The 57,671-nt window shown below is 40.8% G+C and carries 41 protein-coding genes, 1 tRNA gene, 1 pseudogene and 1 CRISPR repeat array (1 of these 44 only partly in view); of the genes and pseudogenes, 17 read left to right on the top strand and 26 right to left on the bottom strand.

Going from position 1 to position 57,671, the window contains the following annotated elements; translation table 11 throughout:
• Positions 1-451 precede the first annotated feature (451 nt).
• The gene (locus tag V7K38_RS03590) at positions 452-1,546 is read right to left on the bottom strand and encodes a response regulator (protein WP_334855505.1); all 1,095 of its coding nucleotides are present in this window, start codon (positions 1,544-1,546) and stop codon (positions 452-454) included.
• A 1,719-nt stretch (positions 1,547-3,265) separates the two neighbouring features.
• Between V7K38_RS03590 and V7K38_RS03585 the strand changes: the two genes are divergently transcribed.
• The gene (locus tag V7K38_RS03585) at positions 3,266-3,463 is read left to right on the top strand and encodes a hypothetical protein (RefSeq protein WP_334855503.1); all 198 of its coding nucleotides are present in this window, start codon (positions 3,266-3,268) and stop codon (positions 3,461-3,463) included.
• 139 nt (positions 3,464-3,602) lie between these two features.
• Here V7K38_RS03585 and V7K38_RS03580 read toward each other — a convergent pair whose 3' ends face one another.
• Positions 3,603-4,031 (bottom strand): DUF2358 domain-containing protein, encoded by a 429-nt coding sequence (locus tag V7K38_RS03580; protein WP_334855502.1) that lies wholly within the window; start codon positions 4,029-4,031, stop codon positions 3,603-3,605.
• 12 nt (positions 4,032-4,043) lie between these two features.
• Positions 4,044-5,198, bottom strand: a complete 1,155-nt coding sequence (locus V7K38_RS03575; protein WP_334855501.1) for a glycoside hydrolase family 10 protein — start codon at positions 5,196-5,198, stop codon at positions 4,044-4,046.
• A gap of 240 nt (positions 5,199-5,438) precedes the next feature.
• Here V7K38_RS03575 and V7K38_RS03570 point away from each other — a divergent pair, with 240 nt between their 5' ends.
• Both V7K38_RS03570 and V7K38_RS03565 read left to right on the top strand, forming a co-directional pair.
• Positions 5,439-6,302 (top strand): alpha/beta fold hydrolase, encoded by an 864-nt coding sequence (locus V7K38_RS03570; protein ID WP_334855499.1) that lies wholly within the window; start codon positions 5,439-5,441, stop codon positions 6,300-6,302.
• A gap of 303 nt (positions 6,303-6,605) precedes the next feature.
• Positions 6,606-7,061, top strand: coding sequence for a pentapeptide repeat-containing protein (locus V7K38_RS03565; protein ID WP_334855498.1), 456 nt, complete (start codon positions 6,606-6,608; stop codon positions 7,059-7,061).
• A 395-nt stretch (positions 7,062-7,456) separates the two neighbouring features.
• Here the strand turns inward: V7K38_RS03565 and V7K38_RS03560 are convergent, their stop codons facing one another.
• Positions 7,457-9,568, bottom strand: a complete 2,112-nt coding sequence (locus tag V7K38_RS03560; protein ID WP_334855497.1) for a M3 family metallopeptidase — start codon at positions 9,566-9,568, stop codon at positions 7,457-7,459.
• Positions 9,569-9,776: 208 nt separating this feature from the next.
• Here V7K38_RS03560 and V7K38_RS03555 point away from each other — a divergent pair, with 208 nt between their 5' ends.
• Both V7K38_RS03555 and V7K38_RS03550 read left to right on the top strand, forming a co-directional pair.
• A complete protein-coding gene (locus tag V7K38_RS03555; protein ID WP_334855495.1) occupies positions 9,777-10,451 on the top strand; it encodes a Uma2 family endonuclease in 675 nt (224 codons plus the stop codon).
• A 282-nt stretch (positions 10,452-10,733) separates the two neighbouring features.
• Positions 10,734-11,687 (top strand): hypothetical protein, encoded by a 954-nt coding sequence (locus V7K38_RS03550; protein ID WP_334855493.1) that lies wholly within the window; start codon positions 10,734-10,736, stop codon positions 11,685-11,687.
• Between the two features lie 42 nt (positions 11,688-11,729).
• Here V7K38_RS03550 and V7K38_RS03545 read toward each other — a convergent pair whose 3' ends face one another.
• The 7 genes from V7K38_RS03545 to ffh all read right to left on the bottom strand — a co-directional run bounded on the left by V7K38_RS03545 (position 11,730) and on the right by ffh (position 18,671).
• The gene (locus tag V7K38_RS03545; RefSeq protein WP_334855526.1) at positions 11,730-13,550 is read right to left on the bottom strand and encodes an ABC transporter ATP-binding protein; all 1,821 of its coding nucleotides are present in this window, start codon (positions 13,548-13,550) and stop codon (positions 11,730-11,732) included.
• Positions 13,551-13,639: 89 nt separating this feature from the next.
• Complete coding sequence (locus V7K38_RS03540; protein WP_334855491.1) at positions 13,640-14,440, bottom strand: DUF6816 family protein; 801 nt, start codon at positions 14,438-14,440, stop codon at positions 13,640-13,642.
• 110 nt (positions 14,441-14,550) lie between these two features.
• Positions 14,551-14,955 (bottom strand): ChuX/HutX family heme-like substrate-binding protein, encoded by a 405-nt coding sequence (locus tag V7K38_RS03535; RefSeq protein ID WP_094328162.1) that lies wholly within the window; start codon positions 14,953-14,955, stop codon positions 14,551-14,553.
• 58 nt (positions 14,956-15,013) lie between these two features.
• Positions 15,014-15,967, bottom strand: coding sequence for a PhoH family protein (locus V7K38_RS03530; RefSeq protein WP_334855524.1), 954 nt, complete (start codon positions 15,965-15,967; stop codon positions 15,014-15,016).
• A 363-nt stretch (positions 15,968-16,330) separates the two neighbouring features.
• Complete coding sequence (locus tag V7K38_RS03525; RefSeq protein WP_334855489.1) at positions 16,331-16,768, bottom strand: KH domain-containing protein; 438 nt, start codon at positions 16,766-16,768, stop codon at positions 16,331-16,333.
• Entirely contained in the window at positions 16,728-16,991 is a 264-nt protein-coding gene (rpsP, locus tag V7K38_RS03520) for a 30S ribosomal protein S16 (protein WP_094328165.1), read from the bottom strand. Before rpsP ends, V7K38_RS03525 begins: the two co-directional genes overlap by 41 nt.
• 213 nt (positions 16,992-17,204) lie before the next feature.
• Entirely contained in the window at positions 17,205-18,671 is a 1,467-nt protein-coding gene (gene ffh, locus V7K38_RS03515) for a signal recognition particle protein (protein ID WP_334855487.1), read from the bottom strand.
• 215 nt (positions 18,672-18,886) lie between these two features.
• Between ffh and V7K38_RS03510 the strand changes: the two genes are divergently transcribed.
• The 3 genes from V7K38_RS03510 to secA all read left to right on the top strand — a co-directional run bounded on the left by V7K38_RS03510 (position 18,887) and on the right by secA (position 24,097).
• Entirely contained in the window at positions 18,887-19,516 is a 630-nt protein-coding gene (locus V7K38_RS03510) for a Uma2 family endonuclease (protein ID WP_334855485.1), read from the top strand.
• 891 nt (positions 19,517-20,407) lie between these two features.
• Positions 20,408-20,980: a cytochrome C gene (locus V7K38_RS03505; RefSeq protein WP_334855483.1), complete on the top strand. Its 573-nt coding sequence runs from the start codon at positions 20,408-20,410 to the stop codon at positions 20,978-20,980.
• A gap of 324 nt (positions 20,981-21,304) precedes the next feature.
• Positions 21,305-24,097 (top strand): preprotein translocase subunit SecA, encoded by a 2,793-nt coding sequence (secA, locus tag V7K38_RS03500; RefSeq protein WP_334855481.1) that lies wholly within the window; start codon positions 21,305-21,307, stop codon positions 24,095-24,097.
• 470 nt (positions 24,098-24,567) lie between these two features.
• Here secA and V7K38_RS03495 read toward each other — a convergent pair whose 3' ends face one another.
• From V7K38_RS03495 to V7K38_RS03480, 4 genes and pseudogenes are all read right to left on the bottom strand, one after another.
• Positions 24,568-26,148, bottom strand: coding sequence for a DHA2 family efflux MFS transporter permease subunit (locus V7K38_RS03495; RefSeq protein ID WP_334855478.1), 1,581 nt, complete (start codon positions 26,146-26,148; stop codon positions 24,568-24,570).
• A gap of 47 nt (positions 26,149-26,195) precedes the next feature.
• Positions 26,196-27,583, bottom strand: a pseudogene (locus tag V7K38_RS03490) (MFS transporter).
• A 427-nt stretch (positions 27,584-28,010) separates the two neighbouring features.
• Positions 28,011-29,459 (bottom strand): HlyD family secretion protein, encoded by a 1,449-nt coding sequence (locus V7K38_RS03485; RefSeq protein ID WP_334855476.1) that lies wholly within the window; start codon positions 29,457-29,459, stop codon positions 28,011-28,013.
• Between the two features lie 158 nt (positions 29,460-29,617).
• Positions 29,618-30,085 carry a MarR family winged helix-turn-helix transcriptional regulator gene (locus V7K38_RS03480; protein ID WP_334855474.1) on the bottom strand — a complete coding sequence of 156 codons (468 nt, stop codon included), beginning with the start codon at positions 30,083-30,085 and terminating at the stop codon, positions 29,618-29,620.
• Between the two features lie 620 nt (positions 30,086-30,705).
• Here V7K38_RS03480 and V7K38_RS03475 point away from each other — a divergent pair.
• Positions 30,706-32,241: a hypothetical protein gene (locus tag V7K38_RS03475; RefSeq protein WP_334855472.1), complete on the top strand. Its 1,536-nt coding sequence runs from the start codon at positions 30,706-30,708 to the stop codon at positions 32,239-32,241.
• Positions 32,242-32,461: 220 nt separating this feature from the next.
• Here the strand turns inward: V7K38_RS03475 and V7K38_RS03470 are convergent, their stop codons facing one another.
• Positions 32,462-34,120, bottom strand: coding sequence for a glycosyltransferase family 39 protein (locus V7K38_RS03470; RefSeq protein ID WP_334855471.1), 1,659 nt, complete (start codon positions 34,118-34,120; stop codon positions 32,462-32,464).
• Between the two features lie 276 nt (positions 34,121-34,396).
• Between V7K38_RS03470 and V7K38_RS03465 the strand changes: the two genes are divergently transcribed.
• Both V7K38_RS03465 and V7K38_RS03460 read left to right on the top strand, forming a co-directional pair.
• Positions 34,397-35,041, top strand: coding sequence for a class I SAM-dependent methyltransferase (locus V7K38_RS03465; RefSeq protein WP_334855468.1), 645 nt, complete (start codon positions 34,397-34,399; stop codon positions 35,039-35,041).
• 112 nt (positions 35,042-35,153) lie between these two features.
• Complete coding sequence (locus tag V7K38_RS03460; RefSeq protein WP_334855466.1) at positions 35,154-35,609, top strand: EVE domain-containing protein; 456 nt, start codon at positions 35,154-35,156, stop codon at positions 35,607-35,609.
• 414 nt (positions 35,610-36,023) lie between these two features.
• Here V7K38_RS03460 and V7K38_RS03455 read toward each other — a convergent pair whose 3' ends face one another.
• Positions 36,024-36,848 (bottom strand): M90 family metallopeptidase, encoded by an 825-nt coding sequence (locus V7K38_RS03455; protein ID WP_334855464.1) that lies wholly within the window; start codon positions 36,846-36,848, stop codon positions 36,024-36,026.
• 594 nt (positions 36,849-37,442) lie between these two features.
• On the opposite strand from V7K38_RS03455, the gene V7K38_RS03450 reads away from it, so the two are divergent.
• Positions 37,443-37,883, top strand: coding sequence for a Crp/Fnr family transcriptional regulator (locus tag V7K38_RS03450; protein ID WP_334855522.1), 441 nt, complete (start codon positions 37,443-37,445; stop codon positions 37,881-37,883).
• 134 nt (positions 37,884-38,017) lie between these two features.
• On the opposite strand, the gene V7K38_RS03445 is transcribed toward V7K38_RS03450, so the two are convergent.
• The 7 genes from V7K38_RS03445 to fbp all read right to left on the bottom strand — a co-directional run bounded on the left by V7K38_RS03445 (position 38,018) and on the right by fbp (position 46,070).
• The gene (locus V7K38_RS03445) at positions 38,018-39,403 is read right to left on the bottom strand and encodes a cobyrinate a,c-diamide synthase (RefSeq protein WP_334855463.1); all 1,386 of its coding nucleotides are present in this window, start codon (positions 39,401-39,403) and stop codon (positions 38,018-38,020) included.
• A gap of 114 nt (positions 39,404-39,517) precedes the next feature.
• Positions 39,518-39,751 carry a type II toxin-antitoxin system BrnA family antitoxin gene (gene brnA, locus V7K38_RS03440; protein ID WP_334855461.1) on the bottom strand — a complete coding sequence of 78 codons (234 nt, stop codon included), beginning with the start codon at positions 39,749-39,751 and terminating at the stop codon, positions 39,518-39,520.
• On the bottom strand, positions 39,741-39,860 hold the full coding sequence (locus V7K38_RS03435) for a BrnT family toxin (protein WP_334855459.1): 120 nt from the start codon (positions 39,858-39,860) through the stop codon (positions 39,741-39,743). The genes brnA and V7K38_RS03435 overlap by 11 nt, the downstream gene beginning before the upstream one ends.
• Positions 39,861-40,387: 527 nt before the next feature.
• Positions 40,388-41,740: a glucose-6-phosphate dehydrogenase assembly protein OpcA gene (gene opcA, locus V7K38_RS03430; RefSeq protein WP_334855457.1), complete on the bottom strand. Its 1,353-nt coding sequence runs from the start codon at positions 41,738-41,740 to the stop codon at positions 40,388-40,390.
• A 128-nt stretch (positions 41,741-41,868) separates the two neighbouring features.
• On the bottom strand, positions 41,869-43,398 hold the full coding sequence (gene zwf, locus V7K38_RS03425; RefSeq protein ID WP_334855456.1) for a glucose-6-phosphate dehydrogenase: 1,530 nt from the start codon (positions 43,396-43,398) through the stop codon (positions 41,869-41,871).
• Positions 43,399-43,579: 181 nt separating this feature from the next.
• A complete protein-coding gene (gene tal, locus V7K38_RS03420; protein WP_334855455.1) occupies positions 43,580-44,725 on the bottom strand; it encodes a transaldolase in 1,146 nt (381 codons plus the stop codon).
• A 295-nt stretch (positions 44,726-45,020) separates the two neighbouring features.
• A complete protein-coding gene (gene fbp / locus V7K38_RS03415; protein WP_334855453.1) occupies positions 45,021-46,070 on the bottom strand; it encodes a class 1 fructose-bisphosphatase in 1,050 nt (349 codons plus the stop codon).
• A 630-nt stretch (positions 46,071-46,700) separates the two neighbouring features.
• Here fbp and V7K38_RS03410 point away from each other — a divergent pair.
• Positions 46,701-47,405, top strand: coding sequence for a Uma2 family endonuclease (locus V7K38_RS03410; protein ID WP_334855451.1), 705 nt, complete (start codon positions 46,701-46,703; stop codon positions 47,403-47,405).
• 73 nt (positions 47,406-47,478) lie between these two features.
• Positions 47,479-47,550, top strand: a tRNA-Val gene (locus V7K38_RS03405).
• Between the two features lie 531 nt (positions 47,551-48,081).
• Here the strand turns inward: V7K38_RS03405 and V7K38_RS03400 are convergent.
• Both V7K38_RS03400 and V7K38_RS29535 read right to left on the bottom strand, forming a co-directional pair.
• The gene (locus V7K38_RS03400) at positions 48,082-50,184 is read right to left on the bottom strand and encodes an AAA family ATPase (RefSeq protein WP_334855450.1); all 2,103 of its coding nucleotides are present in this window, start codon (positions 50,182-50,184) and stop codon (positions 48,082-48,084) included.
• Between the two features lie 131 nt (positions 50,185-50,315).
• Positions 50,316-51,451: direct repeats of the CRISPR family, unit length 36 nt; unit sequence GTTTCCATTAATTCCGATTTAAAGCAATCGGTAAAG.
• A 1,528-nt stretch (positions 51,452-52,979) separates the two neighbouring features.
• Positions 52,980-53,168, bottom strand: a complete 189-nt coding sequence (locus V7K38_RS29535; protein ID WP_442940743.1) for a hypothetical protein — start codon at positions 53,166-53,168, stop codon at positions 52,980-52,982.
• A 1,429-nt stretch (positions 53,169-54,597) separates the two neighbouring features.
• Here V7K38_RS29535 and V7K38_RS03395 point away from each other — a divergent pair.
• The 3 genes from V7K38_RS03395 to V7K38_RS03385 all read left to right on the top strand — a co-directional run.
• Positions 54,598-54,738, top strand: coding sequence for a hypothetical protein (locus V7K38_RS03395; RefSeq protein WP_334855447.1), 141 nt, complete (start codon positions 54,598-54,600; stop codon positions 54,736-54,738).
• A gap of 67 nt (positions 54,739-54,805) precedes the next feature.
• On the top strand, positions 54,806-56,356 hold the full coding sequence (locus tag V7K38_RS03390) for a Cas10/Cmr2 second palm domain-containing protein (protein ID WP_334855519.1): 1,551 nt from the start codon (positions 54,806-54,808) through the stop codon (positions 56,354-56,356).
• A 479-nt stretch (positions 56,357-56,835) separates the two neighbouring features.
• On the top strand, positions 56,836-57,671 hold the 5' portion of the coding sequence (locus tag V7K38_RS03385; protein WP_334855445.1) for a type III-B CRISPR module-associated Cmr3 family protein. It continues 151 nt past the right edge of the window; the window shows 836 of its 987 coding nt (coding positions 1-836); it begins with the start codon at positions 56,836-56,838; its stop codon lies beyond the right edge, outside the window.

The following is a 57,671-nucleotide window of genomic DNA, read 5'->3' as shown; positions in this document are numbered from 1 at the left end:
TTGGGTTTGTACAAAGATGTGTGTACACCGTAGCCCCTTTTAGGGGAGAGGTTTGGAGAGAGGTCAAAATGTATTGCATTCAAAAGAGAAGCGCTATAGTTTTGCATAAACTATAAGAATTATAATTCATAGAATTTAGCAACTTTATTTTGTTCTTTTAGCTAATTGTTTGAACCTTTATATCTTCTAAAAAAATGCTGTTGCAAAAATATTTTTGATTAGTCAGATTTATTTTGATGAAGCGACACAATTCCAATCCACTCCTTCCCAGTATTACGACATCAGTAATAATCGCATCTGGATTGGATTCTAGTGAATAATTATTTTAATTCAGCCAGACAATCATCTATCACTACAATAGTAGTTATTCAGATAATAATCAACCTTAAACTTCAAAAAATATGTTGATTATAGTGAGTTATTTATTATAATAGTAAATTAAATAATATATTTAAAGAATATGTTTAAAGATTGTTTTGAGTAAATCTCCTTGTGTAAAAGGCTTAGTTAAATAGCCAGAGGCTCTAACCATTTTAGCTCTAGCTCTGTCTAGAAATCCTACTTTTTCTGACACCATAATCACAGGTGTATTTTTAAAATTTGAGTTTTTACGCAGCAAAGAGCATAGTTCATATCCATCTAAATTAGGCATTGAAATATCCAAGAAAATTATGTCGGGTTTAGTATTAACAATTTGCATTAAAGCTTTAAGAGAATCGGTAACTCCCACAACAGAGAACATTTGCTCATCTAAATAACTTTGAATAACATTCAATACTGTAGGACTGTCATCAATACAAAAGATTGTGTAGATTTTTTTCTCAGCAGGTTGTTGGATGATTTGCTGACCCCTGTAGGCTGATGGTTTATAGCTGTTTGTTCTAGACGAATTTGGTGTACTTTTGCTTTTAGGTTTTAGCTCATTTATTTTGAATAATTCTGAGGGATGCGACTGAGAAGTTGGTGGTGTTTGACGATAAACGGCTTCTCTACGAGAGGCTTCTCTTTCAGAGACGCTAACGCTTCGGGGTGTTTGGCATTGTTCAACCAGTAAGCGGAGATTCAGATGACAAAACTTTGGCATGTCATCCAGAAAACTTTCAGGAATAAATTCATAACTCCCCTCTTCTAAGTTCAGAAATGACTCCAGAACTTCTAGCGCCAATTGCTCTATCAGCATCGCCGCTTCAGAAGGACTAATATATTTCTGATTGACTAACCAGCAAATAGCCAGATAATCTGGGTTCGGTATCGCTTGATTTTCAATCCCAGTTTCAAATATCGCCCGTAACTGTTGGTGAATTTCACGAGGGAGAGTAGAAATTTGCTGACTCAAGCTTTGCAAATTCCTGTAAAGTGGCTCAAACATTTTCTCTGAGTAGCAGGCATAAATTAGTTTACCTTCGTCTACATATAATGACCAAGAGCCTGAAGTGCTAAACACTTGTAAACAACCAGTAACCGACTTACCGGTGATTTTTTTCAATAAAGATAAAGGCTGGAGCTTTTGGAAAAATCTGTATCTACTAATCGGAAGTGTCTTCATTAGAATAGCTCTAGAATCAAATTAACATTTGCAGGCAAAATTAGTGAATTACCTTTTCGGAATTCACCGTGACTTTGTTGGAAACACTATCAAATAAATATAGCGGTCACATTTGAGTTAGTACAGAGATTTCACACCCCCCAACTCTTAATTAACCAATCTCTGTTAAGTTGGAAATCACGAATTACAATTAAATCAATCCATATTATTGCTCCATAGCAAAATCGCCCGACTGGTTGCCAGGATATAGTATTTCAAAAATTAGATTGGTTTTCTGTATCTTTCGCTAATCTAGCCAATCTAACAGTAGCTCAAATGCAACAAACAGACTATTGGCTCTCGCCCATCAGTCACAAAAGCATCATTGCTTTCCGTATTTTGCAACCTAAAATAGCAGATTATTTGGTTCTCTTAGAAAGGTTTTTTTGCACCTAATGCTAAAGTCTGGAGCAACCGAAATCTCCTGCAACTTAGACGAAAATCCTAGTGAAAGAGGCATTTTAGGGCTTAAGTCCTCTTTGGTAAACGATGTTTTTGTAGCTGTGATAAGAGTCGTCGGGTACTTTTGCTAGAAGTTTATTCTTGAGGGAAACTTCACCAAGAGCATAAGTACTATTAGCAACTAAGCATTAAAAAAGCTCAATGTCTTACTTAGGTTTGTGAGTGTAAATAGGTCGGCGGAATTAAAGGTAACTGGCGATCGCCTCGCGTCTTCGACAGGAGATATCTGTCATTTGTCCTTTGTTATTAGGCATTAGCAAAAGTTTTAAACCTGTTTACGTTTCGTAACATTGTTTGATTTATTCCTACCGACTTACTTAAAGCAACTCTTAATGCTGGGATTGGGCAAAATTATCACTTGCACAACAAGGACAGTAAACCCCCCACCAAGGATGAGTTAGCTGATAATTGCCGCCATAATGGTGTGTGGTGAGATGCATAAGCGACCAGTTCAGCACAGGGGAATCTCTTCATAAGTGATGGAAACGGGTTTTAATGTTGTGTCGGGCTAAATAGTCATCCTGTACAATTTGAAGTGACAAATTCAAGAACTTACAGCACAATTCTTGATTGGTAGTAGTCTGTCAAGTTTAAATTCATGGGTAAGAAAGTTCGTAGTAAGGACTTCAGTCATTATTTTCTTAGAACGCTTTGTGCTTACTACAAACTTTTCATTACTAGCTTGACAGACTAGTAGTATATACCTGCAAAATAGCTATTTTTAGCTAGATGGTAGATAACAAGTAACATACTCACTAAAATTCAGATTACTATAACTTTTAAAAAAAGTTAGCAGCAATATATAAACTTCATGATAAATCAGCAAAGTAAACATAAAAACTAATTAATATTATGTTTCAGTATTTATTTGCTCTAATATCCGGGAAGGCTAAAAATGTACAGTAAAAGATAATATAGTCTACTTATTTAATTACACCTATAAATAAGTGAATCATTTTATAATAGCAATTTGACCGAATAATCTCAAGTTTTAAAAGTCACAAATATAAATACAAAATTATTCCCGTAGCAGTAGTAAATATTGCATTTATTAATCCATAAGCTATATGTAGCAAAAAGACGCAAAGAAATTCCTTTGCGTCTAAGGAATTGAGCGATCGCCTTTATTACCTTCTGTTGTGGAAAATAAGTCTCAAGATAGTGTGTGTCTCACCACAGAACAACTTAAGCTTGGTGTATAAGTTTAGAGAAATAGTGATGAATAAGGAAACAGTTCCTAGTCAAGCTGAAAAATCTAATCCAGAAGGGGAACCATCGGAACTAAGTCCAGAGGTACTCGACAAAATCAAACACCCTGCGAAAATGGACGATGTTATTCGGGAGCAATCACCAGAAGAACGTAAGAGTAATCCAGCTTTAGTACCAGAAAGCATTGACGATCCAACCGATCAATGATCGAGTTTGCGATAGAGTCATCGAAAAACTCAGATTCCCAACTACTCTAAAAACTTGGGAATCTTATTATAGAAGCTATTTGGTTACAAGCCAAAACATAGGTTCGGCGTTTTTGTGCGTTAATTCGTTCGTATCTAAATTAGCTCTTTCCTCCCTTTTGCCAAAACTGGTTTAAAATTTCGCCTGGCTTTCTATCCCAGGTGTCGATATGCTCGGATATCAAATTATCTTGATTGAGTTTATATGTTGAATAGCCATTAAAAAGCAAACCTGCTTTCCAAGGAACACGCAACACTCCCCGCACTGTCCACTTTGCTAAAATCATATCTTCGGCTGACTGAGATACATCATGCACATCAAAGTAAATTTGGCTAAAAAATAGCCGAGCGTGAAATCGCAAAGTCCAAAATATAATGCGATAGTTAAATTTGTATTTGAATGAATTTACCGGGTCTTTAAAATATATATCTTGTGTATAAATGTCATAAGAGATATCTTTTTCAAAAAGTGTTGGTAAATCCTGTTTGAGAATTTTAATTACTTGTTCCACTGAGAATTGAGATTCCACGCGACTTTTTCCTTAAAAAATCTTTTTTAACAACCTTTCTATCCCTTGCCAAATAGAAGATGTCCTTTCGTTAATCACACCAGCCGCATTCAAATCTGACAGAGTGGGAAATGATGCAGACTTAGCATAAGGGCCATTTCGCAAAACTTTAGCTAGGGTATTGTTATTTTCGCGCAAACCTTCGTAAAAAAAGAATACCTCTCCTTGAATACCAAGTTGACGATTGTATTCAATTGCCTGCACCAGATATTCTGGACTAATAGAATAATTGCCAAGCTTCATTAATATTCCCGGTGCTAACTTGGGCAGTGTCGCATCAGTGAACTGTTGGCTTACTAGTTTATCAGCGATCGCACGGTAACTCCCAAAATCACGGCGATAAATCTGCGGCTGAATCATATCGACTATTCCCCGATTCAGCCAGGTGGGTGAGTCTTGCAAATATTCCTGGAATGCCCAATCATGGATATTAGGTGCGATCGCTACTAGCAAATTAGGATTAACTGCTTTCACCTCCCTGTAGAGACGCGCCAAAAAGTCAGTGAGAATATCTGCACGCCACTGTAACCATTGCCTATCCTTGCCATTCTCTGGCGGATTGCGATCGAATTGCTGACGATAGCGGCTGACAGTTCCCACGTCATAGCCACCTTCACACGGGAATGCTGGGAAGCGATCGTCACCTTGAATACCATCCACATCGTAGTTATTCGCAACTTCCAGCACCAAATTTAACAAGAATTCCTGCACTTGTGAGTCGAGTGCATTCAACCACTCAAAGCCGTTTTTTTTCAGTAAGTTGCCGTTAATATCACGCGCAGCCCATTCCGGTTTTTTCTGTAAAAGCACACCACCATTCAAATTGTAGGAACTGGCAAAACCATATTCAAACCAAGGAATGACTTTCAACCCAACTCGCCGTGCCTCCACCACCACTTCTTCTAAAGGGTCACGGCCTACAGAGAGATGGTCAATTTCGACACCAAAAGTCTGCTGCATTGTTTGACTAGGATACATAGTTACTCCCTTATTCCAAACAACGGGAAACACCACATTAAATCCTGTCTCAGCTAGAAAATCCATCGCCTCAGCAATGCGTTCCTTTGACCTGAGAACTTTACTATCAGTAGTGGTCAACCAGATACCGCGCGTTTCTATTGTATTCATTTTATTTGTGTCTCAAATAATCATATTATTGCTCTTGCCTTGACTAAAGAAACTGCTAAATAAATTTCATAAAGGGGATTTTTTATTTTAGTTACTATATTCTAGTAATTGGATGAAAATCTGCTATTTTACTACGAATATCTATCCAAAGTTGAATTGCTATTTTAAAAGTATCTTTTAATAGATATTTTTATCAAAAAAATTGTAAATAATGAATATCACCAACAAAAAACACAACCTATGACTATATTTGAAACGAATTGGAAACACGAATATATAACTACCAATGGGGTAAAACTACACTACGTTACTCAAGGTGAAGGCCCCTTAATGTTGATGTTGCATGGGTTTCCTGAGTTTTGGTACTCTTGGCGGCATCAAATACCAGAATTTGCCCAAAACTTTAAAGTTGTGGCCATTGACTTGCGTGGCTACAACGATAGTGATAAACCAACAGAGCAATCAGCTTATATAATGGATGAATTTATCAAAGATGTTGAGGGAGTAATTAAAGGACTAGGATATCAAAAATGTGTATTAGTTGGACATGATTGGGGCGGTGCGATCGCTTGGAATTTTGCTTATGCTCACCCGGAAATGTTAGAGCAACTAATTATCCTTAACCTGCCTCATCCTGCCAAGTTTGCCCAAGGGTTACGCACTCCCCAACAGTTGCTACGTAGCAACTACATATTTCTTTTTCAACTACCGTGGCTACCAGAATTACTTTTACAATCTTCAGACTACCAAGCCATTGAAACAGCTTTTCAAGGTACAGCAGTTAACAAGAATGCTTTTACGAAAGCCGATATTGACGCATATAAAAATGCTGCGGCAAAACGCGGTGCGCTCACAGCAATGTTGAACTATTACCGCAATATTTTTCAACAGAGAATGCTAAATCAAAATTGGGGTGTTCTGGAAGTAGCAACACTGATGATTTGGGGAGAAAATGACACCGCACTCGGTAAGGAACTAACCTACGATACCGCAGCTTATGTTAGGGACTTTCAAATCAAGTACATTCCTAATTGTGGCCATTGGGTGCAGCAAGAACAGCCTGAATTGGTTAATCAGTATATGCGAGAATTTCTAGAGACTTAACCTAATTTACGATCAAATCATTTGATAGAGTATAAGTACTTATCGAAATAGGCAAATTATAACCAGTAGTGCAAGCTCTTAAAAAGATTTAACAGAGATTTAACACTGGAACCTTTTTCGGGTTTATCGGGTAAAAATCGACCAAAAACAGGATATATGGCGTTTACGATCTCGCTATCATAGCTGTTTCAGATCACAACCAACTTGTTAGTACATAGACAGATTGACCTCACGAAGTTTAGTGAGATAATAGAGTTGTGAGGGACAGAACGGACGCAACTTGATTATTAAGGGGGAAAATATATGAAACTCCAGCTATTAGCGGCCATGGCCTTAGCAACTCCCCTATTTATCGCTACCTCGGTTAGAGCCGAAAATCCGCAGGATTTACAAAAGCTGCTTTCAACTGGGGAATGTATCCAGTGCAATCTATCGGGAGCTAACCTAAGTGGCGCTCATTTAATTGGTGCTGACTTGAGAGGCTCAAAGCTTCAAGGAGCCAACCTTGTAGGGGCTAACCTAGAAGGTGCTGACTTAACTGGTGCAAACTTGGCAGGTGCTAACCTAACATCAGCTTATGTAACCAATGTGAATATGAAGCAAACCAATCTCAACGGAGTAAATTTTACTCGCGCTACAATTCACGATTCTAATGTGTACAAAGCATCAATGAACGATCTTAATCTAACTGATGCCGAGATATTTAACACTGGAATCGGGATTGGTGGAGAGGATGCTGAGATTCCCGATTGGAAATAGGCTGAACTGAGTAGGCAGGTAAAAATAAACACAACATTGGAGAAACTGGTTTTTTGCCAGTATTATCTTTAAAATCTGCCTATACAAGAATAAAAAATGAACCCCTTCTGTTTTGTAATCACTTTACTATGACCAAAGCAGAGGGGGTTTCTTATTGAGATTGAGCCGATATCCATGTCAATCTGGTTCAGCTAACGCTAAAAACCCAACATTTATCGTAAATAAAAGGGTTTAAGACCCCAACCATAAAGGTAGTCCCAGTTTCAGTCGGGGTTTAAATCCCCATCTGAAATTGTCTTTAATTTTGAATTTTGAATTTTGAATTTTGAATTGTTAACTGGCTTAAGGATTGATGCAAGAGACATTGCAATGCAACGTCCCTACGGAGGTATTGTTTAGTTTACAGCAGCGCTGACTAAACCATTGTGCCTGAGCAAAGCGATCGTACTTGGTTTACGACCCCGGAAAGTTTTAAACACCTCCATTGGATGTTGACCACCACCAAGCGCCAGTACCGTATCTCGATAGCGCCTACCTGTAGCTTTTACAGCCTCTTCATCTTCTAGCCCAGCTTCTTCAAAAGCAGCAAAAGCATCAGCGCTCAGTACCTCAGCCCACTTGTAGCTATAGTAACCAGCCGCATAACCACCCTCAAAAATATGTCCAAAAGCACATAAAATTGCATCTTCTGAAAGTGGCTGTAAAACGGTAGTAGTCTTGGCTATGCGATGACGCACATCTGATGGAGTTTCATTACTACCAGGTTTATAGCGGTAGTGTAGTTCTAAATCCACACTGCTCAGGTGAATTTGTCGCAGCGTGGCAGTACCACTCATATAATTACGCGCCGCTAGTAGCTTTTGATAATAATGCTCCGGTAGAGCTTCACCAGTTTCGTAATGCTTCGCCATACCAAACAAAGTGGGTCGCTCATAACACCAGTTTTCCATAAACTGACTAGGTAGTTCCACTGCATCCCACTCCACGTTATTGATGCCTGCGGCTCCGGGATAGTCAACCTTGGTAAGCATGTGGTGCAATCCATGACCAAACTCGTGGAACAAAGTCTCTACTTCATAGAAGGTCATCAAACTAGGTTTCCCATCGATGGGAGGACTTTGATTACACACCAAATAAGCTACTGGTAAGCGGATGGCAGTCGTACCATTTTCAGTAATTTTACCCCGATTAATGCACACATCCATCCAAGCACCACCGCGTTTTTCGGCTGGACGGCTATAGGGGTCTAAGTAGAAATAGGCTATGGGAGAACCAGTTTCATCAGCAATTTGAAAATAACGGACATCCTCATGCCAGACTGGGGCTTGACCATCGGCAGAGGTGACAGTAACACCAAATAATCGCTTAACTAGTCCAAATAAACCATCTAAAACTTGGGGAAGCGGGAAGTAGGGACGCAATTCTTCAGCAGTAAAGGCAAATTTTGCTTCTCTTTGGCGTTCTGCCCAAAAGCTGATATCCCAGTGTTTTAAATCTTCAGCTTCTGCTGCTCCCTGGGCTGCTGCAAAAGCTTTGAGTTCTACCAAGTCTTTAACAGCAGCATCATAACTAGCGCGGCGTAGTTCTTCTAGTAGGGCGTTGACTGCCTCAACATTGGGAGCCATTTTACTAGCGAGGCTCAATTGGGCAAAACTTTTAAAGCCTAGTATATCTGCGAGTTCTTGGCGCAACTTCAAAATGCGCTCAATTAAGGGGTTGTTATCCAAATCGCCAGCAGAAGCGCGGGTGATATGAGCTTTATAGAGTTTTTCACGCAAATCCCGCCGGGTGCTGTGCTGCATGAAAGGGCCATAACTGGGGAAGTCTAAAGTAATCCGCCAGGGGCCATTTTCTGGTGTGGCATTGCTTTCGCCAGCTGCACGAGCAGCTTGGGCTGCTAGACTCACTAAGCTTGGTGGTAAACCGTCAATTTCTGGTTGTGTTGTTAGGGTTAAGCTGAAGGCTTTAGTGGCATCAAGTACATGGTTAGAAAATTTGGTAGAAAGTTCCGCTAACTCCATTTGTATGGCGTTGAAACGCTCTCTTGCGTCTCCTTCTAAGCCAACACCAGAAAGTTCTGCATCTCGAATGGCGGCTTCTACTATGCGCTGTTGGGCTAATTCTAAAGTTGCCCAATTCTCACTGGTACGAAGTCCTTTAAAAGCATTGTAGATGGGTTGGCTTTGACCGAGCTTATTGATAAATTGTACGACTAGTGGCTGTACGATTTCATGAGCTTCGCGCAGTTCCGGGCTATTTTTAACACCCATTAAATGATTCACCACCCCCCAACTCCAGGTAAGCCGTTCAGTCAGCTTTTCTAAGGGTTCTACTAAACCACCCCAAGTAGGCTGTACACTTGCCTCTAAAGTGGCAAGTTGCTCGTCAAGTTCTACTAATAACTGATTGAAGGCTGGTACTACTCGTTCTGGTTTAATCTCTGCAAAGGGAGGTAAGCCAACGCCTTGGAGTAAGGGATTTTCGGAAATAATGGTACTTGCACTCATGGTTTTGTGTGAACTGCGAAGAATAAAAATCAATAATGATTTTTATTTATATATATCTTCTAATGTAGCGATCGCTGTACTAAATAGTCTTGCTATTCTAACAAAAAGCCAAAAAAAGCGAAAATTACTCACAAAGTTCCAGAAATATCAGCGAAAGTCTCTGAGATAATATAGTCATGCACCCATCTTCTCAATCAGGTGGCTAATTATGACTAGCCTCTTACCCAGTTCTCAATCAACAGAAGTTTTTTACCCAAGCTCGGATGGTGAACCTTTGGCAGAAAGTTATGTTCATTTATGCGCTCTATTGGCAACTTTAGAAGTATTGAGGCAATATTTACTGGGTAAGCAAGCAACGGTTTTGAGTAACCAGTTTCTCTACTATGCTCAGGGTTTTCCAAGGTTGCGGGTAGCTCCAGATGTAATGGTGATTTTTAATGTTGCTCCTGGAGGGCGGGATAATTACAAGATATGGGAAGAGGGACAAGTACCTGTAGTCATCTTCGAGATGACTTCCGAAGGCACTAAAAACCAGGACACGGGCTTTAAAAAGACACTGTATGAGCAGTTAGGGGTACTGGAATACTGGTTATTTGACCCCAAGGGAGAGTGGATTAAAGAGCAATTGCAAGGGTATCGGCTGCGAGGCGAGGTGTATGAACCAATTACAGATAGTCGATGTGAACCTTTGCAGCTGCGTTTGCAAATAGAGGGGCAACTGATTGGTTTTTATCGAGAAGATACTGGGGAAAAGTTGCTGATTCCAGAGGAGTTGGCAGAGGCGCTAAAACAGGAAAAATTAGCCAGGGAACAAGCACAGTCTCAGGTGGAAAGGTTGAAGGAACAGTTGCGATCGCTTGGTGTTGAGCCTGATAATATTTAGCTAACTTAACTTAAGCTCGTGCGATCGCTAAAAAACATGATAATGTACTATGTCAAACAGGTAGCTTATCCGCCAGCATCGGCGTTAACCTGAAAGCGCAGTTTACGTTCAAGAATCCTACACTTTTAAGGCGTGGGAGTGTCAAATTAACTGAACGCGATCGAGCATCTTTACCGAACCGAGAAGGGAGGCTCGACTTTTATGATTTTATTTGGCAACTCATCTTTTTACTCGTAAAATCGAAGACAAGATCAAGGTCAGTAGAAAAGAGTCCCTAAATTAATGAATACGTTAATCAGTCAGGGTGGAAGAGTTATCACCAAACCTCAGATGGTAGATCGGATAAACGATATCGGTTGGCAAGCTCAACAAGGTAGCGTTGCTGCAATTATTCAGCTATTGAATGAGAAACTAGCTAAGTCTGGTGTCAGAACTAGAGCCATGTTTTCTGATGGTGTCTTACAACTTCTCTGCGAGGCGGCTAGGATAGAGCAACTTGAGCAATCTCCCCTTGTAGAACAAATTCAGCAAATTCTTGAGTCCATTGCCCCGCGTTACATTCGCCGAGTTAATATCAACAGTCGAATTGTTCGGGAACAACAATTACTATGGTTAAAAGAAATAGATAGCGATCGCGACAGTCAATTGCTTTGGTCACAGGAAATTGCATTAATTCAGCCTAATATTATAAAGCAACTAATTAAAGATTTGACAGAAGCTCAAGCTGAACTAGGAAAACCGAGTTTCCCTAAATCTCAAGTATCTCGTCCTTTGGTACTTATTAACAAAGAAAAACACCAAAGTAAACATAAAAAAAAGATATTAGCAGGAGTTGGTTTATGCTCCCTGTTGTTGCTTAGTTGGGTTGTTTATGCCCAATTAGGTAATAAACTGAAAAACTTAATGCAACCAGAAACTTCCAAATCTTTAACTACAAATACTAACGAGAATAAAGCCCCAATACCATCTCGTATTCCTAACAATAGTTTTGACGATCAATCTAATGATCCATTTGCAACATCTGTGCGAATTGCAAATCTTGCTTCTATATCTGGTAAAACAGCCACAACCTCAACTCAGTGGTTAGAAATCGCTGCTAAGTGGCAACGGGCTTCAGATTTAATGGGTATAGTGCCACAAAAACACAGCCGTTATCAGGAAGCTAAGATTCGGACTCAACTATATAAGAAATACAGTGAAGCGGCGCAGAAAGAAGCCGATAAGAGTAAATCTTAGTTTTTTATGGAATCAATCCAAAATCCCAAATGTCTATATTCCCTAACTTAGAAGTTCTCCTGTTTCTTGTAGGGAGTGTAAACGGCGGTAAATGCCCTCGTGACGCAAGAGTTCATCGTGGCTACCCACTTCTACAATCTTTCCTTGCTCCAGAACTACAATTTTATCTGCTTCCCGCACTGTACTTAAACGATGAGCAATCACAATAGTGGTGCAAGTACCCTGAATCGATTGCATCGCTAGCTGAATCGAACGCTCAGATTCATAATCTAAGCTAGAGGTGGCTTCATCAAAAATCAGCACGTCTGGTTCCACTAGCAACGCCCTAGCAATTCCTAACCGTTGTCTTTGTCCTCCAGATAACCTAACACCTCGTTCCCCTACGACGGTGTAATAACCTTGGGGTAACTGCTGCACTACTTCATCGACTCTCGCAATCTTACAGGCTTGTTTAACCTGCTCCAAGCTGGCATCCCGCCTACCATAAGTCAGGTTATCCAATATAGTACCGTTGAAAACGTCTACTTCTTGGTGAACGATCGCTAATCTCCGTCTATACTTACCCACATTTAAAGTGCGAATATCTTGACCATCAATCAGAATTTGACCTGATTGAGGTTCAAAATATCGCAACAGCAGTTTCACTAAAGTAGACTTACCAGAACCAGAACGCCCCACTAATGCCACTGTTTGGTATGGCTCAATCAACAAGTTAATATCTTGCAAAACTTGACGGTTGGCATCATATCCAAAACTGAGGTGCGACAACTCAACTTTTCCAGTAAATTTATAAGGTGATTCTGTGTGGTTACTCTCTTCTAAAAGACTCACTGAATCAGATGCAGTTGGTTCTTGGAGAAATTCGTGAAATCGGATCATCGAAGAATAACGACGGGCAAAAACTTCTCCCAAAGTGCTAATAGGTTGTAATTCCGCATAAGCCATGCTAGAAAGAGTTAAGGTCATGACAAAGTGACCAAGAGAAATTCTCCCATCTACCGTTGCTGCTAGAGTCAAACCCAAGATAGTAAACACGCAAAACTGAATTACAGTCTTTTGCCAAGTAGCTAGTTTCGTATAACCTTTGTGAACACGATACTCAACTACCATTAATTCCCGATCTAAACGTTGCTTTTGCCGTTTCAGTTCATTAGCTTCTGTAGCAAATGCTTTCACCGTTTTGATGTTGGTGATTAGTTCCGAATTGCGACTTTCTGTATCTTCTGAATATTTATCGAGAATAGTTTCGTGCCAAATCAGCTGCTTTAAATGCTTTAAACTTAAGCTCAAAATAACTACAAAGGAAATCAAATACAAAATTGCAATTCGCCACTCAATTAACAATATAAATCCAAAAATTGCCAGTACTCGAACTAATCTAGGAATCAACTGTCCGGCAATTTCGGGATAAGTAAAAGTGTGGTTAGAAATACCTCTAGCTATTCTTCCCGCAATGCGTCCGGGGTTATTTTCATCATAAAATTCCAGTGGAAGAGTGAGAATTTTTTCTATGGCTGTTTGGGCTTTCTGGCGACGCATCCTTAAGGTTATATCCCAATGAAACCAATGGGTTAACCAAGGTTGTGCAGGCGCTTTCACTACTGTGACAACAAATATTAAACTCAGTAATATACCCAAAGATAGAGTTTTATTAACTGGGTAATTGGTAGATTCCGAAAAAGTTGCGATCGCACTTTGAAGTGGTTTATCCAAAGGTTGATTAGACAAAACGTTTAAAATCTGCCCAATCGCATAAGGAACAACCAAATCAATAATTTCGTAAATGCTGGATATCGTAATACTAAAAAGACTCAGCTTCCAGTCAGAGCGAAAATAATTGACAATATCTTGAAATTTGGCCATGATGCACACCGTCCAAGAGCGCGATCGTGAGCTTGGAATTTGCATACTACAAACGTAATACAAATTAGTCAAGGTCTATTAAGTTTAAATCATTCTTTCTGAATATTAGGCATTTGTACTGGAACAAACTCTAGGCGATAGCGATAGAGAGCAGCTGGTCGAGAACCAGCTTTAAAGTAATCTGGATCTTGGGGTGAAAGATAGACAGCAGTAACTTGATCTGCTTCAATTGCCGGATTAGTCGTTAAAAGTTTATGATAAGCGGTGGTAGATTCTACCGAGTTTAAATAGGGGCGTGAACCACCTTTAAATAATTGTTGAAACACTTCTGTGGTGATGAATTTGCTATCAGAGACAGTTTCTGTAGCCCGTGCAGTCACAATGGAAACTAATTGGCGACTACTACGCAAGAATGTAATCTGACGATTAGGTGAATCTGGATCTACTTTGACTGATAACACTGCTTCATCCCCTAAATAAGCCCGTGCCAAATTCAAACTATTAAATGCTCTATCGGCCACTAAGCTTTGAAATTTGTAATCTATCTGAGGGAATATTTTTAAACTGGATATATGTGGTTGAGCCTTTACAAATCTTACTACAAAACTCACAGGCTGATTTAATTGGCGGCGATTACCTTCAAACCCTGGAGTTACGATATCTGGTGCTAAAGGTGCTGCTAAATCTACCAAAGTACTCGTAACTTGCCAAGAACCAGCCATCCATTCCGGGTAAATCAAATCACCCGAAGCCGGTTGCACTGAAGTTAATTTTTCCCACTGGGGAAAGTTTGCTAACCGTTCAGACAACTCTCCTGCAAAAGCTTCGCCACTCCATATTAGGAATATAACCAACAAGCAAGAACTCCAAATTACCTTTATTACAAGCATCAGTAGTTTTTTGTTGATTTTTTAGTTAAATCGTAGTTGATATTTAGATCCCCGACTTCTTCAAGAAGTCGGGGATCTGGGGAACCCTAAATCAAGTTTATTTTTTTAATTTAAATCTCTGCTGGTAAAGGTTCCCAAACTTCCCCATACTTCTCTTTTAAAGTTTCCCAAGCTTCTACCTGACCAGGTTCATATTCTCCCGGTTTACCCCATTGCAAAAATAGGCTTAAAGCAGACTCATGTTTATCATCTAAAAATCGAATAGCATAGGTTGTAAAATTACCTCTCTTCGCTTCACCCGTTTCAAATTTTACTTGAATAATTCTGTCCATATTCAAGTGAAATTCAAAACCTTCGGTGTGCATATTTGCGTACTTACCCTTTGGTAATTCTGCATAAAACAGCTTTTCAACCTTACCCCGTGCTTCTAAAACAGCCGCACTGCTAGTAACAATTAAACGCAAGGTTCCAAGAGTCTCACAAGCTTCTAAAAATTCTTTCAAAGTAGTACTCATAAATTATTATCCTTTCGTATTTGTTGATCCCCAATACCCAATACCCAATACCCAATACCTATTTTTCGTATTGTTCATAAGCAGCGACAATACGCTGAACTAGAGGATTACGCACGACATCTTTTTGACTAAATTCGCAAAAAGCAATGCCTTCAACATGTTTTAAAATTTGTAAAGCCACTCCTAAACCCGATTGTTGGTGAAGTGGTAAATCGGTTTGTGTCATGTCTCCTGTAATCACCATCCGCGAACGGAAGCCCAAACGAGTCAAAACCATTTTCATCTGAGCGGGTGTAGTATTTTGAGCTTCATCAACAATGATAAAAGCGTTATTGAGGGTGCGTCCCCGCATATAGGCGAGTGGCGCGACTTCAATCACACCGCGTTCCATTAAACTGGGTACTTTTTCTGGGTCGATGAATTCATAAATAGCATCATAAAGTGGGCGAAGATAGGGATTAACTTTCTGCTGCAAGTCTCCAGGCAAAAAACCGAGTTTTTCACCGGCTTCGACGGCAGGACGAGTTAAAATTAGCTTTTCAACCTGGTTGGCAAGGAGTGCTTGCACGGCGACAACAACGGCGAGATAAGTCTTGCCGGTACCAGCAGGGCCAATCCCAAAGGTAAGATCGCGCCTACGCAGTGCGTCGATATATTGACGCTGGCGGAAGGTTTTAGCACGGACTTCTTCGCCTCGGCGATTTTTAGCAAGGATATCTCGCTGTAAATCTTGCAGTTCCCCTTGCCGATCGCTATCTATGGCTTGACGGGCTGTTAAAATATCGGCACTGGAAATAGTATTGCCTTTACTCCAGAGGTCTTCAAGCGATCGCACTAATCGAGAAGCCAGATCGATTTGCCCTTCAGTACCAGAAATGACTAATTCCTGTCCGCGTAGCACTAAAGTGGCTCCTGTTTGGCGAGATAAGATTTTGAGATTTTCTTCTCCATCTCCCCCAAGAGCGATCGCACTGGGAACATTCGGCAGCTGAATTGTTAAAGCACCTGCCATAGTATTTTTTAATTCGTAAGGATCTATTTTTGACAAAGATTATACCATTTTGGATTTTAGATTTTAGATTTTAGATTGTCAAAGACTTAGTGGTAATCGCTTTGGCAAATCCATCGTCGCAATTATTTTTTAATTTTAAATTGGTATTAATATTTTCTTGCCAATGGCAAAATTACGCTTTTTTACTTACATCTTAGAAAAATCGTTGCAACAAATGAATAGTCTGTAGGGACGTACAGATTTACGCCCCTATTAGTCAAGAGTTCAAAAAAAGCTCCAAAAATCTTTTTGCTACTTTCCATGTTTACAAAAATTCTGAGCGGAGGTGACTACAACCGCTCAGATTTGCTCTCTAGTTTTAACCTAGCGGAGGCGGGGTTTAACAATGGGTTTGGGCCCATCATTTCCACGCACTTCTCTCCTAGTCGGCGGTGGCGATCGATCTTCTGTGTCTTCATCAAAAGACATACCTTCGCGGCCCGGAGTGGTACTGCCGTAGATATCTAGGTATGCTGATTGCCCAGCTGCGGCTGCGGCTGCGGCAATTACTGTCCGAATCGCCTGAATATTGCGTCCCCCTCGACCAAACACTTTTCCTTTATCTGTGCTTTCGAAGGCGATGCGAACCCAAACCCGGTTTAGGGCTTGAGATATTTCACAATCGACGCTTAAAGTCTCTGGAGATTCCAAAAACGGCTGCACCAAAAACCGAACCAGATCAACATAGTTGGGACTGGCTGTTGGCAATTTTGTTCCGAAATTATGATGCGGCTGTTGTTGCACTGACCTGTTCAAAAACATTAGCTTTTACTAGAATGCGACGTACGGTGTCAGTGGGTTGAGCGCCTTGTTGTAGTCGCTTGACGATACCGGGAACGTCTAATCGCACTTCATCGGTTCTGGGGTTATAAAATCCCAATTCTTCTAAGGGACGGCCATCACGGCGAGCGAGGTTGTTAATGGCGACAATTCGGTAACTTGCTTCCCGTTTTTTACCGAATCGCTTCAAGCGCAGTTTGATCATGGTTGAAGAATCATTCTCCTGTTTAGAGATTAGTTAGCAACTAGTCGGCGAGGAAGTAACCTAAATCTGGCTGTTGCCGAGAAATTGAGGGTTAGTTTCCTCTGCTGATAAATTCTGAGGTCGAAATGCTAATTTTAGCACTGCCTAGCATTTGCTGCTATTAGTCATTAGTCATTAGTCATTTGTAAATTACCAATGTCCAATGCCCAATAACTAAAGATTGCCAAAACCTTTTTTCTTTTTCTCTTTGGGTTTTTTCTTTTTCGTACCTGCATCACCACCATAGCCACGCCATCCTGGGGCTGCGGGACGATTGCCAGCACCAGCGAAGGCGTTGCCCATACCGCCGCCACCGCCGAACATTCCCGGCATTCCAGGGAAGCCACCTTGACCCATTTGCTGCATGAGCGATCGCATTTTTTGGAAATCACCCACTAGTTTTGTCACATCTGACTCTCGATAACCGGCGCCAGAAGCAATCCGCCGCCGCCGACTGGGAGAACTGGCTAATAAATCGGGGTCATGGCGTTCTTGGCGAGTCATGGAGTTAATCATTGCCTCACAGCGTTTCAGCTGGGTTTCTCCCTGTTTGAGTTGATCGTCTGAGAGCTTGTTCATCCCTGGGATCATCTTGATGAAGCCTCCCAGAGATCCCATATTCTTCAGCATTCGCAACTGCTTGAGAAAGTCAGTAAAGTCAAACTTCGCTGACAAAATTTTCTCCTGCATTTTCTCAGCGTCTGCCAAGTCAAACTCTTCCTGGGCTTTTTCTACCAGGGTTAGCACATCGCCCATGCCCAAAATCCGCGATGCCATGCGATCGGGATAAAAGGGTTGCAGTGCCTCGACTTTCTCGCCCACGCCCACAAACTTAATCGGCGCTCCCGAAATCTTTCGTACTGAAAGCGCTGCACCACCACGGCTATCACCATCCATTTTGGTGAGAATCGCCCCGGTAATTCCGATTTGATCGTGGAAGGTACGAGTCAGATTTGCTGCCTCTTGACCGGTCATTGCATCCACCACCAAGAGAGTTTCATGGGGTTGGACAGTTGCTTTGATGCGGGCTAATTCCGCCATCATATCTTCGTCAATTTGCAGCCGACCAGCAGTATCAATAATTACTGTGTTTACGCCTTCTGCCCTAGCGCGTTCTACACCTTGTCGGGCAATTTCTACGGGATCTGCATCGCTTCCTAGTTCAAATACTGGTACGTCAATTTGCTTACCCAACGTCAGCAACTGGTCGATCGCTGCTGGGCGATATACGTCTGTCGCCACCAACAAACAGCTACGATCTAATTTTCTCAAATGTAAGGCTAACTTAGCGGTCGCTGTCGTTTTACCAGTACCTTGCAACCCAGCCATTAGAATAATAGTCGGCTTTTCCTGGGCTTCTGCAAGGGGAACATTTTCTTCTCCCATTACCTCCACCAGTTCATCGTGAACAATTTTGATGAACTGTTGGTCAGGTCGCACGCCAGTAACTACCTCGGCTCCCTGTGCTTTGGTTTCAACTTCGCTAATAAAATCTTTGACTACCTGGAGGTTAACATCTGCCTCCAACAAGGCGCGGCGTACTTCGCGCAATGCGTCTTGAATGTTGGATTGAGAAATTTTGTCCTGTCCCCGCAGTTTTTTCCAGGCGGATTCTAAACGATCGGATAGAGCATCAAACATAATGTAATTACAGGTAGTTCGCCAATGAGGAATTCTAAACCGCCGATGAATGCGATTCGGAATTTCCGCTAAATTTTAAACGTGCTATTTACCAGCTTAGTAGTTTTCACCGCGACTGTAGCAACCAGATACCTAGCTTTATAGAAGATTGAGCTTAAAGTACAATGAGGGCAAGAACGGCTATTGTACAGCGAGAACCTACATTACATATCGCTATGACTAGCAACACACTGCTTCAATCCACAGAAATCATCCACTTATCGGGTATCAGTTGGCAAACTTATGAAAACTTGCTAACTGAACTTAGTGCTAGTCGCCGCCTCCGGCTTACTTACAATCGAGGTACTTTAGAAATCATGGTTCCTTCACCTGAACATGAACGATACAAAAAAGTATTAGGTCGATTTGTCGAAACTTTAGGAGAAGAATTAGACGTTAGAATTGACCCTCTTGGTTCTACTACTTTCAAACGTCCAGAACTGAGTGGTGCAGAACCAGATGAATGCTTTTACATTAGAAATATCCAGTTAATCAAGGGAAAAAAAAGAATTAATTTGCAACAAGACCCGCCACCAGATTTGGTAGTGGAAGTTGATATTACTAGCAGTTCTAAAAATCGCTTTGAAGTCTATGCTGATATGGGTGTACGAGAGATTTGGCAATATGATGGCAATTTTTTTAGTATTAACATTTTACAAAATCAGAAATATATATCTGTTGAACAGAGTTTAGCATTTCCAAATCTGCCATTAACAGAGATTTCTAACTTTTTAGAGCAGGTGGGAGAAAAAGATTATTTGGAATTAGTTAAAGAATTTCGTCAATGGGTTAAAAGCAAAATTTAATGTCAAAATAGCGAATTAATGTAAACAGATATATAATAACTACTGAAATGTATGATGAGAAAGCAGAACTGGATATTTTTAAAAAATGATTTCCAGTAGCTAAGTCAAAAAGATTATTTGTAGTTTCTACTAAAATTGAAGGAGTATTGCGAGTATGCACTACTGAAGATGAATGTATTCCTTTTGAGTAAATGACTAACAAGTACCTTTTAGAGTAATTACGGAAGATGGAAATAGAAACTTAGATTTTCTTTAGATAAATTTTCTATAAATTTAGTGGAAATACTATAGATGTTCAGGAGAAGTTTCTTTTGAACATATAATTGAAACCTATAGGACTCATATTTGATTTTTGAACAAAACTCAGTACACCTTTATTCCTTATTCGCAGTCCCCAGTCCCCAGTCCCTTACCTCTACGAGTGATTCAGAAATCAAATCGGATTGCTATATAATCACTTTGAAGCTTATTTAGTAGAAGTGCAAGTTATCCAACAACTAGGAATGAGCTTTCAGGATTGGCTTCAGTTAAGCCCACATACAGAAGGTCAACAGTCTGAAGTGGAAAAAAAATATATTGTCCTCTCCCAATCACTAAACTTTAAATAGTGCTGGGTGTAACAAATGTGTATGTCGGTTTCTAGAAAAGATTTTGAATTCAAAGGTTGCTTGACTTCGGTTAAATGGCGATCGCATTCTTGAGTTAATCTACGGTGAAGCAGCAAAACTGAATACGAACAGTTTGGCTATCCTGGAGTTCCGACTTGGGTAGTTCAATGTGAGAAATTTTGGGGAAAGGATCGTGTTGATTGGGTAACAGAAACACTACCAATAGTGCGTAAGTCCTATGATTAGCACAAGCGCCACTTGTAAATATCTGGGAATGTGAGGAATGTCAATTTTTGTTAAGCGCAAAATCCGCGATCGCGATCGCCAAGGGTTACAGCAAAGTGCCGAACGCGAGTTCAAACGCCAATTTTTCGGTTTACTTTTGGTAATTGTAACGTGGAGTCTCGCTATGGGTTGGCTTCTAGCTTTGGCAACTAATGCTCAAAGTGCTACTCCTCCCGCCGAAATTGGTACTGTTGACGTAGTGCCGGCACAGTATCAGCTAGCGCAACAACTGTACTTAGAAAACTGCGCCACCTGCCACATTGCCTTACCACCAGCCGTTTTACCCACCCAAACTTGGAAAAATCTCCTGCAAGACTCGCAGCACTACGGCGCACAACTAAAGCCTTTAGTCGATCCGCCACGTATTTTGGTGTGGAAATATCTTTCGACTTTCTCCCGTGTCCAGCTAGACGATGAAGAAACACCGTATCGCCTCAACAACTCGCGTTATTTCAAAGCTTTACACCCAGGAGTTAAGTTACCACGTCCTGTCCAGCTTGGCAGCTGTGTCAGCTGTCATCCCAGTGCTAGCGACTACAATTTCCGCCGCCTATCAGCAGAATGGAAGTGAGAAGTTATAGCAATTTTATTTGAGAGAGGCTCAGATCGCCGACTTCTTCAAGAATTCGGGGATCTTTTTGTTCGTAACTCTTTCACCTATTGCCCTATCTCTGTCCCAGTTGGGGGCAAAATGATACTATGAAGAAAGAGTAAATATAAGATAAGAGTTAAAACCAATCATCTAAGGCACTGATTGGCTAGTTTTTCTCCTGTTTTTGAGGTAATTCTCATTACACACCCATCCACGACCAAGACGGTTGGGTTGGGTTAAATGTTTATAATCAATGCCGACCCTTTAATCCCCATCCCCCTTGATTCAGTTCTATAACCTGCCATGTTAAAACTTTTGTTGGGCGACCCCAACGCTCGTAAGCTTAAAAAATACCAGCCTTCTGTTACTGAAATTAACCTTTTAGAGGAAGACATTAAAGTTCTTTCTGATGAAGAGTTAAAAGGAAAAACTGTCGAATTTAAACAAAGGCTTGCCAAAGGTGAAGCCTCGGATGACCTTTTACCAGAAGCTTACGCCGTTGTTCGGGAAGCAGGACGGCGTGTGTTAGGCTTACGGCACTTTGATGTCCAAATGCTTGGCGGTATCATTTTACATATAGGGCAAATTGCCGAAATGAAAACCGGTGAGGGTAAAACCCTCGTAGCAACCTTACCGAGTTATTTAAATGCTTTGACTGGTAAAGGTGTACACGTCATCACTGTGAACGATTACCTGGCTCGTCGAGATGCTGAATGGATGGGACAGGTGCATCGGTTTTTGGGGCTGAGTGTGGGGCTAATCCAGTCAACCATGACTCCTAGTGAACGCCAGAAAAACTACGATTGCGATATCACTTATGTTACCAACAGCGAAGTCGGTTTTGACTACCTGCGGGATAACATGGCGACATCAATGGCAGATGTGGTGCAACGCCCGTTCAATTATTGCGTGATTGACGAGGTAGACTCGATTTTAGTTGATGAGGCGCGGACACCTCTGATTATTTCTGGGCAGGTAGAAAGACCTACAGAAAAGTATCTGCAAGCGGCTGAAATCGCATTTGCGCTCAAAAAAGACGAGCATTATGATGTAGATGAAAAAGCTCGGAACGTGCTATTGACAGATGAAGGCTTTGCAGAAGCCGAAAATCTTTTGGGAGTCACAGATTTATTTGACCCCGAAAATCCTTGGGCGCACTTCGTTTTTAATGCAATTAAAGCCAAAGAACTTTTCCTTAAGGATGTAAATTACATCGTCCGCAATGGGGAAGTGGTAATTGTGGATGAATTTACCGGTCGGGTGCTACCCGGACGACGTTGGAGTGATGGATTACACCAGGCGATTGAAGCCAAAGAACACGAAGAGATTCAGCCAGAAACTCAAACTCTAGCGACAATTACTTATCAAAATATGTTCTTGCTGTATCCAAAATTGGGCGGAATGACGGGAACAGCAAAAACGGAAGAACCAGAATTTGAAAAAATTTACAAACTAGAAGTTGCCGTAATTCCCACCAACCAAACCAGAAGACGCGAAGACTTATCTGATATGGTCTTTAAGACAGAACCAGGTAAGTGGGGTGCGATCGCAAAAGAATGTGCCGAAATGCACGAACTTGGCAGACCTGTATTAGTAGGAACCACTAGTGTCGAAAAATCCGAACTTCTCAGCCGACTGCTGAAGCAGCTAGAGATTCCCCACGAATTACTCAACGCCAGACCGGAAAACGTCGAGCGGGAAGCGGAAATCGTCGCTCAGGCTGGACGGAAAGGTGCTGTTACGATTGCTACTAACATGGCGGGGAGAGGTACAGACATAATCTTGGGTGGTAACTCCGAATACATGGCACGTTTGAAGCTGCGGGAATACTTTATGCCCCGCATCGTTATGCCAGAAGATGAAGATAGCTTTGGCGTTCAAAGACCAGCGGGATTGCCTACAGGACATGGTGGTGGTCAAGGCTTTGTCCCTGGTAAAAAAGTTAGAACTTGGCGGGCTTCACCAGAAATTTTCCCTACTCAATTGACAAAAGAGACAGAGAAACTACTCAAAGATGCAGTAGAAATTGCAGTTCGTGAGTATGGCGATCGCAGTTTACCCGAACTGGAAGCAGAAGACAAGGTAGCTATAGCCGCAGAAAAAGCTCCCATAGACGATGCGGTGATTCTTAAATTACGGGAAGCTTACAAGCGGATTAAGCAAGAATACGAACAATTTACTACCCGCGAACATGATGAAGTGGTGGGAATCGGTGGTTTGCACGTAATTGGTACAGAACGCCACGAATCGCGGCGGATTGATAACCAGTTGCGCGGACGTGCAGGAAGACAAGGCGACCCTGGAAGCACGAGATTCTTCCTCAGTTTAGAGGATAACCTACTGCGAATTTTTGGTGGAGAGCGCGTTGCTGGGTTAATGCAAGCCTTCAACGTCGAAGAAGATATGCCCATCGAATCGGGGATGCTTACCCGCAGTTTAGAAGGCGCACAGAAAAAAGTTGAAACCTACTACTACGATATTCGGAAGCAGGTGTTTGAGTATGACGAGGTGATGAATAATCAACGTCGTGCTATTTACGCCGAACGCCGCCGGGTGTTAGAAGGTCAAGATTTGAAAGAACAAGTAATCAAATACGCTGAAAAAACGATGGATGACATCGTTGATTACTATATCAACATAGACTTACCCTCCGAAGAGTGGGAGTTAGAAAAGTTGGTTGAAAAAGTCAAAGAATTCGTCTATCTGCTAGCAGACTTGCAGCCAAATCAATTAGAAGATATGACAGTCGGCGAGATTAAAGCCTTCCTTCATGAACAGGTGCGAATTGCTTACGACCTCAAAGAAGCGCAGATCGACCAAGTTCAACCGGGACTAATGCGCCAAGCTGAACGCTTCTTTATTTTGCAACGCATTGATACTTTGTGGCGGGAACACCTGCAACAAATGGATGCCTTACGCGAATCGGTAGGATTGCGTGGTTACGGTCAAAAAGACCCGTTGATTGAGTATAAGAGCGAGGGTTACGAACTCTTCTTGGATATGATGGTGAACATCCGCCGAGATGTGGTGTATTCGTTGTTTATGTTCCAGCCGCAGCCGCAGCAGATGATGCAAGCATCATCAGAGATGGTGTAGAAAGTTAGAAAAACATCTCATCCAAAGGCGCTAAGAGGCAAAGTTTTCTTAGCGCTTTCGCTTTTTGATACATCGTTGGAAAAACCACATCCGTCGTAGGGGCAATTCATGAATTGCCCCTACGATGCGGGTCTATTTAACATTAATGAATGATTAATAAAAACCTGAAATTACGTATTTAACTTAATGCATAACATGATTTTTTGTCCAGTGCATAAGTCCTAGCTTTATCAAAAATTTTAACCATAGATAGAACAAATCTAAGAGGATGTTTGAAAAGTTATCTTATCGGTATCAAAAGTTTTAGATCCCCCTAAATCCACGCCACATGCTCTACTTGGGGAGACCCCAAGACCGCAGTGGCTCCCCTTAAAAAGGGGGACTTTGACTCCGGTTCCCCCCTTTTTAAGGGGGGTTAGGGGGGATCAACAAGTTCCTAAAATCACAGCCCAAGACTTTTCAAACAACCTCTAATGAGCGACAGCGCCACCAGTTGCCTTCACCTTTTTGAAGAATAAAACAGCAAGGCCGCTGAGTAATAGAGCAATGCCAATAAAATAGAAACAATCGTTAAAAGCCATCACATAAGCTTCCTGACGGACTACATTAGATATGGATGCGATCGCTTGATTTTGAGCAGTATTTAAATCTCTTCCCTGGCTGACAAAATACTGTGTCATTTGGTCAATTCGCTGTTGAGTTTCTGGGTTATATAAAGATACTGCATCACCCAATCTATTCGAGTGAAATTGCTCTCTATTACTTAATAAAGTTGCTAAAGATGCAATTCCTATAGAACCGCCGAGATTCCGCATCATATTAAATAAACCACTCGCCGAGCCTGCTTCTTTTGGACTCAATCCAGCAGTGGCGATAGACGTTAGCGGCACCATAATTAAGGGTTGTCCCATTGCACGCACAAATTGCGACCATCGTAACTGATCTAATCCAGTTTGATTAGTCATTCCAGAGTTCATAAATGCACTTATAGAAAACAAAGTTACACCAACAGCCACCATTAAACGTACATCAATCCGTTGCATCAATTTGGGGATGAGGGGAATAATAAACAGTTGGGGAATACCAGCCCAAATCAACACTTCACCAATTTGCAGCGCACTGTATTTTTGAATTTGGGTGAGATACAACGGTAAAATATAAATTGAACCATACAACCCTATCCCCAGCGACACATTGACAATACTCGCTAAACCAAAGTTACGCTTAGACACAAGTCGTAAATTAATAAATGGTTGCTTACGAGTTAATTCAATATAGAAAAATATTGCCAAAAAAATTACTGCAATTACACTTAAGCGGACAATCAATGCAGAACCAAACCAATCTTTGCGGCTACCTTCTTCTAAAACAACTTGTAAAGAAGCTAATCCAATAGCCATTGTAATAATTCCCCACCAATCACCTTGTTTCAGTAAATTAATTTGGGGTTTTTCTTCCTTAATTCCGTACCAAATACCAGCCAGCATTAATGCTCCTGGAATTACGTTTATATAAAAGTTGTATTCCCAGCCAAGATTTTCTGTTAACCAACCTCCCAATGTCGGGCCAATTGAAGGTGCAAAAACTGCACTAAAGCCAAATGCAGCCAGTCCAATTGATTGCTTAGATTGGGGTAAAGTCGTTAATACAACTGTCATAGCAGTAGGAATTAATACTCCTCCACTAAAACCTTGTAAGGCGCGAAAGAAAATCATGGAATTGAGATCCCACGACCAAGCGCAGCATATAGAAAAGAAAATAAATAGTGCAGTATTAACTAACAAATAACGTCGTAGAGAAAACACCCGTGATAACCATCCTGTGAGAGGAATTACCACAATTTCTGCTACGAGATATGCTGTAGAAATCCAAGAGCCTTCTTCTAGGGTTGCTCCTAAACTCGCTTGAATATTTTGCAGCGAAGCATTAGTTATTTGAATATCTAATACTGCCATAAATGCACCAAGCATACTAGATAATACACCAATCCAGGTTTTTAGCGGTACACGTTCTGGTGGTGCTTGCTGACGAATTACACCTGCATTAGCCATAGTGTTGTTCCAGTTTCAAGATTAAGCAATAGAATTTTTATTAGATTTTATACCATCTTTCTGGGATTTTTATCCAAAGATTTATTACTTAGTACAATGCCCTTTTGCTCATAAATTGGAAGCATTATTTGCCTTAAAGTAGGCAACTGTCTACTAAAAATGATAGAACCTAAAATACAAACTATCCCATCAAGAATTAAAGTGTTAGGTGCGCCAATACGACTGGCTAATATACCTCCTAACAAATTGCCAACGGGAATCATCCCCAAAAATGACATTGTATATACAGCACTTACGGCAGCTATGAGGTACATCCTCAAAGCTGAAAGCTATGATAGGAGAGGGGCAAGAGGAAAACTGTATTGCATAATAGCCGGAAGCGCTGTAAGCTCATCAATCGCCCACGTTTGTCATCTTCAACAATTGTTTGTAAAAAGGTGTTGCTAGCAGCAATTTGGAGAATTGTACCTAAGCCAACAAATAACATTGTAAATAAAGAAAGTGGTAAAAATCGAGAGAAAGAGAAGGCTATTAGACCCATTCCTAAAATTGCTGGAGCAAAGGCAATCAAGTTACCAATTCCTAAGATTGTTTGACGTGTGGCTAGATAAATACCACCAGTTAAAGCTCCAACTCCAGAAGCCGCCATCAAAAAACCCAAACTTTCTGCACCACCTTTGAGAACTTCTTCTGCAATAACTGGTACTAAAATAGTATTTTGCAGTCCCATTAGGCTGACTAAAGCTGATAGCAATAAGATGGAGCGAATGGGTGGAAAGCTAAAAGCATATACAAAACCTTCTTTGACTTTTTGTAAAGGACTCCCCTCAGTAACCACATTTTTCCAAGGTTTAACTTTCATTGCCAATAAAGCGGCAATTACAGCAATGTAGCTTAAACCATCAAATAAAAAACAATAGGCAGTTCCAACCCTGGCAATTAATAAACCTCCGATCGCAGGGCCAATTAATCGCGCCCCGTTGATCATGGTAGAGTTGATCGCGATCGCATTGGCTAAATCTTCTCTGCGTTCAACCAATTCCGGCACAAATGCTTGGCGGGCTGGCGCATCTAAGGCGTTAATAAATCCTTGAAACAAACTCAAGGCGATGATATGCCATACCTGAATCACACCAGTCAGCGCCAGCACTGCTAATATTAACGATTGAATCATCGCCAAAACTTGCGTACTAATTAAGGTATGATAACGAGAAAAGCGGTCTACAAATACTCCGCCAAAAGGAGCTAAAAAAAAGCTAGGAATTTGACTCGAAAATCCCACCACTCCTAGCATTAATGGGGAGTTTGTCAACTTATAAACTAGCCAAATAGTTGCAAGTTGCGTCATCCACGTCCCAATTAGGGAAATACCTTGTCCGGCAAAAAATAGTTGGTAGTTTCTTGACTTTAAAGCAGGTAGTAACGGTTTTTTCATATTAGGCTTGCTTTCTATTAATCTGCTTTCATAAATATCATCTCACCTCCTCTGTATACGCCTGTCTTTAGAGGATGTTTTAAAAGTCCTATCATTAGTAGCAAAACGTTTTGATCCCCCTAAATCCACGCCACTTAAAAAGGGGGACTTTGATTCCGGTTCCCCCCTTTTTAAGGGGGGTTTGGGGGATCTAACTAGTACCTCAAGTCACAGCAAAATGCTTTTCAAACAGCCTCTTAGATGTATGAGAATGTCATAAACAGAAAGAGGTTTTTCATCTGTTTGCAGGCAATTTGGTATTTTAGCGTTTCTCGTTTGATTACTGATTAAACCCGCAGAACCCCACCCTGCCAAAGCTGTGCTTTGTCTCCCCTCGCCGCAAGCGGCGAGGGGTTCTTTGATTATGGGTAACTTGGTGGACATGATATTACTTGACTTCCACAGCAACTTCCGCAGACATCCCCGGAGTAATCCGCGATTCGTATCCTTGAATGCTCTTTTGGTCAAAAACTACTTTTACTGGGATGCGTTGGACAACTTTGGTAAAGTTACCTGTAGCATTATCCGGTGGCAATAAGGCAAACTGAGCGCCGGAAGCTGGCGAGAGACTATCAACACGGCCAATAAAGGTGTGATGAGGGAAAGAATCCAACTTGATTTCTACTGGTTCTCCTGGGCGCATCTTTTCTAATTGGGTTTCTTTGAAGTTGGCAATTACCCAATACTCGTTATCCACGATCGCCATTAATGGTGTTCCCGATGCTACTCGGTTGCCAATTTCTACGTTTTTTCTACCAACTCGTCCGGCACTGGGGGCGGTAACGTTGGCGTAAGATAGTTGCAATTGCGCGTCTTTGAGCGATGCTTCCGATTGGGCGATCGCAGCTTTTGCCGCTTCGTATTGACTACGTTTTACTGTTGTATCTTGTCCGCCGGCGGTAGCTTGTTGTAATCCGCCCCTGGATGCTGCTAATTTAGCTTGGGCGTTGGTGACATTTTCTTGCGCTTGTGCTAGTTGAGACTGGGCTTTGGCGACACCAACTTTGGCGGAGGCTAATTTAGCTTGAGCTTGTTCTACTCCCTGAATGGCGGCGTTTTTTTGTGCTGTAGCCACGTTATAAGCTGCCTTGGCTGTGTCTAACTGCTGACGAGCGATCGCACCGTTTTTATACAATTGGTTGTAACGATTGTAATCTGCTTGGGCATTTTCCAAATTCGCATTTGTTTGCGCTACCTGCGCTTGGGCGGCGGGAATTCCTGCTTGGGCTAGTCTAACTTCAGCCTGCGCTGCTGGTATCCCAGCTTGGGCTTCTTGTACTGCTGCTTGGGCTGTAGAAATTGCTGCTACCGCACCGCTAACATCTCCCTGCGCTTGAGTTGTCTTACCAGTGGTGGTTTGTGAAGTTAAGGCAATATTTGCTTGGGCGGCTTGCGCCTGTCCACGAGCATTTTCTAGGGCTGCTGCTGCTTGCTGTACTTTACTTTCATAGTCGCGTGGATCTAATTTCACTAACAATTGTCCGGGTTGCACCAGTTGGTTATCATTCACAAGCACCTGACTTACAGTTCCCGGAATCCGGCTACTAACTTGGTGAATGTTTCCAGCAACGGTGGCGTTGTCTGTTTCCTGATGGGTGGAGGCGTATTGCCAATAGTGATAACCAAAAGCAGCTGCGGCGATCGCACCTACGCCTAATCCTGCCAAAATCAAACCAGTCGGTTTTTTCCGCTTCGGTGGAACTTCTTTCTCGATCTCAGGAGTTACAACAGGTGCTTCTGTGGTTACAGCTTCTAAAGTCTCGGAATTAGGAATCAATTCTTTCTCTATAACGATGGTTTTGTTTTGGTTGCGCCCGTTAAAAGTGTTAGCCTTCATGATCCTTAACTCACTCGTTCGATAATTTTGATTGATAGTCGTTTATTTAGAATGCGTAATATTTCCTGAAAAAAATCTTATTTCCTTAGTATGCGTAATATTATCTCAAAACAAATATTAATGTCACTTCCCCCGGTCGGGTGATTGTGGGACTATCTTTAGGAGAGGTTAGCGATCGCTCGATTCAAGATTTGGGAAAACAGTTCGCGATCGGTGAAAGAAACACCATCCATCGCTTCATCACGAACTGCGGCAGCGATTGGCGGTAAGATAGTTTCTAGTTCCTTACCTGCATCCGTTAGCCAAATTCGCCAGATGCGGCGATCGTGAGTGTCGCGTTCTCGACGCACTAAACCGCGTTCTTCCATGCGATCTAGTACACCTGTTAAAGTCCCTCCCACTTGTTTGAGTTTGTCTCCAATACTAGAAGTAGGTAAACCATCTTCTTGCCACAAACAGCACAACACTAGCCAGTGAAATGGCGTAAGTCCAAAAGGTTCTAGCCTCTCGGTAAACTTGCGTCCGAGCAGTTGTGATACTAATTTTATTCTGTAGCCCAAATTGTATGGTGCCAGATTTTGCTGCCACGAATCTAAAGCTGGGGAATGATTAGATGTAGAAACCATTTCACATATTACTTAGCGTACGTACTATTATACCTAATTTAACTTGTTTTAGCAATAGTTTCTTTGCATCTGTTTTAGGGAAGAAATTGAATTGAGAATTTTTGACAGTGCCGAGAATGTGGTAATACTAAGCACTAATAAGCAAAGGAAATTTGGCGCAGCTTCACAAAGAAATGGTATAACACACTCTACAATACCTAATTTAGTTCAAAAATCAAATAGTAATTCTATAGGCAATAGGTAACAGGAAATAAGATTTATTGAATTCTACCTAGCTTTGCAAAAATCAAAAATAGGACTACTATTTTGTTTTTGGAAAACTCGGTACACCTTAATCTTCTAGAATCCTCTTACCTCTTGTGTATATAATAAACTCCAAGGTTAATTTTTCTGATTAATTTATTCAGACATAGATCGGCCCAATGCTAATTCCACAATTACAAAAACTTTTAACAACACCTATTACTCAAACAAACAGACGTAAGCAATCTAGATTGAGCGTCATTTTTTGGTACAGTCTAAGTCTAACTTTTGCTCTTGGTTATATTCTTCTGGGGCTGCGAAAAGCTTTCAGCAGTCAATATATTGTCAGCGACGATGCACGAGAATATATTTCTTGGATGTATCGTTATATTAACCCAGATTTATTTCCTGGGGATTTAATCGCTGATTATTTCCAGTCAGTGACACCAATTGGATATGGTATTTTTTATAAAATAATTGCAGCTTTAAATATCGATTTAATTTTATTTAGCAAAATTTTTCCAATAGTACTGGGACTAATTACAACTAGCTATTGCTTTCTAGTCTGTATGGAGATATTACCAGTACCAATAGTGGGATTTATTGCCTCTTTGCTTTTAAATCAAAGTCTTTGTCTACAGGATGATTTATTTTCTGCTACCCCTAGAGATTTTATTTATCCTTTATTTTTAGCTTTTTTATATTATTTAATCCGATCTTCTATGTTTGGTATATTAATTGTCCTTGCACTCCAAGCTTTAATATACCCTTTAATAGCTTTTATCGAGTTATTAATTTTATTGATGAGATTATTTAGTTGGCAGAATGGGCAGATAACTATTTCTCAGAATCGAAAGGATTTTATTTTATTTGCAGCCAGCATTATGATTGCTGGGATTGTAATTTTGACTTATGCTATTCAATCATCACAATTTGGCCCGACAATTACTGCTGCTGTTGCGATAACTATGCCAGAGTACTGGCATGGAGGAAGATTTAGCTATTTTAGCCATAATATTATTAGTTATTGGTTTGATGGTAGAGATAGCGGTTTTTTTGCTTTAATTTCACCTCCGCAATTATTACTTGGTTTATTGTTACCAATTATTATGAAATTCCAGTCTCTTTTTCCCCTAGTAAAGCAATTAAATGATGAAATTAAATTATTAATACAGGTAGCAATAGCTAGTTTGATAATGTTTTTTGCTGCACATGCATTAGCTTTTAAGTTACACTGGCCTAGCCGTTACACCCATCATACTTTTAAGATGGTACTTGCTCTTGCAGCAGCGATTTCTATTACTTTGATTTTAGATGCTATGTTGCAAAGGTCGAGACAAAATGAGAGACAAATTTTCAGCTTGGCTACTATTATTATCCTTAGTGCAGGATTAGTTTTGTACCCTAGTAGCTTAAAAGTTTTTCCCAAAACTCCTTATGTAGAGGGTCAAGCCCCAACATTATATGATTTTTTGCAAAAGCAACCACAAAATATTGTCATAGCCTCTACTTCCGAAGAAGCAGATAACATACCTATCTTTGCTCAAAGAACAATTTTGGTGGGTAAAGAATATGCTTTACCAATTCATACAAAATATTATGCTCAATTTCGCAAACGGATGCTTGACCTGATTAATGCCCAATATAGTGAAGATATTAACCAAATTAAAGACTTTATCCAAAAATACAACGTCACTTTTTGGTTATTAGAACGTTCTGCATTTATTCCCGAATATATAGCTAAAAACACTTGGCTACAACAATATCAGCCAGCAGCAAAACAAGCAAATGCCAAATTACAGAATAATTTTGTACCTGTTTTAGCGACATTAATTAACTCTTGTACAGTTTTTGAGACTGATAATTTAGTCCTTCTCAAAACAGAATGTATCAAACTTGCAACTAAGACTTGAACACAATGCCTAATTACAGCAGTTTTTTGCATAAAGCTATGTAGGGGTAATTCATGAATTACCCCTACCTAAATTTTAACAAAGTTAGAGGGTTTAATTCCCCCGCTTCTAACAAGCGGCAAGTTTTGTGCCAGGGTCTAAATCCCCGTTGCAAAACTTAATTACGAATTACGTTCGCGGAGCGTGCCGGAGGCTCTATTACGAATTATTTTAATCTCTCTTAGAAAAGGATTTGAATAAACAAATACTCTTTGACTGTAGCCAGAATGCGGTAAGGTCGAGATAATGTAGAGGACTGGTTAGCATAGATTAAAGCATAGCTCAAAGCTGGTAATTGGGAGATAGAAGCTACCTGTCGGGGGCGACTAGAAAGATAGAAATTAAGCAGTACTTTGGTTTTAGCGTCTATTTGCACAAAGTAAACAGGATTAGATTGGATAATTGAAGCGATCGCAGGTTCTTGTAAAAAAGTTCTCAAAACAGGATTATAATCGCTCAACAGACCTATACTACCCATCGCCGCCAAAGCTAGCCAACAGGGAATTAACCAACCTGCAATCCAGTAACGAGTTGTGAGAAACTTTTTGCCCAAATGGTAACGGCCAATCCACACCACAGGTAAAACTAACCAACCCAAACCCATAGCCAAGCCAATAGTTGCATACTTGCGGATGTCAGAACCACCCCAACTCAGAACGACAATACTTGCTATTATAAGTAAAACGCCTAATCCACCAAAACTATAGCTCAAGTTTCGGGGTAGATTCTTCTTTGCAAAAATATTTAATAGATTTATTTTCTCCTTTTTAAGAGGTAATTGTAAGTGCGTTTCTGTTTGGTAAATATTGCCTAACCAGTTCAAACCCACAGATGCAAACAAAGCTATAAATGGGTAAAGACAAAGACTATAGTGAGATAAACGAGTATTAAAAAAACTAATTTCTCCAAATAATATAAATGGAAAGCCAACTAATATCAAATGGTAACGCTCAATAGGATGCTGAACAGTCAACAATAAACCTAAAATTCCGAAAAAAGCCCAAGGAAATGCTTTTAAAAGAATATTCCATACATAGAAAAATAGCCCATTATCATAATGGTCATTAGAACCTTGCTGCACAACAAATTTGAACAACTCCTCAAAACTTTGATTTCCATAGTGCAACCAGCTTAACCACAGCCAAACACAGGTAGGTATTAAACCTACAAAAAAACCTAAATACAAAAATGGGTTAGTAAGATGACGATGACGGCGATGTTCCCAAATTAGATAAGGCAATAAAGCTATAATTGGCAAAAAAATCATAAAGCTTCTGATTAAAAAGCCTAAACCGAAACTTAAACCAGCTATAAAACTCCAAAAATAGTGATATTTAGGATGTAGTTCTGTTTTTATTAAAGACCAAATAGCTAGAAGAACCAAGAAAACCATCGGGACATCAGGTGTACTTAAGCGGCAGTATTGCAACCAGAGAAATTCCAGACTTAAAATTACAGTAGCTAGCCAAGCTAATTTTTTGCCTAGTATAATTTTGCCGATTTCATATACAAACAATAAGCTAAAAATACCAGCAATCATACTAGGAAGACGCGCAGTAGTATCACTGATACCAAAAAGCTTGTAGAAGCTGGCAATTAACCAATAAGGGCCGGGGGTTTTATGATGTGCTTTGTCCCAAGGAGCTATCCAATTGCCAGAATCAAACATCAGACGTGCGCGTGATGCGTAAAGCCCTTCATCGTGTGCTATCAAACTATTATGCCCAGAAGTAAATAATAATAAGGGCAGTATCAAAACTAACAAACTAAAATAGGGTAATAATCCGACTAGGCGGATATGTCGCCAAATATGCTGCAAGAAGTTTAGTTTATAGAACATTTACTAATTCGTAATTCGTAATGACGTGGTGTTGAACTTATTTATCCACGGGAGTACGCGGACTCACTAACGGGATGAAAAAATTAGTAAGAATAAAAGACCTCTCTCTATAATTCGCTCCATTCTGGATGGAGATTTAGACCCAGATGCATAACGTAATTACGAATTACAAATTGTTATGTGTCCTGTTGTTATTAAAATATCTTACATAGGGATTGTTGAAAAATACCTACAATTGCCGTATTTTTCCGAAGAAGTTCTCCAAAACAGAGATTTATGCAGTTAAGACCCAATCAACGCCTGAAGTTAGATGACAAAGACGATAAGCTATTTTATGCCTATCCGCGCTTTGTCACCCATGTAGATGAAGGATTTATTCAACAGCTAACAGATTTATATAGCGATCGCCTCAAACCCCACACCCGCATTTTTGATATGATGAGCAGTTGGGTGTCCCATCTGCCACAAGAGATGCAGTTTGAGCATGTGGAAGGACATGGACTCAACGCTGAGGAATTGGCACGAAATCCCCGCTTAAATCATTACTTTGTGCAAAATCTTAACCAAAATCCGCAGCTACCTTTAGCAGATGAAGATTTCGATGTTGTCCTCAATTGCGTATCTGTGCAATATGTGCAATATCCAGAAGCAGTATTTTCCGAAATTTACCGTATATTGAAACCTGGTGGTGTCGCAATTATCAGCTTTTCTAACCGGATGTTTTTTGAAAAAGCAATTCAAGCTTGGCGGGAGGCTTCTGAAGCACAGCGAGTGGAATTAGTCAAAGCCTATTTTGCCTCCGTTCCAGGATTTACAACCCCAGAAGTTATAGCTCATAAGTCAGCATTACCCAATTTATTACAGTGGTTAGGTGCAGCTGGAGGAGATCCATTTTATGCCGTTATAGCTTCCCGCAGTTAAGCTAAATAGTCAATATCACAACTTGGTGCAAATCCCAGCTATTATTTCAGACAAGGGGCTTAATACCCTTGTTTGAAAATCATTGTTATTTGTATATTTATAACGTGTGTAGATGAATTATTGGCTAATGAAATCAGAACCAGAATCCTATAGTATTACTGACCTTAAACAGCAAAATCAGACTATCTGGGATGGTGTTCGCAATTATCAAGCTCGCAACTTTTTACGTCTTATGCATGAAGGAGACTTAGCTTTTTTCTATCATTCAAACACTAATACTCCTGGGATTGCTGGTTTAATGCGTGTGGTAAAAAAAGATATTGCTGACCCGACCCAGTTTGAGCCAGAAAGTAAATACTACGACCCCAAATCAACTTCAGAATCCCCTCGCTGGCAAACAGTTTTAGTAGAATTTGTTGAGACTTTTTCTAACCCAATCTCGCTATCAATACTCAAGGAAAAATTTAGCACTGAAGAGTTAATGTTAGTAAGGCAAGGAAATCGATTATCGGTGATGCCTGTTTCTGAAGCTGTGGCTTTGAAGATTTTGGCAATGAAAACGTCCTAATAAAGTAGGCGTAAACTACTCAAAGTTAGGACTTACACAAAACTACACGGTGTAGAAGCAATTCATGAATTGCCTCTACCTGATACCATTTTGGATTTTAGATTTTGGATTAGCAATCACCTTCTTTGTCTTCAGTCTTAAAGGTTGTTTGAAAAGTCCTCTTGTCGGTATCAAAAAGTTCTAGATCCCCCTAAATCCACGCCACATGCTCCACTTGGGGTCTCCCCAAGTGGAGCAGTGGCTCCCCTTAAGAAGGGGGACTTTGATTCCGTTTCCCCCCTTTTTAAGGGGGGTTAGGGGGGATCGCTAAGTGCCTAAAATCACAGCGAAATACTTGTTCAAACAACCTCTTAAAGGTTTTTAGTGAGGAATAAAGTTATGAAAGATAGCTAAATATTGTTTACTTACTTAAATTTATACCCATTGGACAGGATCTAATTTATAGTAACGTTGCAGTTGCTCATAAAGTGCTGAATGCTTGGACAATAATTGCTGCGGTTTCTCAAAAAATGTCTCAGTCGCTACAGCAAAAAATTCTGCGGGATTTGTTGCACCATAGCTATCCATTACCGTCTTTGCATTTTGTAGAACGTCATTACAAAGTTGCTGATATGCTTCTGTCATTACCTTTGCCCAAATAGGATAATCTGAGTTGTGTTGCAGTATAGGAACCCCTTCAGCTTTCCCATCTTCTTGATCCAACTGATGGGCAAATTCATGAAGCACAACGTTACGTCCATCTCTCCAATTAGTAGTGTCTTGTTTCACCTGTTCCCAAGACACCACTAATTGGTCAGTTGTCCACGATTCACCCAGCCTTGCCACGCGCTTTTCTTCAACAACATAATTTCCGATAGGAGTCGTTTCTTTAACAAAATAAGTGTTGGGATACACCAGAATTGAACGAAGTTTAGGAAAGTACTGTCCACGTTCATTTAGTAGGAGTAAACAGGCAACAGCAGCTAGGGTAATTTTCATTTCCTGTGTTACCTTTAATCCTCTACAGCCAATAAATTGTTTTTCTGCTAAGAATACTTGAATATGTCCCTTAAGTCGTCTGATTTCATCGGGAGAAAGACAGGTATAAATGGGAAGATTATTCTCAATAATTGCATTCCAAAGTGGGGGAAAAGGAAGATGTTTGAGACGGTTTCTTCGCCTTTTGACTATAATGGGATTGATTAAAATTCCAGCGATAATCAGCCCAATAATAAGAAAAGCAATTATTGTTTTAATCATTGACGTTTACTTAAAACACTTACTATTAAAAATGGTTAATAGTCAGGATTTTATTTTTGAAATATACGTAGGGTATGTTAGCAATAGTGTAACGTAATATTCCAAACTTGTGCAGGGTTACGCTCTGCCAAGATACCCTACAATACTACTGAAATCTTGAACGGAGCAAAAACTGACGGCGGTTTAGCTTCAATGAGTGATTAGATTCCATGATAACTAATTGCAAACTGAAGAAGTATTACAGGATAAATGTTTAGCACATTATGTTATGGCAACAAGTAAAGCTTGAGTTAGCTAATGGTTAATAAAATATTTCTAACTAATTATTATCGAAACAGAATTCAGTAGTCAGTAGTCAGAATGGGCTAAACGCCCCGCTACCGCTAACAGAATGAATTCTATACGACTGGAGGATAGCAACACGAGAAAGGGATTCTATCTTTCGCAAGCCTTTTTCAAATTGGTATTACTATATATGCCCCTAATGTCGCTAAAGTCTGTGATATTCTTTGCATCTAGCGATCGTCATCGGTTAATATGACTAATTGCACTCTGGCTTCGGTTTCAGTAATATTTGACTTTCAATTTGTAATTATGCTAACCAGTGTTGACCGTTTATTATTTGTCCGGCGAGTCCCGATTTTTAAGGAATTGCGGGATGATTTTATTGTGCGGCTCACTTCAGTAATGAACGAATTGTCATTTCCAGCTAATTACACCATCTTTCGCCAGGGGGAAGAGGGGCGATCGCTGTATATTGTAGTGTCAGGTAGGGTTAAAGTTCACATCGGCAATAAACAACTTGCAGAGGTGGAACAGGGAAAATATTTTGGTGAGATGGCAGTATTTGATACTCAACCTCGTTCTGCCAGTGCTACGACTTTGGAACCTTGCGAATTTTTGGAACTGACCCAAGAACAATTGTATGATGCGATCGAAGAAACTCCTGAAATTGCGGTAAATATCATTCGTGAGTTATCCCGTTTAATTCGCAAGTTGAATGACGATATGAATATGACTTCTTTGCCAAGTTAATCATCAGGTTAACAGATTTTGGATTGAGCGATCGATAGAGAATCAAAAAAATCATGACAACAGACGCGGTAATCTTGCGCTTAGAAAAAGTTACCGCTTGATCTTTTAAGGTTCTTATTCTGAATCTTAGGTTTTCATAGCTTCCGACATTCTTTAAGAAACTGTTGGGGGATTTCTCCACTTTCTCCCCAATGCAGATGAACATAAGAAGCGTGAACATTTGCAGGTAAACCCCATCCCTCGCATCCCATATTTTCGTCACAATCGTAGCGAGAAGTTTCAAATAGGGGCTGAGTAGGAGTCAAGGTTAAATGGGAACGATGAAATTCATGCCCGTAAACGGTTGTACCTGCCTTTACTAACAGATTATTTTGCAAAGCTACTGCACGACGATAGCCCAAAGTTAAACGCCCACCCATGACAGCAGATGTCGGTAGAACTCCCGCCATCGCCCAAGATTTAGCCTCAAAATCGATAATTTGCTCACATAAATACATTAATCCGCCGCATTCAGCGATCGCAGGCATTCCTTTGATAATTGCTGTTTTCACTGCGTCCCGAACGCTGGTATTTTCTGCTAGCTGCTGGGCAAAAACTTCTGGGAAACCTCCCCCAAAATACATTCCCTGTATATCTTTTGGTATTGCAGCATCTTCTAAAGGACTCCAGAAAACTAGTTCTGCACCAAGTTGTTGGAGTAAATCTAGATTGTCTTGGTAATAGAAATTAAAAGCGCGATCGCGGGCGACTGCAATTCTGATCGAGGAGGGGAGATGAGGGAGATGAGGAGGATGAGGGAGAGGTTCTGATTTTAACAGGGGTAATAAATGTTGCCAATCAAAGCAAGTATCTCCTAAATCGGCGAGGCGATCAATTAATGCGTTGAGTTCGGGGAGTTCTGCTGTGGGAACTAAACCCAAATGGCGATCGGGAATTGTGATGTTATCTTGACGGCGTAGCACGCCGAGAATAGGTAATTGTAAGGGTTCTAGAGAATCTTTTAGTAAAGAGAGATGGCGATCGCTTCCCACCCGATTTAATACTACCCCAGCTATTTTAATTCTCGGATCAAAAGATTGGTAGCCGTGAGCGATCGCAGCCACAGAACCAGACAACCTGCTACAATCAACCACCAACACCACAGGCAAATCTAACAGCCGTGCGATATGTGCCGTACTCGCAAAGTCTGTTGATTTTTGCTTTTCTTGCCCATGCCCCATGCCCAATGCCCCATGCCCAATTCCATCAAATAATCCCATTACCCCTTCCACTAGGGCATATTCACTCAGTTGACTATGACGGGCAAAACATTGCTGAATGTAAGCTTCGGAAGTCAACACTGGGTCTAAATTGCGACAAGGAAGACCAGTTACATGTTGATGAAACATTGGATCGATGTAGTCTGGGCCTACCTTGAAAGATTGTACTGAGCGATCGCGACGACGTAAAGATGCTAAAAGGGTGAGCGTGACTGTTGTCTTGCCCACCCCACTACGTTCTCCAGCAATGATTACAGACATGGATAATTGTTTATTTTTTAAACTAAATAGTCAGCTATGTTAGCGGTATCAAATTAAATCAAAGTCAAACAAAAATATTGAATTATTTATTTGATTAAAATCGCTGCTTTTATGCTATTCAGGAATAATTTTTTTATCAAGACGTTCAGCCAGCCATAATTTCATAATAGAATCAGATGTCACTCCTAAACGCTTGGACTCATGTTCTAAAGCTTGAATCATCCAAATAGGGAGGTCAATATTAACACTTTTTTGCTCATAACCTGGACGATGTACGTTAGATAAGTCTATAAACTCAGTAATATCTTCTCCATTATCGAATTTAGTATCAAATTCTTCAGCTTTCATAAATATTTACCTCTTCAGCACGAGAGCGACGAACGGAAATAATTCTTATTTTATCACTACGATAAGTAATGACTGCTGACCAATATTTTCCAATAATTTTGCCAATCACTAGAAACCGAGGCTCATCTGTTTGTTGTGCGTACAGGAATTTCAGTAAAATTCACATCTGTCCAAAGTTTCTGTGCTTCAATAAAATCAATACCATGTTTAGCTTTATTAGTTGCACTTTTGTTAAGATCAAATTCAAACTCCATAATTCTTTTTTAAAAAAGATACAAAATATTTTAATAAACAATCTTCACTATTTTATAAATTAAATTTTTCTAGCCATTCATCTTGACTTTAATAATTAAAAAAATTCCCCCTACCCGACGCGAGAAGGGGGGTTATACCAATTTAATGTGAAGTTGCACATATCTTGATCCCCCTAAATCCACGCCACGTGCTTCAAGTCGGCAGAGCCGCCCAACGCAGTGGCTCCCCTTAAAAAGGGGGACTTTAATAGATGTTTTTCCGGTTCCCCCCTTATAAAGGTGAGCCAGCGCGGTCTTGGGGGTTTCCCCCATGAGCGACTGGCGTGGGCTAGGGGGAATCGAACTATATGCAGCTTCATAGAAAATTGGTATTACATCTAAATTAATTCGCCAATTTGAAAATACTCGCTGTCACTCCTAGACTTTCTTCAAACAGTGACTCACGACCCCAGCGTTGTACCTGCTGACTTAGCAATACTTCCGCCTTTTGTTCTGAAAGTGAAGTCACCTGTTGAAACAGACCAGCAGATTGGGCACCACCGTGGGTTTCCATCCGCATACAACCACCAGTTTCTGAGCAGATAACTGTACCACAGTCTGCCTGGGGATTTGTCGAACTGAGGCGCAAGGCAATCAAGTCACCAATAATATCGCCCACATCAGCAACCGGAACTCCTGCTAATTCGGCTTCTACTTGTCGCTGATCTTGAGAAATAAAATGGATGCGAGTGATATCATAATCACCGCTTTCCTTTTGATAAGAAACTGGCTGCCATTGGAGGCGACTTGCTAGCCAACCTAAAAACAGCAAAGCTTGGGCAGGATTGCCTTTTTCGTAATCAATCGTAACGCGGTCAACTTCTTTGAGGGCGGCACGACGATTAGGTGAGTCATAAGCTTCGGCTGTCAATTCTTGCCATGATGCGAGGCGACGCCAGTTTAAATCAGCTAAAGGTACACCCGCTTCTACCAACTCTTCTAGGCGGAGTAAATCGCTTTCTGTCTCGTTAAAGTTGCAAGAATCTACAATCACATTATTGGAGATTGCTGCTAGGCGCTTGAATAGACCGTTGTTAGGGTCTGGGGTTGCCTTCCACCAAATAAACTTCGGCAAGCCGCCAATCAATAATGCTGGAATCATCCCACCGATGCGTTCTAAGGCAGCAGCAGTACCACTGAGAGTAATGTATTCGCAGCAGATAAGTGTTCTTGACGATTGCTTTTGAATCGGGCAATAGGCAGAAACTTGAGCCTTAACTCCTTCATCTTCGCCAGCAATAGGAAATAGCGCAATGATGCGGCAGGGGTTGCGGAGAGCGATTTCATCGGCAATTCTCGGGCTGCCGTTATTTAAACCAGCAGCAGGATGTTCTCCGCCTCGCTGAACTTTAGCAAATTCTTCTCGTAATATAGTCAGAGTTTCTGGTGTTGCTGTTCCGGTTTCTGGCAGACCATTTTTCTTTTGCACTTCCCGCAATGCTGCTGCCATCTGTGGCCCTAAAATCCCATCAATTGGGCCGTTGTAAAATCCTAAAGCAGCCAACAAATACTGAGTTTCTTCTGGTTCGTAGACTACTAAAGTAAACGTTGTTGCCCTAGTAGCACTGGGAAGTCCACCGTTCTCGCCAGTAATGCCGTAGCTTTGCCAAATTTGATTCAGTTCCGCATCTATTTCGTTAAGCGAAATATCTTTTGGTGCCTGAAGTGAAAAAATAGTAGAAGTTTGCGTAGGCATAGGAAGTTTTGGATTTTGTCATTTGTCATTTGTCATTGGTCATTTGTCATTGGTCATTGGTCATTTGTTTTTACTAGTGACTAATGAACGCCACTTGTTTCAACGGAGTGGCTCTTAATGACTAATATTTACAGTCTGCGCCAGCGACGGCCATCCTGGTTAATTAAGAGTTCTGCTTGTTCTGGTTCCCAAGTACCGGCTTCGTATTGGGGAATTGTATTTGGATCGGCGGGTGCATCCCAAACGGAAAGGGCTGGTGTTACTACTTGCCAAGCTGCTTCTACTTCGTCCGCCCGTGTGAACAATGTTTGATCGCCCATCATACAATCAAGGAATAAGCGATCGTAGGCATCGGATGTTGCTTGGATGCCGAAGGAACCATAACTAAAGTCCATATCAACGGAACGGGTGCGGAATTCTGCTCCCGGCATTTTCACATCAAAACGCAGGGAAATACCTTCATTTGGCTGAATCCGCATTGTCAAAATATTGGCGTTTACCTGTTGGGCAGCAGATTGGAACATCCGAGATGGAACTTCGCGGAAGTGAATTGCAATCTCACTGACTTTTTTCGGCATCCGCTTTCCGGTACGCAAGTAGAAAGGAACACCTTTCCAGCGCCAGTTATCCACCAAAAACTTCATTGCTACATAAGTGGGTGTGGTGGAGTTGGGGTCAACGCCTGGTTCTGTCCGATACCCTGGCACTGCTTGACCCTTCATCCAGCCAGCACTGTATTGACCACGGACTGCTGACCGCGACAGATTGTGAACATCAGCTAAACGAGTAGCTTTGAGTATCTTCACTTTTTCTGTGCGGATGCTGTCGGCATCCATTGCGTTTGGCGCTTCCATCGCCGTTAAGCAGTAAAGTTGCATGAGGTGATTTTGCAACATATCCCGCAGTGCGCCAGCGCTTTCATAGTAGCCAGCCCGATCTTCCACGCCTACGGTTTCTGCTACGGTAATTTGTACGTGGTCAACAAATTGACGATTCCACAAGGGTTCAAAAATTGCATTGGCAAAGCGAAACACCAGCAAATTCTGGACTGTTTCTTTACCCAAGTAGTGGTCAATGCGGTATACTTGATTTTCTTTGCAATATTTCTGTACCACTTGGTTAAGACTTTGGGCAGAAGCCAAGTCCCGACCAAAGGGTTTTTCAATTACTAGACGATGTTTGTAGGGATCTTCTAGCATTCCGCCGCTTCCTAGCTGCTTAATCGCTTCAGGAAAGAATGAAGGGGCAACGGAGAGGTAGAACATGCGATTGCCTCGCGTACCCCGTTTTTCGTCTAATTCACTCAGTAAGGTTTTCAGTTTCTGGTAGCCTTCGGGGTTGTCTATATCCCCAGGACTGTAAAATAGACCTTGAGAGAAGTCTTGCCAGAGTTCGCCTAAATCAACATCAGGATGTGCCTCTGCCATGCCCTTCTGCATTTGTTCGCGGAAGTATTCATGACTCCATTCTCGTCGGGCTACGCCAACAATGGTAGTTTCTGGAGGAATACGCCGTTCTCGCCGCAATTTGTAAAGGGCTGGCACTAATTTACGCCAGGTGAGATCACCAGAAGCGCCAAAGATAACTATAATCTGGGGTTCAGCCATCCCTTGTTGTTGCAGGCCAACGCGCAAGGGATTTTCTAGCAGACTAACCATAACAATTTTGGATTTTGGATTTTGGATTTTGGATTTTGAGATTGGGTACTGGGGATTGGCTACTGGGTATTGGGTTTGGGTTTTGGGTTTTAGGTTTTGGAAAATAGTATTTTTAATCTTATTCCCCAGTTCCCAGTCCCCAGTCCCCAGTCCCCAGTCCCCAGTCCCCATTCCCCAGTCCCTACACTGGTGACAATACCTTGATCTTGTCTTCTAAAGAGTTCATCAAGGACTGGAAGGGCTGGACGAATTTGTCAATACCTTCATCTAACAGTTCATCCATGACGGCATCAAGATCGATGTTGATGTCGGGATCTTTGAGGTTTTCGATCAGGGTGTAAGCTTTATCTACATCTGTTTCTAAGCGATCGCTAACGTTACAATGATCGGCACAAGCTTTTATGGTCGCTGGTGGTACGGTGTTAACGGTATCTTGGCCAACCAACTCTTCGATATACATCACGTCGTTGTAGTTGGGGTCTTTGGTGCTGGTACTAGCCCAAAGTAGCCGTTGTACTGTGGCTCCTTTTGCTGCTAACTCTTGCCAACGCTCGCTTCTAATGATTTTCTTGTATTCTTGGTAAGCTACCTTGGCGTTAGCGATCGCTACTTTCCCTTTCACAGCTCTTAGCTTTGCTTCCACGGCAATATCATCAACGCCTTTTTTCAACTTAGCATCAATTTTGCCGTCAATGTTGCTATCGATCCGGCTGAGGAAGAAGCTAGCGACTGAAGCAATTCTACTGATGTCTTTACCTTCAGCCAGCCGTTTTTCTAAGCCCCGAATATATGCCCAAGCTGTGTTTACGTAGCTTTCTACAGAAAATAGCAAGGTAATATTAACATTCATTCCCTCGGCTATTACTTGCTCCACTGCTGGCAAACCAGGTTCTGTACCGGGAATTTTAATCATCAGATTTTCCCGACCAATTTCTTGGAAATAGCGCCGAGCTTCACTTATTGTTGCTTCGGTATCATGGGCAATGGTTGGTGGGACTTCGATACTCACATAACCATCTAGTCTATTCGAGGCTTCATAAACTGGGCGTAAAATATCACAAGCGTTACGGATATCTGCAAAAACGAGGGATTCGTAAATTTTGTCTATGGGTAAGCCAGCCCGAACTCCGGCTTCTATATCGGCATCATAAATGACATTACCTGCGATCGCTTTTTCAAAGATAGCTGGGTTAGAAGTAATCCCAGATATACCTTGATTTTCAACCATGTCTTTGAGTTCACCTGATTGAATAATGTCACGGGTCAAATTATCCATCCAGATACTTTGACCGTATTGCTTAATTTCTAGTAGATGATTGGTAGCCATAGGTAGTTTATTTCACTCCTGTATAGTGATGTTTCTAAGTAAAGTTGGCAAAACGCATTAATGCTTACTTTTGAATTGTGGCGTTCCCAATCACTTATCGCATCGGCCAGCTGAGATAATCCTTAATCGATCTTCAAAAAGCGCTATTTTGCATCCCCAATCTTAAATCACCATGATTAACGTTTAATTAATGGCAGATGAGAATACAGCACCAAAGAAATAAAACGTCTAAAACCCTTACGTAACACTAATTACGTTCGCGGAGCGTGCCGGAGGCTCTATTACGAATTATCTTCTAGTGTCCGTTTTGAATAAAAGACTCCACCTTTGCTACATCTTCTTTGCTACCAATAATTAAAGGTGTGCGCTGATGCAGTTTTTTCGGTACTACATCCAAGATATTTACCAATCCTGTAGTAGCACGACCGCCTGCTTGTTCAATCAAAAAGGCTAGAGGAGCGGTTTCATAAAGCAAGCGCAATTTCCCTTCTGGGTTTTGAATTGTACCTGGATAAAGGAACACACCGCCTTGAACTAAAATTCTATGGATGTCGCTCACCATTGCGCCGCTATAACGAGCGCTGTAGCCTTCTGTGCGATGAACGTAGCGGATGTATTCTCGAATCGATTCTTCCCACTGCCAAAAGTTACCCTCATTCACGCTGTAAACCGAACCGTGGTTAGGAATCCGAATATTTTCTTCTGTGAGAATAAACTCTCCTAAGCTGGGATCGAGGACAAAGGAATGAACGCCCTTACCTATAGTATAAACCAGCATTGTGCAAGGGCCATACAAGATGTATCCGGCAGCGAGTTGCTTCCGTCCATTGGTGAGGAGATCGGTTGCTTTGCCATCGCTATCATTTCCTTCTTGTTGGCGAATGGCGAAAATCGAACCCAAACTGAGATTATTATCGGTGTTGGATGAGCCATCAATTGGGTCATACAGCAAGGTATAGCGACCAATGGGGCAATTTTCGGGAATATAGTAAGGATTTTCCATTTCCTCAGAAGCGAGGCGACAGACTAAGCCGCTTTGCTTAAAAACTGAGATAAACACATCATTGGCGTAGACATCCATCTTTTTGACGGATTCTCCTTGGACATTAACTTCGCCAGTAAAACCAAGAACGCCTTCCATTAAACCAGCGCGACTCATGCGGCGTGCAACTAGTTTACCTGCCAAGGCGATGCGATTCATCAACGCACTTAAATCTTGGGCATCTGGCGAAAAACTCTGAAGTTGCTGTAAAACGTGACGGGATAAGGTTGTACAATCACGATCTAGAGCTAAGTCTGTAATTTCATTGATAGACGATTCTAAAGATTCTGGCGTTCTAGCCATTTTGAGATTCTCCGCAGCCACTAGCTGTTAATTGGGTTTTAGTTGTGTATGGCAATTTATGGTTGCTGCTTCTATCTTAGGAAGGTAATTTGAGAACTTAGATACGACTTTAGATAAACTAAAGAAATGAATTTTCAGTGACTCCTGCACTCAGAGCTTAGATACGTAGCAAGTAGTCTAAGATATTACCAAAATTGAATCAGTGATTTATTTAAGTCAAGCAATTATAGAAAGTAATAAAGGTAATTAAGCTACTGGCTATGATGTGCAGACTGAGCTACCCTGAAGTTATGCGGAAAATAGGTCTTAGAGGTTGTTTGAAAAGTGTTTTCCTGTGATTTTAGGCACTTTTAGATCCCCCCTAACCCCCCTTAAAAAGGGGGGAACCGGAATCAAAGTTTCCCTTTTTAAGGGAGATTTAGAGGGATCTAAAACTTTTGATACCGAAAAGAGGACTTTTCAAACATCCTCTTAGTAGCTAGGCGTAAATAAATTAAAGTTTGTAGTAAGGACTTTAGTCCTGATCAACCTTGCTATGAGCGATGAATCGCTCACTACAAACTAGGATTTTATTGTATATTTCATTATGCCTAAGTACTTAAATTTAACATTTGGGATTGAGAACTGCTTATGTTCAACTACAATCCATTAGAGTGCTTACCTTCATCAGCAGAATTGCCAGATTCTGATGAAACCCCTGTGGATAACGAATTGCAAATATTAATTCCCAACTTATTGTTAGCGATATTAGCTGCTATTTGGCAAGCTCGTGATGATTGGTTTTTTGGGATCAATATGGGGATTTATTATATAGCTAATAAACCTGCGATTGTCCCCGATGGATTTTTAAGTTTGGGTGTAGAACGTTTTATTGGAGAAAATGGGCGTTCTAGTTATGTGCTGTGGGAAGAAGATGGTATTTCCCCAATCTTATCGTTAGAAATTGTTTCCCAAACTTACAATTTTGAATACGAACAAAAGAAAGTAGATTATGCCCAATTAGGCATTTTGTATTATGTCATTTATGCACCAACCCGCTTACGTCGTAAGCGTCAGCGTTTAGAAGTCTATCGTTTAGTTAATTGTGAATATATTTTACAACCAGGCGATAAAGTCTGGATGCCGGAAATTGGTTTAGGTATTGGACGTGAGCGGGGAACTTACCAAGGAATCATGCGAGAATGGTTGTATTGGTATGACGATAATGGTAATAGATATTCAACACCAGAAGAAGTAACACTTAAGCAACAGCAAGAACTAGAGCAAACACAACAACAGCTTCAGGAGCTTTTAGCTAGATTACAACAGAAGGGAATCAACCCGAATAATCTCTGAATAATTGATGCTGGCAGAAAATGTATTTTTGCAACCTTAAATCTGGGTTAGTTATGATAATATAAAAAATCTTGGGCGATTAGCACAGTGGTAGCGCACATCCTTCACACGGATGGGGTCACTGGTTCAAATCCAGTATCGCCCACTTAATATATAAGACTTACGCAAAACTACATCTGAATTCAACTATAAGTTTGTGGCAACGGCAACATTATGCTTTAAAACTCCTGCGGCAAACTTATGGTTGAAGCTAGGGTTTTTATATGAATGACGAATTTTTAATGTTCTTTTACTGTCTCTGCGGCGGGGTTGGTAAAAGTTCTAAATGCTTATTATATCATAGAACCCGCCGATATCTTTCTGTTTAAGAGGTTGTTTGAAAAGTGTTTCGTTGTGATTTTAGGCACTTTTAGATCCCCCCTAACCCCCCTTAAAAAGGGGGGAACCGGAATCAAAGTCCCCCTTTTAAGGGGAGCCACTGCGGTCTTGGGGTCTCGCCAAGTGAAGCAAGTGGCGTGGATTTAGGGGGTTCTAGAACGTTTTGCTACCAAACAAAAGGACTTTTCAAACATCCTCTAAGCTGTTCTACATTTAAATTGCATAATTAGGGCGCTCATGTTGCCCACCCCACAAGAGTTATAAAAATTTTAGATATGCAAACTAGATGTGGTTTAGCTTACTCATAAACCCGAACGATCGCATCACCAATTGCTTTAACCTTAACCATCAAGGCTTCTGGTTGCGCTACCTTCACGTTACCACCAAAGCCAACAATCCATCGCAGAAACTCTACATCACCTAAAGACCATTTAGGCAATATTACCCGAAAGCGATTGGGAAAGTCTTTATCTGTGGTCTTCTTCAGACAGAAAATTGACTTAGGTAACATTAACCTTCCACCTTGCACAGGTGCAGACATCTTCATTTGTCTGGCAGAAAACCTTTTGGTTCCCTCACTAATAAACCGGAAGATAAAATCATTAAACCACAGTTCTATTGTCACACAAGCCTGTGAATGCTCTTGTTTATCTTGGCTGAGAAACTGATGCTGATCACTCGCACTATAACCTAAAAAAATCCCCGCGCTAGCATCTGAGAGTTTCTGTAATTTCTCTAATGACTTTTTTTGTTCCACCAGAGAACGCAATTTGCTTTGAGGTTTACCAATAAACAATCTATCTAAACGTTCAAATCGGAAGAGTCCGGCATACTTTCCACCTTCACACTCAAAACCTAAATACCATGCTTGATTAGAAAAAACAATTTGCAAAGGAAATGCTAAAAAAAAGCCTTCTTCATCCAGTGCAAATTTACCGCCGCCAACAAAGCGATTTAATTCTAGTAATTGTCCTTTAGCGATCGCTTCTTCTAATTGCTGTAAATTCTTAGAAAGGGCATCACTGGGTAAAAACTCTGAATCTATCATACTGCGATTAGCGATGCCCCGTACCGGATACACATTACTTACCCCCAACTTACTTTTTGTCATTCGGGTAGCAAATGTTTCATAAATCTCCAACGCTACGGGATCATCAAGACTTTTCGCCTGAGACTGGAGAACATCAAACACTTTGGTTAACTCTAATGCTGACAAAATCGCTGTCCCCGCAAAGTAGCCATCTCTGAGGGGAAAATCTGGCAATATTTTATAAGGTTTGAGAACCTTTTCTATATCCTTGCGGACTGTATCTAATCTATCGCCTTGAATAATCCCATTTTCTCTGAGTGCAGATATCAAAGTTTGTAAACTTCCCTTTCCTGTATCTTGCAAAAATGGGTGATGGAGAATCAACCGAATGATTTTTATTAATCTTTGGAAGCTGTCAAAGTCAGAATAACTGTGAGTTCCCTCGAAACCTAACCCCCTAACCCCATTCCCTATGAGGGAAGGGGGAAAATTCAAAGCCTCTCTCCTCTTAGGAAAGAGTTTTGGAGAGAGGTTTTCCAGATTAGCAATAGTATTAACGCCAATCAGAGAATTTTCTTGTAACCAGTTTAAATCAGATGCGATCGCATTTTCATTGGCGTAAATTTGACCGCACAATTTACCCATGAAGGCGGTAATTTCTTCTAAGCTATTGGCAAACTCAGGAATGTTACCAAAAATGCTTTCTACTAAACTCCCATGAGTGGTTTGCAAATTACCAATTCCTGGATAACGAATGATGAGAGAAATTAAATACATCAGCCGTTCAAAATCTAACAACTGACTGTAAGAATGTAAAATAATGTGGCTATTGCGGTTAGCGCGGTTGGTAAGGGAATGCGAAAGCTGTTGAATTTGGGTTGCAATTTGTTCAATGTCGAACTTCGGCGAGGTGACATCGATTTCTTTGACTGTTGCAAATCCCTCCGCAGCTATTGGCGGAAAGTTTTGGAGAGATTTGTGCATATTTTCAATGACAAAATCTGGAACTTGACGAACCCGTTGTTGGTTCCATAACTTGCAAATTGCAACGGGAGTTTGCAAATACCACGCCATCCACAGAGGAAAAACAGCCAGAGAAAATTTCAGCTTACTGAGTAATTCCATCCGCCATCCCCGCTTGGCATTAGTTGCATCATAAATTATGGAATCACCTTGAGTTAAGGCATTCACAATTTCCGAGATTACTTTTTCTTCAACCTGATTCCACTCACCTTGAATATTTGCATCGCCGTAGAGTTGCTGGCGAATTGCGTCTGTAGAGACGATGCGATAATTTCCCAGTTTGGCGAGTTCTGCGGCGAAGGTAGATTTCCCGCTACCGGGGATACCGATGAGGAAGTGACAAATCATCAACAGTTACAGGTTAAAGGTTTTTCTACTTTAACTTTTAGCTGTTTTTTGTTTGTTGTCTAGGCTTTTCAAGCGAATGACGAAATAATTCGTAATTCAAGGTTGCTTTGGTAAGTGTAACTTTGTTTTTTGTTTCCATTAATTCCGATTTAGAGCAATCGGTAAAGTTACTTTAGTGAAACGAAAATTATGAACTTGAAATGTTTCCATTAATTCCGATTTAGAGCAATCGGTAAAGGCTTTAGGGTTACTTTCGTATATTGCTGCTGATTTTTTGTTTCCATTAATTCCGATTTAAAGCAATCGGTAAAGTCACATTCACTAATAGATTTGGGAGGAATATATGTGTTTCCATTAATTCCGATTTAAAGCAATCGGTAAAGTTAGTCCAGATATCTGGACAAAGAGCAAATAGATGGTTTCCATTAATTCCGATTTAAAGCAATCGGTAAAGAGATGGGCAGAAGTTATTGCACGAGCATCGTCTAAAGCAGTTTCCATTAATTCCGATTTAAAGCAATCGGTAAAGTCCAAAAAATCCCAGCACTTTACAGGCACAGGGGAAAAATTCTGTTTCCATTAATTCCGATTTAAAGCAATCGGTAAAGGGCAGCATTGTTCATTGCATTCGCATCGGCGTTTTTGTTTCCATTAATTCCGATTTAAAGCAATCGGTAAAGTTTTTATCAAAAAACTTTTGATTATGCCTCTCAAGGGTTTCCATTAATTCCGATTTAAAGCAATCGGTAAAGCTACGAAGTAGCTCGGGCAGAATATAGCGACTGTGAAAGTTTCCATTAATTCCGATTTAAAGCAATCGGTAAAGCTTTCTTCTTTCAATATATCGACCGCGCCTGATTGGTTTCCATTAATTCCGATTTAAAGCAATCGGTAAAGAAAATGGGACGACATTGGACACACCTGCTGACTGCGCAAAGTTTCCATTAATTCCGATTTAAAGCAATCGGTAAAGAATTGAGATCATTCGAAGCGCTATGAACTGACCTTCGTTTCCATTAATTCCGATTTAAAGCAATCGGTAAAGCAAGCCGATCGAGCGACTGGCCAAGCAGCGCAGGACGTTTCCATTAATTCCGATTTAAAGCAATCGGTAAAGTGAAGATTTGCAGTGTCGGGGACTCGCCGATACGGTAAAGTTTCCATTAATTCCGATTTAAAGCAATCGGTAAAGTTTGTTTTAATTTGGTGGCGGGAAGTGGATTTGAACCACGTTTCCATTAATTCCGATTTAAAGCAATCGGTAAAGAGTTCGTCCAGGAGCCTCTGCCTCGTAAGGCTTTCAGCCACCAAATCGACACTACTCTAAAATACATTATATACCTTGTGTGAAATTGAACAACACGCATACCTCAAATCATTACCCAGTAAGGAATCGACACCACTCAACGAAAAATATAGGGTTTCGGGGATTTGGCGAGTGGTGTCGATGAACATCTAAAACTCCTCATCCTCTTTGCGTCTCCGTGCCTGTGCGTGACATAAATCATCTTAGATGAAAAGGTATTTATCTCCTCAAATTTTCCGAGAAGATATAAAAGTCACCGCCCAGGCAGGTTTAGCCATTGTATCCACCAATTGCGATCGCAGTGCTTTATCTATGTAACCACCAATTGCGATCGCAGTGCTTTGTCTATGTAACCACCAATTGCGATCGCAGTGCTTTGTTTATGTAACCACGAATTGCGATCGCAGTGCTTTGTCTATGTAACCACGAATTGCGATCGCAGTGCTTTATCTATGTAATCACGAATTGCGATCGCAGTGCTTTATCTATGTAACCATGAATTGCGATCGCAGTGCTTTATCTATGTAACCACGAATTGCGATCGCAGTGCTTTGTCTATGTAACCACGAATTGCGATCGCAGTCCTTTATCTATGTAACCACGAATTGCGATCGCAGTCCTTTATCTATGTAACCACGAATTGCGATCGCAGTGCTTTGTCTATGTAACCACGAATTGCGATCGCAGTGCTTTATCTATGTAACCATGAATTGCGATCGCAGTGCTTTATCTATGTAATCACGAATTGCGATCGCAGTGCTTTGTCTATGTAACCACGAATTGCGATCGCAGTGCTTTGTTTATGTAACCACGAATTGCGATCGCAGTGCTTTGTTTATGTAACCACGAATTGCGATCGCAGTGCTTTATCTATGTAACCATGATTTGCGATCGCAGTGCTTTATCTATGTAATCACGAATTGCGATCGCAGTGCTTTATCTATGTAACCACGAATTGCGATCGCAGTGCTTTGTCTATATAACCACGAATTGCGATCGCAGTGCTTTGTCTATGTAACCACGAATTGCGATCGCAGTGCTTTGTTTATGTAACCACGAATTGCGATCGCAGTGCTTTGTCTATGTAACCACGAATTGCGATTGCAGTGCTTTGTCTATGTAACCACGAATTGCGATTGCAGTGCTTTGTCTATGTAACCACGAATTGCGATCGCAGTGCTTTGTCCGCCAAACCTAAATCAGCTTATTGAATCTACCGAAATCAAAAAGCCAAATGCCATTTTGAGAAAGCAAAAGCTTATTTTACTTGCGGAAAACACCGAAATGTAAAAGCAAAAGCAGCTTTGGAGAAAGTAAAAGCTTGTTTGACTTGCGGAAAACACCAAAACGAGAAAGTCAAAGCTGCTTTTGAATAAGTCAAAGCAGCTTTGCAATAAGTAATTGCAGATTTTGCTGATTAAATTTAACCGAAACATTAAGTTTCGATAAAATTATTTAGAAAATTACCAATAAATGCTTATGACTTTCATCAAAGTACTTTACAAGTATATCGGTGCGTTCCCATTAATTCCACTTCTAAATGATAGAAGTGACGCGCAGTTGACAGCACAAAGCCATTACCCAAAGAATCTGCGTCTGTTTCCATTAATTCCACTTCTAAATGATAGAAGTGACTACAAGCGTCTTCACCCGTTGAGAAAACTACACAGGTTTCCATTAATTCCACTTCTAAATGATAGAAGTGACGAGTATTCTGGTGAAGAATCAGTACGCTGAAGAAGTTTCCATTAATTCCACTTCTAAATGATAGAAGTGACTAACTCATCTGGCTATAAAACTTAATTAGAAATACGTTTCCATTAATTCCACTTCTAAATGATAGAAGTGACTTCGATGACACACTCTAAAGTGTCACAGTTATTAAAGTTTCCATTAATTCCACTTCTAAATGATAGAAGTGACTACCAAGGCAGAAGAAGTCGCTTCGGAGGTTGCAGTTTCCATTAATTCCACTTCTAAATGATAGAAGTGACTGGATGATCAACCATGTCAATTACCAGATACTATTTCCATTAATTCCACTTCTAAATGATAGAAGTGACTTATCGTTATGACTACCACCACTAGGCTGTCAGAATTTCCATTAATTCCACTTCTAAATGATAGAAGTGACGTTGGTGGCTTTGCTATGAAGCATGAGTGGGTTATTTCCATTAATTCCACTTCTAAATGATAGAAGTGACTAAAGTTGCTGTCATCATTGATTATTTCTATCCGTTATTTCCATTAATTCCACTTCTAAATGATAGAAGTGACCCGGAGCGCTGGATTAATGCTAATTGTGCGAGTTTTTATTTCCATTAATTCCACTTCTAAATGATAGAAGTGACTGCTGCATTCTGAAACCTTGATATTGCAAAGGTTTCAAAGCTAGTTTGCGCGAACCTAGAAAGAAAGTAACATTTCAGCCTTTGACTCGTCAAGATATTATTTTTATAAATCGCCTCAAAAGCATAACAGGCAAAGCTTATAAGAATTGCGCGAATCTCCATATTGTAGTCATCACACTCAAAGCTAGATTGCATAAGCTTTTGAACAATAAAAATTGCATCAAATTTTAAAACACCTACTAGTTCGCGCAAGTCAAACATCCTTAACCCGTGCAGGCGATGAGATTATGGCTACAAGAAGGTTTCCCTGCACAAGCGACTGGTGAACCCAAAGGGCTTTGTCTATGTAACCACAAATTGCGATCGCCTTTTTAAATAACTTAAATTTCGTCATTCGCATCAAAAGGTATTTACATCATCAAATTTTCCGAGAAGATGTATAGCAGTTCTCAATTGCATAGAACACAGACCTAACCCCCAACCCCTTCCCTTGTAAAGAAGGGGAGTAAAATTCAAAGCGTCTCTCCTTTTAGGAGCTACCGTGTATACACAAGTCAAATTACCCCCCTTAATCCCCCCTTATAAAGGGGGGAAACCGGAAAATCTAGTTCCCTCCCCTTTATAAGGCTACGGTGTACACACATCTTTGTACAAACCCAAAATCGTTGCAGATCCCTCTAAATCCCCTGATAAATTGGGGGACTTCAAGAGACTTTTGCCCCCCTTTTTAAGGGGGGTTGGGGGGATCAAAAGCCTATGAGGCCACTCTCAAAGACTTGTGTGTACACCGTAGCCGTCTTAGGAGAAAGGAATGGAAGTGAGGTCAAAGCTCAGATGAATTTAGCCATTGTAGCTGGGAATTGCGATCGGCAAATCAAAAATTATTACAAAGTATAACTACTGAATACAAACTCAACTTTTTACAGTAACTTAAGCAAGACTGCAACCCGTGACACAAGCAAACGTGACCAAATATACAGCCATAACCTTTGCTCCCGTCCAAGGATTTATCGAGAAATCCCGTAAACTCAGAGACTTGTATGGTGCATCCCTCATTCTCTCCTACCTTAGCCAGCAGTTAGTACAAGAAGCAGAAAAAACTACAACAGTCATTTCCCCAGCCCGCGCCAACTTGCAAAAAGGAATGCCAAACCGCATTCTGATAAAAGGAGAATTTTCAAAACCACAGGTAGAAAAAACTCTATTATCTGCATGGAAAGAAATGTTACATCAATGTCGCACTTGGATAGAATGGAAACTACCAAACTATACCTATCACTGGGAAAGAGAGTGGACAAACTGGGGAAACCACGCCTGGGAGATATTTTGGGGAGAAGGCGACAGCATACAAGCAGCGATGGAAGACTTAGAAACCCGTAAACTTTCCCGTGGGTGGACAGCAGTCAACTGGATTGGAGAGAGTTCGAGTTTAACCGGAACCGATGGAATAGCCTTCCCCGGATTAGGTGGAGAAACGAGAAATCCTAAAAATCGCCAGTGGACAATAGAAAAAGATGAAATCAAAACCTTCTATAAACGCCTCGCTTGCGTATTAGAAAATCGTTCCCCAGATGGAGAACCAGAGGGAAAATTTTTTGCACTCAATGAAAAATTAAGTATCCCCGAATTAGTGAAACGTTTAGTCACCCTACCAGAAATAGCCAACCAATTAGGGATGTCTAAACTAGAAAGTTTCAGCGAAATTTATCGAGGCCCCGAAACCAAAAATGAGCAAGATAAAGGACGCTGGACAGGTTGGTTTATGGGTGATGGTGACGAAGTTGGGAACCACCTAAAGAAATTAGCCGAATTAGAAAACGGAGATGAACAACTTCAAAACTTTAGCCAAGCCATGCGTAACTGGGGCAAAGACTTTACCAGAGACTTTCCCCAAGAAATGGGTCGAATAGTTTATGCAGGTGGAGACGATTTTTTAGGCGTAATTTATCGAGAAAAAGACCAAGAACCGATTACAGCCAAGCAAGCTTTTGCATGGTTAACTACACTACCCCAAACCTGGAAAAAACACGATCAAAAAATAGGCTTAAGCGTCGGATTTGTTTGGGCAGGTACAAGCGTTCCCCAGAGGGATATATTACAACATTGTCGGGAAGCAGAAAAACTAGCCAAATCATCAGGGCGAAAACGAGTCACCATCAGAATTGTTTTTAATAGTGGTCAATATGTCCAATGGACTTGTCCTTGGGATTATTTAAACATCTTGACCAAATATCAAGACAGAGAAAAAAAATCAAACTGGAGTCATATTTATCAAGATTTAGCTCAATTAGAATCGCGGCGGGCATTTAACCTTGACAAAAAGACCTTTGTCGAAAAATTCGCCATTGAATTCTTCAATATTTACTTTCCCGGCGAAGGTAAACAACTACTAAATTATGAAAGTGCTAAACATCTCGTAGGTTTTAGTGAAGAAGATGATAATTATGAAAGAAGCAAAGCCACAATTGATTGGATAAGTAACTTAATCAAAGTAGGCTGGCATTTAAGTAATTAAATCAGGAAAAATCTAATAAAAATGCATAAATTAGATATCACAAACCTCAGAAGTTGTTTGAAAAGTCATGATTGATGTATCAAATATTTTTTACCCCACCCTAACCCTCCCCTTATAAAGGGGAGGGAACCGGATTTTTCTTGTTTCCCCCCTTGTAAAGGAGAATAACGATAAATATTGCGGGCTACTCAGTCAAAGGAACCGGATTTTTCTTGTTTCCCCCCTTTACAAGGGGGGATTAAGGGGGGTAATAATGTGATTAAAATTACAGCAAACTACTTTTCAAACAACCTCTCAACCAGACTTACTAATATTCTTATTTCTCCGTGTCCTCTGCATCCTCTGCGGTTCGATTTTCTTCTGAAAAAACTTAATTAAAGTAGGATGCGTTAGCGACAGCGTAACGCACCAACCCCTAGATAACGGTGCGTTACCAACTCTAACCCACCCTAAAACACCTAACTTTCGCCACTCCACTTATGTTTAAATACTTAATAACAATCAACCCATTAGGATTAATGTATGGAAGTGCAGGTGCATTTCTCTCACCAGAAAACCTAGTTGGTCGTTCCGGCGCTAAATTCCCTCCAGAAGCTGCAACCCTATCAGGCTTAATATTTAGCGTTAACAAAATTACCGAAAAATTTCCTAAAAATGAATTGAGTGCTAACCTATTTGTAGCTGGCCCCTTTTGGGCGAAACTAAAAGACAAGCAAAATTTTTATATTCCCATACCCTGGAATAAAATCATTGGCAAAAAAGCAGTAGATGAATGGGCATTAAAAGATAGTCAATGGCAGTTAGAAAATAAAACTGAAAAACTAGAACCAGATTATCGTTGGCAATCGATAAACTCATGGGGAATTGCACCCCAAACCTTAAAATCTAATCAATCGGTTGCTGATAATCCTTGGAAATATATATCTTTTCTCCATCCCAAAATTAAAACAACTGAACGTAGTGTAGAAAACTCCGACGGACTATTTCTAGAAAATTCCGTCCAAATGTCAGACGACAGTTGCCTAGTTTATCTCTCAACCTATCCCCTAGAAAATGGCTGGTATCGCTTCGGTGGTGAAAACCACATAGTCGAAATCGAATGCGAAGAAATCAAAAATAAAAAATTTTTAAACCTATTAAATCAGCCAATCAAACGCACCTTCGCCTTAATTACACCAGGTATCTGGGGTTCAAATCGTTTATCTCACCGCCATCCTCAACATGAAAACTTTCCCGAAACCGTAGAAATGTTAACAGATAAACCATTACCCTACCGTTACCGCGCCAAAGGTAACTTAGGAAGGGGACGTTACGC

Origin of the sequence: Nostoc sp. (assembly GCF_036917465.1) — a bacterium.
Lineage (GTDB): Bacteria > Cyanobacteriota > Cyanobacteriia > Cyanobacteriales > Nostocaceae > Nostoc.
Note: the sequence above shows the minus strand (reverse complement) of the source record. Positions and strands in the feature narration are given on the sequence as shown.

What these genes read in the sequence shown, in the direction of transcription:
- V7K38_RS03590 (WP_334855505.1), bottom strand. Translation starts at nt 1,546, where the DNA reads ATGAAGACACTTCCGATTAGTAGATACAGATTTTTCCAAAAGCTCCAG.
- V7K38_RS03585 (WP_334855503.1), top strand. Translation starts at nt 3,266, where the DNA reads ATGAATAAGGAAACAGTTCCTAGTCAAGCTGAAAAATCTAATCCAGAA.
- V7K38_RS03575 (WP_334855501.1), bottom strand. Translation starts at nt 5,198, where the DNA reads ATGAATACAATAGAAACGCGCGGTATCTGGTTGACCACTACTGATAGT.
- V7K38_RS03570 (WP_334855499.1), top strand. Translation starts at nt 5,439, where the DNA reads ATGACTATATTTGAAACGAATTGGAAACACGAATATATAACTACCAAT.
- V7K38_RS03565 (WP_334855498.1), top strand. Translation starts at nt 6,606, where the DNA reads ATGAAACTCCAGCTATTAGCGGCCATGGCCTTAGCAACTCCCCTATTT.
- V7K38_RS03560 (WP_334855497.1), bottom strand. Translation starts at nt 9,568, where the DNA reads ATGAGTGCAAGTACCATTATTTCCGAAAATCCCTTACTCCAAGGCGTT.
- V7K38_RS03555 (WP_334855495.1), top strand. Translation starts at nt 9,777, where the DNA reads ATGACTAGCCTCTTACCCAGTTCTCAATCAACAGAAGTTTTTTACCCA.
- V7K38_RS03550 (WP_334855493.1), top strand. Translation starts at nt 10,734, where the DNA reads ATGAATACGTTAATCAGTCAGGGTGGAAGAGTTATCACCAAACCTCAG.
- V7K38_RS03545 (WP_334855526.1), bottom strand. Translation starts at nt 13,550, where the DNA reads ATGGCCAAATTTCAAGATATTGTCAATTATTTTCGCTCTGACTGGAAG.
- V7K38_RS03540 (WP_334855491.1), bottom strand. Translation starts at nt 14,440, where the DNA reads ATGCTTGTAATAAAGGTAATTTGGAGTTCTTGCTTGTTGGTTATATTC.
- V7K38_RS03535 (WP_094328162.1), bottom strand. Translation starts at nt 14,955, where the DNA reads ATGAGTACTACTTTGAAAGAATTTTTAGAAGCTTGTGAGACTCTTGGA.
- V7K38_RS03530 (WP_334855524.1), bottom strand. Translation starts at nt 15,967, where the DNA reads ATGGCAGGTGCTTTAACAATTCAGCTGCCGAATGTTCCCAGTGCGATC.
- V7K38_RS03525 (WP_334855489.1), bottom strand. Translation starts at nt 16,768, where the DNA reads ATGTTTTTGAACAGGTCAGTGCAACAACAGCCGCATCATAATTTCGGA.
- rpsP (WP_094328165.1), bottom strand. Translation starts at nt 16,991, where the DNA reads ATGATCAAACTGCGCTTGAAGCGATTCGGTAAAAAACGGGAAGCAAGT.
- ffh (WP_334855487.1), bottom strand. Translation starts at nt 18,671, where the DNA reads ATGTTTGATGCTCTATCCGATCGTTTAGAATCCGCCTGGAAAAAACTG.
- V7K38_RS03510 (WP_334855485.1), top strand. Translation starts at nt 18,887, where the DNA reads ATGACTAGCAACACACTGCTTCAATCCACAGAAATCATCCACTTATCG.
- V7K38_RS03505 (WP_334855483.1), top strand. Translation starts at nt 20,408, where the DNA reads ATGTCAATTTTTGTTAAGCGCAAAATCCGCGATCGCGATCGCCAAGGG.
- secA (WP_334855481.1), top strand. Translation starts at nt 21,305, where the DNA reads ATGTTAAAACTTTTGTTGGGCGACCCCAACGCTCGTAAGCTTAAAAAA.
- V7K38_RS03495 (WP_334855478.1), bottom strand. Translation starts at nt 26,148, where the DNA reads ATGGCTAATGCAGGTGTAATTCGTCAGCAAGCACCACCAGAACGTGTA.
- V7K38_RS03485 (WP_334855476.1), bottom strand. Translation starts at nt 29,459, where the DNA reads ATGAAGGCTAACACTTTTAACGGGCGCAACCAAAACAAAACCATCGTT.
- V7K38_RS03480 (WP_334855474.1), bottom strand. Translation starts at nt 30,085, where the DNA reads ATGGTTTCTACATCTAATCATTCCCCAGCTTTAGATTCGTGGCAGCAA.
- V7K38_RS03475 (WP_334855472.1), top strand. Translation starts at nt 30,706, where the DNA reads ATGTATCGTTATATTAACCCAGATTTATTTCCTGGGGATTTAATCGCT.
- V7K38_RS03470 (WP_334855471.1), bottom strand. Translation starts at nt 34,120, where the DNA reads ATGTTCTATAAACTAAACTTCTTGCAGCATATTTGGCGACATATCCGC.
- V7K38_RS03465 (WP_334855468.1), top strand. Translation starts at nt 34,397, where the DNA reads ATGCAGTTAAGACCCAATCAACGCCTGAAGTTAGATGACAAAGACGAT.
- V7K38_RS03460 (WP_334855466.1), top strand. Translation starts at nt 35,154, where the DNA reads ATGAATTATTGGCTAATGAAATCAGAACCAGAATCCTATAGTATTACT.
- V7K38_RS03455 (WP_334855464.1), bottom strand. Translation starts at nt 36,848, where the DNA reads ATGATTAAAACAATAATTGCTTTTCTTATTATTGGGCTGATTATCGCT.
- V7K38_RS03450 (WP_334855522.1), top strand. Translation starts at nt 37,443, where the DNA reads ATGCTAACCAGTGTTGACCGTTTATTATTTGTCCGGCGAGTCCCGATT.
- V7K38_RS03445 (WP_334855463.1), bottom strand. Translation starts at nt 39,403, where the DNA reads ATGTCTGTAATCATTGCTGGAGAACGTAGTGGGGTGGGCAAGACAACA.
- brnA (WP_334855461.1), bottom strand. Translation starts at nt 39,751, where the DNA reads ATGAAAGCTGAAGAATTTGATACTAAATTCGATAATGGAGAAGATATT.
- opcA (WP_334855457.1), bottom strand. Translation starts at nt 41,740, where the DNA reads ATGCCTACGCAAACTTCTACTATTTTTTCACTTCAGGCACCAAAAGAT.
- zwf (WP_334855456.1), bottom strand. Translation starts at nt 43,398, where the DNA reads ATGGTTAGTCTGCTAGAAAATCCCTTGCGCGTTGGCCTGCAACAACAA.
- tal (WP_334855455.1), bottom strand. Translation starts at nt 44,725, where the DNA reads ATGGCTACCAATCATCTACTAGAAATTAAGCAATACGGTCAAAGTATC.
- fbp (WP_334855453.1), bottom strand. Translation starts at nt 46,070, where the DNA reads ATGGCTAGAACGCCAGAATCTTTAGAATCGTCTATCAATGAAATTACA.
- V7K38_RS03410 (WP_334855451.1), top strand. Translation starts at nt 46,701, where the DNA reads ATGTTCAACTACAATCCATTAGAGTGCTTACCTTCATCAGCAGAATTG.
- V7K38_RS03400 (WP_334855450.1), bottom strand. Translation starts at nt 50,184, where the DNA reads ATGATTTGTCACTTCCTCATCGGTATCCCCGGTAGCGGGAAATCTACC.
- V7K38_RS29535 (WP_442940743.1), bottom strand. Translation starts at nt 53,168, where the DNA reads ATGGAAACCTGTGTAGTTTTCTCAACGGGTGAAGACGCTTGTAGTCAC.
- V7K38_RS03395 (WP_334855447.1), top strand. Translation starts at nt 54,598, where the DNA reads ATGAGGCCACTCTCAAAGACTTGTGTGTACACCGTAGCCGTCTTAGGA.